This is a genomic window from Vibrio sp. Y29_XK_CS5, assembly GCF_024181835.1.
GTDB classification, from domain to species: domain Bacteria; phylum Pseudomonadota; class Gammaproteobacteria; order Enterobacterales; family Vibrionaceae; genus Vibrio; species Vibrio harveyi.
In genome coordinates this window covers 289931-347601 of the sequence record NZ_JAMZAM010000002.1, presented here as the reverse complement: position 1 = coordinate 347601, position 57671 = coordinate 289931, and the positions used below count along the sequence as shown (strand labels likewise).

At 44.2% G+C, this 57671-nt stretch carries 54 protein-coding genes and 1 tRNA gene; 15 read left to right on the top strand and 40 right to left on the bottom strand.

What is annotated here, in order from left to right; translation table 11 throughout:
* Positions 1 to 406: 406 nt before the first annotated feature.
* Positions 407 to 571 (top strand): hypothetical protein, encoded by a 165-nt coding sequence (locus NL647_RS11790; protein ID WP_155243525.1) that lies wholly within the window; start codon positions 407 to 409, stop codon positions 569 to 571.
* Between the two features lie 72 nt (positions 572 to 643).
* Here the strand turns inward: NL647_RS11790 and NL647_RS11785 are convergent, their stop codons facing one another.
* The 5 genes from NL647_RS11785 to NL647_RS11765 form a co-directional block, all read right to left on the bottom strand.
* Entirely contained in the window at positions 644 to 1300 is a 657-nt protein-coding gene (locus NL647_RS11785; RefSeq protein WP_047513271.1) for an inovirus-type Gp2 protein, read from the bottom strand.
* A gap of 204 nt (positions 1301 to 1504) precedes the next feature.
* Entirely contained in the window at positions 1505 to 1744 is a 240-nt protein-coding gene (locus NL647_RS11780) for an AlpA family transcriptional regulator (protein ID WP_253650172.1), read from the bottom strand.
* A gap of 31 nt (positions 1745 to 1775) precedes the next feature.
* Positions 1776 to 3254, bottom strand: coding sequence for a YfjI family protein (locus tag NL647_RS11775; protein ID WP_114093171.1), 1479 nt, complete (start codon positions 3252 to 3254; stop codon positions 1776 to 1778).
* 37 nt (positions 3255 to 3291) lie between these two features.
* Positions 3292 to 3528, bottom strand: coding sequence for an AlpA family transcriptional regulator (locus NL647_RS11770; protein WP_080654158.1), 237 nt, complete (start codon positions 3526 to 3528; stop codon positions 3292 to 3294).
* A 144-nt stretch (positions 3529 to 3672) separates the two neighbouring features.
* Entirely contained in the window at positions 3673 to 4746 is a 1074-nt protein-coding gene (locus NL647_RS11765) for a hypothetical protein (RefSeq protein WP_253650171.1), read from the bottom strand.
* Positions 4747 to 5099: 353 nt separating this feature from the next.
* Between NL647_RS11765 and NL647_RS11760 the strand changes: the two genes are divergently transcribed.
* Together NL647_RS11760 and NL647_RS11755 are read left to right on the top strand one after the other, a co-directional pair.
* On the top strand, positions 5100 to 7271 hold the full coding sequence (locus NL647_RS11760; RefSeq protein WP_253650170.1) for a hypothetical protein: 2172 nt from the start codon (positions 5100 to 5102) through the stop codon (positions 7269 to 7271).
* 120 nt (positions 7272 to 7391) lie between these two features.
* Positions 7392 to 8357 carry a viperin family antiviral radical SAM protein gene (locus tag NL647_RS11755; protein WP_017188303.1) on the top strand — a complete coding sequence of 322 codons (966 nt, stop codon included), beginning with the start codon at positions 7392 to 7394 and terminating at the stop codon, positions 8355 to 8357.
* 449 nt (positions 8358 to 8806) lie between these two features.
* Here the strand turns inward: NL647_RS11755 and NL647_RS11750 are convergent, their stop codons facing one another.
* The 4 genes from NL647_RS11750 to NL647_RS11735 all read right to left on the bottom strand — a co-directional run bounded on the left by NL647_RS11750 (position 8807) and on the right by NL647_RS11735 (position 14046).
* Positions 8807 to 10045 (bottom strand): tyrosine-type recombinase/integrase, encoded by a 1239-nt coding sequence (locus NL647_RS11750; RefSeq protein WP_253650169.1) that lies wholly within the window; start codon positions 10043 to 10045, stop codon positions 8807 to 8809.
* A gap of 326 nt (positions 10046 to 10371) precedes the next feature.
* Positions 10372 to 10459, bottom strand: a tRNA-Ser gene (locus NL647_RS11745).
* Between the two features lie 144 nt (positions 10460 to 10603).
* Entirely contained in the window at positions 10604 to 11053 is a 450-nt protein-coding gene (locus tag NL647_RS11740) for an L-alanine exporter AlaE (protein ID WP_005441741.1), read from the bottom strand.
* A gap of 572 nt (positions 11054 to 11625) precedes the next feature.
* The gene (locus NL647_RS11735; protein WP_017188306.1) at positions 11626 to 14046 is read right to left on the bottom strand and encodes a hybrid sensor histidine kinase/response regulator; all 2421 of its coding nucleotides are present in this window, start codon (positions 14044 to 14046) and stop codon (positions 11626 to 11628) included.
* 94 nt (positions 14047 to 14140) lie between these two features.
* On the opposite strand from NL647_RS11735, the gene NL647_RS11730 reads away from it, so the two are divergent.
* Complete coding sequence (locus NL647_RS11730) at positions 14141 to 14710, top strand: YecA family protein (protein ID WP_005450287.1); 570 nt, start codon at positions 14141 to 14143, stop codon at positions 14708 to 14710.
* 66 nt (positions 14711 to 14776) lie between these two features.
* On the opposite strand, the gene NL647_RS11725 is transcribed toward NL647_RS11730, so the two are convergent.
* From NL647_RS11725 to NL647_RS11690, 8 genes are all read right to left on the bottom strand, one after another.
* The gene (locus NL647_RS11725; RefSeq protein ID WP_050924235.1) at positions 14777 to 15943 is read right to left on the bottom strand and encodes a glutathionylspermidine synthase family protein; all 1167 of its coding nucleotides are present in this window, start codon (positions 15941 to 15943) and stop codon (positions 14777 to 14779) included.
* Between the two features lie 5 nt (positions 15944 to 15948).
* Positions 15949 to 16518, bottom strand: a complete 570-nt coding sequence (locus NL647_RS11720; protein WP_049535761.1) for a DUF1190 domain-containing protein — start codon at positions 16516 to 16518, stop codon at positions 15949 to 15951.
* A gap of 8 nt (positions 16519 to 16526) precedes the next feature.
* On the bottom strand, positions 16527 to 16943 hold the full coding sequence (locus NL647_RS11715; RefSeq protein ID WP_005450290.1) for a DUF350 domain-containing protein: 417 nt from the start codon (positions 16941 to 16943) through the stop codon (positions 16527 to 16529).
* The gene (locus NL647_RS11710) at positions 16943 to 17986 is read right to left on the bottom strand and encodes a potassium channel family protein (protein ID WP_050921746.1); all 1044 of its coding nucleotides are present in this window, start codon (positions 17984 to 17986) and stop codon (positions 16943 to 16945) included. Before NL647_RS11710 ends, NL647_RS11715 begins: the two co-directional genes overlap by 1 nt.
* A gap of 132 nt (positions 17987 to 18118) precedes the next feature.
* The gene (gene nadA / locus NL647_RS11705) at positions 18119 to 19180 is read right to left on the bottom strand and encodes a quinolinate synthase NadA (RefSeq protein WP_005450292.1); all 1062 of its coding nucleotides are present in this window, start codon (positions 19178 to 19180) and stop codon (positions 18119 to 18121) included.
* 246 nt (positions 19181 to 19426) lie between these two features.
* Positions 19427 to 20614, bottom strand: coding sequence for a mannose-6-phosphate isomerase, class I (gene manA / locus NL647_RS11700; RefSeq protein WP_038898150.1), 1188 nt, complete (start codon positions 20612 to 20614; stop codon positions 19427 to 19429).
* A gap of 39 nt (positions 20615 to 20653) precedes the next feature.
* Entirely contained in the window at positions 20654 to 21328 is a 675-nt protein-coding gene (locus NL647_RS11695; protein ID WP_053049295.1) for an HAD-IA family hydrolase, read from the bottom strand.
* A gap of 73 nt (positions 21329 to 21401) precedes the next feature.
* Complete coding sequence (locus NL647_RS11690; RefSeq protein WP_038898151.1) at positions 21402 to 22490, bottom strand: glycerol dehydrogenase; 1089 nt, start codon at positions 22488 to 22490, stop codon at positions 21402 to 21404.
* Between the two features lie 329 nt (positions 22491 to 22819).
* Between NL647_RS11690 and NL647_RS11685 the strand changes: the two genes are divergently transcribed.
* Positions 22820 to 23689, top strand: coding sequence for an AraC family transcriptional regulator (locus NL647_RS11685; protein WP_017819053.1), 870 nt, complete (start codon positions 22820 to 22822; stop codon positions 23687 to 23689).
* A 3-nt stretch (positions 23690 to 23692) separates the two neighbouring features.
* On the opposite strand, the gene NL647_RS11680 is transcribed toward NL647_RS11685, so the two are convergent.
* The 7 genes from NL647_RS11680 to NL647_RS11650 form a co-directional block, all read right to left on the bottom strand.
* A complete protein-coding gene (locus NL647_RS11680) occupies positions 23693 to 24028 on the bottom strand; it encodes a PTS fructose transporter subunit IIB (protein ID WP_026138354.1) in 336 nt (111 codons plus the stop codon).
* Between the two features lie 128 nt (positions 24029 to 24156).
* The gene (locus NL647_RS11675; protein ID WP_017819051.1) at positions 24157 to 24834 is read right to left on the bottom strand and encodes a fructose-6-phosphate aldolase; all 678 of its coding nucleotides are present in this window, start codon (positions 24832 to 24834) and stop codon (positions 24157 to 24159) included.
* A gap of 103 nt (positions 24835 to 24937) precedes the next feature.
* The gene (locus NL647_RS11670; RefSeq protein WP_029789023.1) at positions 24938 to 25801 is read right to left on the bottom strand and encodes a sugar nucleotide-binding protein; all 864 of its coding nucleotides are present in this window, start codon (positions 25799 to 25801) and stop codon (positions 24938 to 24940) included.
* Between the two features lies 1 nt (position 25802).
* Entirely contained in the window at positions 25803 to 26678 is an 876-nt protein-coding gene (locus NL647_RS11665) for a [formate-C-acetyltransferase]-activating enzyme (protein WP_026138353.1), read from the bottom strand.
* On the bottom strand, positions 26644 to 28944 hold the full coding sequence (locus tag NL647_RS11660) for a formate C-acetyltransferase (protein WP_053049292.1): 2301 nt from the start codon (positions 28942 to 28944) through the stop codon (positions 26644 to 26646). The genes NL647_RS11665 and NL647_RS11660 overlap by 35 nt, the downstream gene beginning before the upstream one ends.
* A 133-nt stretch (positions 28945 to 29077) precedes the next feature.
* Positions 29078 to 29401: a PTS fructose-like transporter subunit IIB gene (locus tag NL647_RS11655; RefSeq protein WP_038898155.1), complete on the bottom strand. Its 324-nt coding sequence runs from the start codon at positions 29399 to 29401 to the stop codon at positions 29078 to 29080.
* Between the two features lie 103 nt (positions 29402 to 29504).
* On the bottom strand, positions 29505 to 30578 hold the full coding sequence (locus NL647_RS11650; protein ID WP_026138351.1) for a PTS fructose transporter subunit EIIC: 1074 nt from the start codon (positions 30576 to 30578) through the stop codon (positions 29505 to 29507).
* Positions 30579 to 31010: 432 nt separating this feature from the next.
* Here NL647_RS11650 and ptsP point away from each other — a divergent pair, with 432 nt between their 5' ends.
* The 4 genes from ptsP to NL647_RS11630 all read left to right on the top strand — a co-directional run bounded on the left by ptsP (position 31011) and on the right by NL647_RS11630 (position 36150).
* Positions 31011 to 33518, top strand: a complete 2508-nt coding sequence (gene ptsP / locus NL647_RS11645; protein ID WP_253650168.1) for a phosphoenolpyruvate--protein phosphotransferase — start codon at positions 31011 to 31013, stop codon at positions 33516 to 33518.
* Positions 33519 to 33586: 68 nt separating this feature from the next.
* Positions 33587 to 34627 (top strand): oxidoreductase, encoded by a 1041-nt coding sequence (locus tag NL647_RS11640; protein WP_050908528.1) that lies wholly within the window; start codon positions 33587 to 33589, stop codon positions 34625 to 34627.
* Position 34628: 1 nt separating this feature from the next.
* A complete protein-coding gene (locus tag NL647_RS11635; RefSeq protein WP_253650167.1) occupies positions 34629 to 35087 on the top strand; it encodes a heme-degrading domain-containing protein in 459 nt (152 codons plus the stop codon).
* Positions 35088 to 35172: 85 nt separating this feature from the next.
* Positions 35173 to 36150 (top strand): SIS domain-containing protein, encoded by a 978-nt coding sequence (locus NL647_RS11630; protein WP_253650166.1) that lies wholly within the window; start codon positions 35173 to 35175, stop codon positions 36148 to 36150.
* Positions 36151 to 36222: 72 nt separating this feature from the next.
* On the opposite strand, the gene ybgF is transcribed toward NL647_RS11630, so the two are convergent.
* The 16 genes from ybgF to aspS form a co-directional block, all read right to left on the bottom strand.
* Positions 36223 to 36978, bottom strand: a complete 756-nt coding sequence (ybgF, locus tag NL647_RS11625) for a tol-pal system protein YbgF (RefSeq protein WP_005450293.1) — start codon at positions 36976 to 36978, stop codon at positions 36223 to 36225.
* Positions 36979 to 36993: 15 nt separating this feature from the next.
* Entirely contained in the window at positions 36994 to 37515 is a 522-nt protein-coding gene (gene pal / locus NL647_RS11620) for a peptidoglycan-associated lipoprotein Pal (protein ID WP_005450296.1), read from the bottom strand.
* A 32-nt stretch (positions 37516 to 37547) separates the two neighbouring features.
* On the bottom strand, positions 37548 to 38900 hold the full coding sequence (gene tolB, locus NL647_RS11615) for a Tol-Pal system beta propeller repeat protein TolB (RefSeq protein ID WP_009698274.1): 1353 nt from the start codon (positions 38898 to 38900) through the stop codon (positions 37548 to 37550).
* A gap of 10 nt (positions 38901 to 38910) precedes the next feature.
* A complete protein-coding gene (gene tolA, locus NL647_RS11610) occupies positions 38911 to 39981 on the bottom strand; it encodes a cell envelope integrity protein TolA (RefSeq protein WP_253650165.1) in 1071 nt (356 codons plus the stop codon).
* Between the two features lie 13 nt (positions 39982 to 39994).
* On the bottom strand, positions 39995 to 40438 hold the full coding sequence (locus NL647_RS11605) for an ExbD/TolR family protein (RefSeq protein WP_053049287.1): 444 nt from the start codon (positions 40436 to 40438) through the stop codon (positions 39995 to 39997).
* 3 nt (positions 40439 to 40441) lie between these two features.
* Positions 40442 to 41140, bottom strand: coding sequence for a protein TolQ (gene tolQ, locus NL647_RS11600; RefSeq protein ID WP_005450306.1), 699 nt, complete (start codon positions 41138 to 41140; stop codon positions 40442 to 40444).
* On the bottom strand, positions 41130 to 41549 hold the full coding sequence (ybgC, locus tag NL647_RS11595) for a tol-pal system-associated acyl-CoA thioesterase (RefSeq protein ID WP_005450307.1): 420 nt from the start codon (positions 41547 to 41549) through the stop codon (positions 41130 to 41132). The genes tolQ and ybgC overlap by 11 nt, the downstream gene beginning before the upstream one ends.
* 171 nt (positions 41550 to 41720) lie before the next feature.
* Positions 41721 to 42023, bottom strand: a complete 303-nt coding sequence (gene ybgE / locus NL647_RS11590; RefSeq protein ID WP_005450308.1) for a cyd operon protein YbgE — start codon at positions 42021 to 42023, stop codon at positions 41721 to 41723.
* Positions 42016 to 42123: a cytochrome bd-I oxidase subunit CydX gene (cydX, locus tag NL647_RS11585; protein WP_000270284.1), complete on the bottom strand. Its 108-nt coding sequence runs from the start codon at positions 42121 to 42123 to the stop codon at positions 42016 to 42018. Before cydX ends, ybgE begins: the two co-directional genes overlap by 8 nt.
* A 12-nt stretch (positions 42124 to 42135) precedes the next feature.
* Positions 42136 to 43272, bottom strand: a complete 1137-nt coding sequence (gene cydB, locus NL647_RS11580) for a cytochrome d ubiquinol oxidase subunit II (RefSeq protein ID WP_005450311.1) — start codon at positions 43270 to 43272, stop codon at positions 42136 to 42138.
* 17 nt (positions 43273 to 43289) lie between these two features.
* On the bottom strand, positions 43290 to 44876 hold the full coding sequence (gene cydA, locus NL647_RS11575) for a cytochrome ubiquinol oxidase subunit I (RefSeq protein ID WP_005450312.1): 1587 nt from the start codon (positions 44874 to 44876) through the stop codon (positions 43290 to 43292).
* A 461-nt stretch (positions 44877 to 45337) separates the two neighbouring features.
* A complete protein-coding gene (gene ruvB / locus NL647_RS11570; RefSeq protein WP_009698277.1) occupies positions 45338 to 46342 on the bottom strand; it encodes a Holliday junction branch migration DNA helicase RuvB in 1005 nt (334 codons plus the stop codon).
* Between the two features lie 21 nt (positions 46343 to 46363).
* Positions 46364 to 46978 (bottom strand): Holliday junction branch migration protein RuvA, encoded by a 615-nt coding sequence (gene ruvA, locus NL647_RS11565; protein ID WP_009698278.1) that lies wholly within the window; start codon positions 46976 to 46978, stop codon positions 46364 to 46366.
* Between the two features lie 78 nt (positions 46979 to 47056).
* Complete coding sequence (locus NL647_RS11560; RefSeq protein ID WP_253650164.1) at positions 47057 to 48508, bottom strand: methyl-accepting chemotaxis protein; 1452 nt, start codon at positions 48506 to 48508, stop codon at positions 47057 to 47059.
* 122 nt (positions 48509 to 48630) lie between these two features.
* A complete protein-coding gene (ruvC, locus tag NL647_RS11555; RefSeq protein ID WP_005426231.1) occupies positions 48631 to 49152 on the bottom strand; it encodes a crossover junction endodeoxyribonuclease RuvC in 522 nt (173 codons plus the stop codon).
* 100 nt (positions 49153 to 49252) lie between these two features.
* Complete coding sequence (gene aspS, locus NL647_RS11550) at positions 49253 to 51031, bottom strand: aspartate--tRNA ligase (RefSeq protein WP_199451330.1); 1779 nt, start codon at positions 51029 to 51031, stop codon at positions 49253 to 49255.
* A gap of 272 nt (positions 51032 to 51303) precedes the next feature.
* On the opposite strand from aspS, the gene NL647_RS11545 reads away from it, so the two are divergent.
* From NL647_RS11545 to NL647_RS11520, 6 genes are all read left to right on the top strand, one after another.
* Positions 51304 to 52170: a DUF72 domain-containing protein gene (locus tag NL647_RS11545; protein ID WP_253650163.1), complete on the top strand. Its 867-nt coding sequence runs from the start codon at positions 51304 to 51306 to the stop codon at positions 52168 to 52170.
* 104 nt (positions 52171 to 52274) lie between these two features.
* Positions 52275 to 53012 carry a carboxy-S-adenosyl-L-methionine synthase CmoA gene (cmoA, locus tag NL647_RS11540; protein WP_253650162.1) on the top strand — a complete coding sequence of 246 codons (738 nt, stop codon included), beginning with the start codon at positions 52275 to 52277 and terminating at the stop codon, positions 53010 to 53012.
* A gap of 185 nt (positions 53013 to 53197) precedes the next feature.
* A complete protein-coding gene (gene cmoB, locus NL647_RS11535; protein ID WP_005450339.1) occupies positions 53198 to 54169 on the top strand; it encodes a tRNA 5-methoxyuridine(34)/uridine 5-oxyacetic acid(34) synthase CmoB in 972 nt (323 codons plus the stop codon).
* Between the two features lie 221 nt (positions 54170 to 54390).
* Positions 54391 to 55137 (top strand): ATP-dependent zinc protease, encoded by a 747-nt coding sequence (locus tag NL647_RS11530; RefSeq protein ID WP_005450340.1) that lies wholly within the window; start codon positions 54391 to 54393, stop codon positions 55135 to 55137.
* A gap of 11 nt (positions 55138 to 55148) precedes the next feature.
* Positions 55149 to 56654, top strand: coding sequence for an inactive transglutaminase family protein (locus tag NL647_RS11525; RefSeq protein WP_061065737.1), 1506 nt, complete (start codon positions 55149 to 55151; stop codon positions 56652 to 56654).
* Between the two features lie 3 nt (positions 56655 to 56657).
* The gene (locus NL647_RS11520; RefSeq protein ID WP_005450342.1) at positions 56658 to 57626 is read left to right on the top strand and encodes an alpha-L-glutamate ligase-like protein; all 969 of its coding nucleotides are present in this window, start codon (positions 56658 to 56660) and stop codon (positions 57624 to 57626) included.
* The last annotated feature ends 45 nt before the right edge of the window (positions 57627 to 57671 follow it).

Below are 57671 nucleotides of genomic sequence, written 5' to 3'. Positions count from 1 at the left end.
ACTTCTCTTTAAGTGTGTTAAAAAACACTTACTCCCTATCGGGAACTAAATTCGTCTAACGTCCTTAATAAACTTGCTTTACTTCTTCTTGCAACTCTTAGAAGAATAAACCCAAACATAAGTCAATACACAGACAAATGATAGAAACGATTGGCTGGTCAGTATGTAGTAAAACATGATGTTCTCTGCTATTTTGGACGACCTTAACCACGAGTGCGAACGACAAGCTAGTGCAGAGCATGACAAGATCTAAACCCTGCTACTACTATCCTAAACTAGCCTCCTTTGAGACATATATTATTAAAGAAAAAGGCTTTTTTGCGAGAATTAGACCAGTGTCATCAAATGTAGGGCTACCTCATTGATAACATATCTCGTCAACAGGTCTATTAAAGGACTCCGTGCTATGTCCCATGATTTTCGTTTAGAAGAGCAAGAACAAGATTTCGCAGAAGAGAAGGAAAGTAAAATAAAAAAACTGGTCACAAAAGGTAAGGATGAGACTGACGTGAGGCAAAAGATTCATGATAAAGAGAATCACGACTCAGCTAAAGGACCATTTCTCGAATAGTCAGCCCTTAGCTGTAATCCTTGCGTCTACAAAATCTAACAGGGGAGCATGACTCCCCACATGCAAAACTTCTTAATTTCGACTACACCCAAAGTTTCTCTCATTATCTCCATATCGCTTCGTCTCAATTTTGCAAATGTACGTCATCCAGTGAAAGGCAGACTCAAAAGAGTCGCGCACAACACCATCACGTTCTTTCCGATGGCTATCTGGTATACGTTTAACATCAACTTTTTTTGAACCGGAGAATTCAACTAATCCAGAAACGCTCTCTTCCGTTAATCCAATTGAGCTAGCCCATGCAGAACTGACCATCCAGCTTAATTGACCAGGCATAGAAGCGTTAGGATGACCGAGCCTGTAATATGTATCGTTGTTAACCAAAATGAATACATGATAATGTTCCTTCTGAGATTCATTCACTTCTCGAACCCAGACATAACGAACTCTAGTCTGATGCGGAACCCTTCCTTCTCTACGCTTACTCTGTAAATCGGCTTCAACCTTGGCTTTGAATGCCCTGATAAACCGACTGATAGCACCATCTCTACCAACACACCAGTTGATTGGATACCGCAATATCGCATGAAACAGAAATGTCCTCTTGTGGTCGTTTAATGCGTTTATCAATGTCTGATGGACAGACTCTAAATAACGTCCATTAAATTGACAATTACGATTAAGGGTAAGCCCAGAGTATAGAGTTCCTTGATATAGTTCGAAATACATATCAACTCCAAAAATTTAAAAATGGATAATAAATCTTAGATTAAAAGTAGTTTAATTTTTAAAGATACTTATGAAACAGAAAAACTAACAGAAGATAATACCTAATAGTAAATAACCTTTTCCGAAGTAACCATTCAGGTAAAGCAGTTATCATCTAAAATCAAAAATAGAGAGATGACGCAATAATTATGAACAAGCAACTCTCTATTTATTTCCATCATTAAAAACACAGTTTACTCTTTTCTGGGCACTCGTTATTTCAGGGAAGTTTGACAATAATCGTTCTATCCTTGACCATTCAATTACCTCATTCTCTACCCAGCGACTAGATCTACTCCCAACTTTAATATTTAATGGAAAGCAGCCGTTTCTCATCAGCTTATAAATACTCGTTTTACTGAGCCCTGTTAAGTTCTTAACCTGAAGTAACGTAATCAATTTCATTCAACATCCTCATCGCTAAAGAGTAAAAACGCTAATAATCCCACTTATGCACAATATCTAATAGCAGATCATCTTGGAGCTTAATTTCATCATATGAATAATGGGGGTACAAATCTATAACCTTAGTTTTCTTTACTAGAATCTCACCAAATGGCTCTATCGTTTTAAGGTAGTCCAAAGCAATATCGAGTGATTTTTTCTTCCTTGTGCCAGTAGGTCCAAACTGAAGAACCTTATTTCTCTTTATATATCTAACCCCCATATCAGCTTGCTCTCTGAACCAATAATACAAATTCTCAGCATCTATCTCATGTTTAGGCTTAGTTGAAAAAACTTTAATAAACTCATTAGAGAAATAAGCGATAAGATCAATAGCCTCAAATAATGCTTCCTTAGAAATTTCGCTGTCTGACAAATCATCAAAACTATGAATGAGCGCAGCTAAGCGAGCTATATTCTCAGGTAGCTTGGAAGCGTGATCTTTTACATGCTCAAAAATCCCTTCTGGGGCCATCTCGAATTCGATATCATTAGCGATATCAAGCCAGATTTTTTTTGCCTCATTAGAGAACCGAACAACCCTCCTCGCTGTGTAGTCCGTTAGCTCTGACGCTTGAAACATTAATTCGCTAAGTCTTTTGTTGAAGGCCGCAAGGTTTGCCGACGAGTATTCAATACCATTGGATTGCCTAAAACCACAATTTGATTGAGGTGCGCAGACTAGGAATCGAGACAGGAAGCCATTGCCACGAACATCGTCTTTGTTTTTCGTTAAAAATCGTTCTAACGCACTCCATTGCGTCATAATGTTGATAGTGAGTCGAGCTTGTTCCAGCGTAAAAGTACCCGACGTTTTCCTATTTACCGTTACTTCATCGCCACTCCACATGGCATTGAGGCTCGCTGTGTGGGACATTACTCGGCTGTTTAAAAGTACTCCTCCTTCACTAGAACCAAGATAAGCATTAGGAATATGTTCACTTAATCCATTAAGCAACGCCTCAATTGTGCTGTCCTCAAAGCTGAGACTAGCAAGTGTAGGCTTCTGCGGAGCATTGTTTTCATGCTCTAGTAGAGCTCTAACCATTAGCTCCAAAGATGCTTCATCTTCCAAATCAAATGACTTTTCGATTTGAGTTTTTCTCTTCTCGAAAAGCGTTTCTCTGATCTTGTACTCCTTTAACTTGTTTTGGTATTCCTCAGCATTTTCCTTATGGAATGATTTAATCCCCTTCGTAAGTAAATTTTCTAGCGATGACTTCCGCTCTCCAGATTCCGCAATAATTAATGACATCAGAGAAACCGGCGCCACCTTTTTCGTTGGCATTTCAACATTAATCAAGCCCTGCATAGCAACGGACACAGCACTAATGGTTGCTAAGTACACCATTGGATCTGGTGCTTGAGTTATTGTCTTCGCCTCATTGAACGCATTAGTGATCAACTTTGAATATTCGACCTTAGGTGTATACCCTCCATCAATAGGAAATTGATATCTATAGTGATTCACGATGTCCTCCTCATTCGGTTTGATGAACAATTGCTTGCTATTTGGTGCCCAGACTAGACCCACATCTCATAGAGTTGATCCACTCGATGATGTCCTTTTCTCGCCAGCCAACAGCTCTTGCCCCAAGCTGGATCTTCAGAGGAAATGTAGAGTCAAACCGCGGGGACTTAGGGTTTTGCTTGTCATAAATCGTTGACCGCGACAGGCCGGTCAGCAACGCTATGTCTTTCAAGCGAAGGATTTTGTTTGAATGTGGTGTGTGGTGATTTTGCATATTGCTTCTCCCAAATTGATTTGATGGGAGAAGTAAACACTATGTCAGGGAGTAGGAAAAAGGAGCCACCGATAGGAAATCCCTATAAACGGAATCCTTAAGCCTGTAAAGACAAGACTCTGGACTCCTAAAAAATTTTTTAATTTATTTGTATTTATCCGGTCTCAATATCATTTCAACCCCGTTGGCACTGCTCGACTTGAGCCCCAGTTCTGTCTCTAGTATGTAAATGACGTTTTGAGTTACTCTGCGCACTTCAGCATTATCTTGGTTGTGTTTTCCGGTCCAATATGTTTCAAAAATCCCCTTCAGCTTCTCAAAGTAATTGTTTCCAGGTTCTTTTTTACTACGATTGATGATCCACGTCCCCCCTTCTCTGACATACTTTGGCTTGAAACACTTATGCTTGCTGGCCAAGTAGCCAGATGTTCCACCAGATATAGGCTTTTTACCCATTTCCTGAAGTTCAAAAGCAGCTTTTGAAAGCTCCACGAATGCCGTTGATATATGGAACCTAGGTTCCAGAAAAAATCGACTAGTTTCATAGCTAGAGTTATCAAAGGTTAAAAGTGATAGATGCTCCTCCAAGATCCAACATTCCGACTGAGTTACAGAACAATTTTCGATGATATCAACCGGGTGATTATATTGTTCCTCTCCGCTGTATTGGTTACAAAGCACATAATCCAACTCTCGATCCGAAAACTTGATCTTTCCTATTAGAGCGCTTTCAAGGTTCGCTCGGCTATCAGTTTCGTCGATACTAAAACTGTATTTTGATACAGGTACAGACTTGCACAAACTGTATTCACGAGTATCGTTATCGTAAACGAAAACAGCATCAAACTTACTAAGCTCCAGCTGATGAAGCGCCAGTAACCTGGAGATATCGCCATGCTTCAACTGCAAGTATTCGACGTGAGCTAACTTTGTTGATGCTGCCAAATCCGAAGTGTGAATATGATGTTTCTCTGAAGGAGAAAGAGATTGCCCATCTAAGAGATGAATTCTTAGCGGAAGCTGCGTAACAACGTTTGACTCACTTAAAACAACATCCTTTTTCGTTAACTGGTTTAACTTTGGGTCTATCGCCCATACATCCATGGATGCCGGAACTTGGATTAGCACCGGAATGTCAAGTTCAAGACACTTCCTCAACTTGTCACCAATTGAAGTATCCGAATCTACTTCATCAAGTCGGCGGGGTCTTTTCATCATGTAGTTCTCTGCCCTTAAAACTATAGCTATTTGTTGCTATTAGTAGCAGAAATAGCAACAGTACGCCGCTAGAGAGATCAAAACTTCACAGAGAAACAAGATTCGACACTACTTGGTGGTGAGCTTTCAAACGCCGATTAGAATGCTCATCTTTTCTTATTGTGCCCCCAAGATGTTGACAATGTTAAGAAATTCACTTAGGGTTTCTTGGACTAAATTGCAGTCGGCTACCGAGTACGTTACTCACTTTTCCGCTCCCCTCTATTGCACGGGAGGTTTCAGCTGCAAATCCGGACACTGCTCCGGTTAATTCTATATGTGAAACCTAACTCCCATTTTTATTGGAGAAAACTATGTGCAGGATAGATGCGCCATTTGGCAATCGCTCCCTCGATGAAAAAAAAGATCCCGTTGAACGTTTCGTGCAAGCACTTGATGAATTTGAAATTCAAGGTAATTTCCGAACGTTATTGATTAAACACTTTTCAGAAAACTGGATTGATGTCTTTTATAACTCGTCACGCCTTGAAGATGCGTTGACTACCGCTAATGAGCAGAACTCTGAACCAGAAAAGTGCGTGGCGCTAGCGTTTTGCCAAAATATAAACATTCGTTTTCGCTTACAGCCATTTCGTGCTGACGATTCCTATAAAGAGTCATCACTATTCAAATTTTTGACTGACGTAGCAAACACATATTTTCCAACCTCTCCTTACAGCTTCTATAAAGCGGGAATGGAAAAACACTTTAGCTCATATGGTTGGTTTGTTCGAAATCACTATGATGATGAGCTTTTTTTCACCACAGAGTTTTTCAATGATGATGCGTTTTGTTCCCTCAATGGAAATGAGAGACTGCACATTCTTTGGGATTGCTTGTACTTTATTGCTCCACCGTTTGACAGTTTAAGATACCACTCAGACGAGTCGACCTTATTTAAAGGACTACTATCGCTAGCTTCATCAGAAGATGATTCTAGTTCCCCTTGCGAACACGCTCAATCAATCCGACTTGGCCTAGAATTCTTACAAACATGGCTCAAACATGATGCAGAAATGGGACGAATTTCTTGTGACTTATCTAGTTTTTTTTGGGGCACGCCATGGGAACGGCTTGAGTCACTAGTTTGGCAGAAAGACTTTGATGACGAAGAGATCAAAAGATCTCTAACTAACTGGCTCAACCACACAAAGCAGGAGCTTGAGAAGGTTTTGATTCTAAGTTTTAACTTAGATAATGCTTCAGGCCCAGAACTTGAACAATGGGCTAATCAAGTTGACCGGTACTTTAACCATATATCCCATGATTTCTACAGAGAATTTGATTGGGAGACACAACGTCATGAAGAACTAGACATTCGTCGCAACAGCGAGCTGGAAGCATTATGTTCTCAATTGAGCTTACAGCAATTAGAAACTTGGATAGGATGGTCGATCCAGCAAGACTTTGACCGCATTTTGGGCGATAAGCAAAGAGCGCCAGAATTATCTAGTAGCTCTGAAAAATGGGTATGCGAAACTTTTTTTGCTACCTGGAAAGATCTTTTCTTGGCGAATATGAATGAGTTAGAAATTGAGAAGCAACTTCGCATTTTATCGGCTCATGTCCCTGCAAGAAGGGGAGTCTCTTCTGAGTTCTATTCCGCCTGTTCTGAATGGTGGCGCGAACTGTTTCGAGGGCTTCCTGAAACAGTTAATTTTCCAAAGAGGTTAATCCCTGAATGGACTACTACTGCTATTCGTTGTTTACATGGTGAAAATCTAACTCCGTATATTGATAAAAGCATTGGTATTTTGAGAGGAGAAGTCTCTAAGTCTGACGAGACAGAAACACCTCTCTACTATAGTGATCTGCTCAGGGTTTTATTGGAAAGACTAGACAAGGTTCAGCCAAGCAAGTCTTTTCGTCATCGTATGTTATTAATGCGTTCTTATTCGAGTTCCTTTGCTGATGAGGCGATTTCGTTACGAGATCGTTCCTTCAATACGAGCACGAACCAGTGGTATGAGCCTATTAGCGACCTTGCTAAGAAACTTTTTGATAATAATGAAGTCATCAATTTGGGCGAAGCACCAGAAAACTATGAAAAAAAGTTATCGCAGCCCTATATAGCTTGTACTCACGAATTAGCTGAGTTTTGTCTGAGCCGTTTACGCCTTCGCAAAGGCGAAAAAGCGCGTGATAAACAATACGCAGTTGAACAAATAGTCGAACGATCTTCAGTTTGGCGACAAGGATACTTAAAGGCACTAACTGAGTTAGGGGTTGATCTTAACGGCAAAGTTCATAAAGCAGTGTATTTCATCAAACAGTCAGATCCTGATCCGGATGTACGTGCAATCGCAAATGAATGTTACAAAGCTGTCCGAAGAAACACAAAAAAGAACTCTACTATCGCAGATTTGAAGCGAGGCATTATTGCAGCTGAATGGTGGTTACTTATCTGCCAGCGACAAAATCTCGGTATGACAATAAATCATGAGGGAGCCCTCAAAACCAGACGCACCTTAATGCGTAACCCATAAACTACATTCAACTCATTCCATCTTGGTGTACTGGAGCCCGATGCTCCTACTTCGACGTTTGCCGTCCGCCATGTAAAAACTTTACGGCCTACTCTTGTAGACCAGTCAAGGAGTATACGTATGCCTACAAAAACTCACGGTGTTGCTAACGCCAACGCAGCGAACAGAATGACCTCTAGTCAGTTAAATGAACTCGTAATCAACTGGCACATCACAGAGGCTTGCAACTATAACTGTACCTATTGCTTTGCTAAGTGGGGAAAACCCAATGAGCTGCATCGCTCATTGAGCTCTATTGAACAACTGCTCGACAAACTAGCTAACTACTTCATTCTTGGTAACCCAGAGAGCAAAAGAATGCTTGGTTACCAGGATGTACGTTTAAATTTTGCTGGTGGTGAGCCAATGATGCTAGGTAGCGCATTCTCTACTGCTTTAGTAATGGCGAAACAAAAAGGATTCCAAACTTCAATCATTACTAATGGTAGCTACCTGTTAAGACGGCGTTTCGAATTACCCGTTAATACACTGGATATGATTGGCATTAGCTTCGATAGTCAACAACCCTCCGTAAGAAGAGAGTTAGGCCGCATTGATAGAAGAGGCAATTCACTAAACGAAGATGAACTTCAGCTCGCACTACAACTTCTATCGCACACCCAAAAAGGATTGAAGACAAAAATTAACACCGTTGTAAACGCTCTAAACTGGGAAGAAGACTTTACTCATCTAATTTCAAGCATAGCAGTAGACAAATGGAAAGTGCTCCAGGTGATGCCTACTGATAAGCATGAACTGTTAATTTCAGATGATCAGTTTCGTAGGTTTGTTGAGAAACATTCAGGTAAGGGCTTACCAATATCTCCTGAGTCAAACAATACAATGACTGAGTCATACTTGATGATTGACCCAAACGGACGTTTTTATCAAAACAATAATGGTATGCCTGGTTATAGTTACAGTGAGCGTATTACTGATGTAGGTGTAGAGGCGGCATTGAGCCAAGTAAACTTCAATTGTAATCGTTTTAAGTCTCGTTACCATGTCAAAAACATGTCCAACATCTCTGATGAGGTGCTGATATGAAAAGTGAGACATGCCTAGGGAAAGTGTCCGGAAAACCTCTAAGTGTTTACTATACGGAGTTTGAGGCACAAGTTGCCGCTGAATACTCTAGAAATGTATATGGGAATGATCTAGCACCCTATAAATGCGAGAAGTGCAGGCAATGGCATTTATCTCCAAAGTCTAGGCTTACACCTAGTAAAAAGTGCTCCAGATGCACTTCCGCTATCGGGGAATACAAAAATTCATACCCTACAAGCAAAGAAGCCAGGCTCAGAGCTAATATCATTTACGAAGAGCAAGGCATTGAGTTAGAAGTGTATAAGTGCAAGCACGGTGAAGGTTGGCATTTGACCAAAGCCAAAAGATACTAATTGCTTGGGTTAAATGTAAACATGAAGTGATGTGACGATAGAGAGAGGGCTGTACCGTAGCACGGCCCTTTTTTTAATTTCCTGTTGGTTTCCCTCTCAGCCGATAGCCCTTAAGTGCACTGCGCCAGTTACAGATAGTGAACCAACTGCCGCATCATCGATGTAACTACTCCACCACCCCATCATTTTTCGTCGGCGTTCCAGGTAATCTGTTCGATTATAGGCAGAGCGGATAGCATTACGGTCCTGGTGAGCTAAAGCTGCTTCAATGATATCCGGATCAAAACCTCTTTCATTCAACGTAGTACTGGCGAGAGAGCGCATACCATGCGCGGTGGTGCGGTCTTTGAACCCGATGCGTCCCAGGGCCTTATTGATGGTCTCAGAGTCAATAGACCGCTTAGGGAAGCGCATAGATGGAAATACATGCACCCTATGCCCACTGATAGGATGTATGCGCTCCAGTATGGCAATAGTCTGGTCAGTCAATGGAATGCGATGTTCACGTTTCATTTTCATCCGTGTGTCTGGAATAATCCAGAGTCGATTTTCTATGTCAATCTCATCCCAGCGAGCACCAGCAGCTTCACTTGGTCTAGTCATGGTGTGCAGCTGCCACTCAATTAAGCATTTGGTAGCCAGCTGCATATTTGCAGTTGCAACTGTCTGTAGTAACTCTGTTAGTTCATCAGGTTTAAGTGCCGCCATGTGTTTCACATCAGGAGAAGCAAAAGTTTCTCCAACCCCAGATAAAACGTTGTGTTGGATCAAACCGCTATTAATGGCAAAGCGCATGATTTCATTTACCAACTGGATGGTGCGTTTTACTGTCTCCAACTTGCCTCTACGAGCAATCGGCCTAAACGCTTCCTGAACTATTATTGGCGTCAGTGACTTAACCGGGATCTCACCGAACTTAGGAAAAGCATAAAGCTCGAGCTTTCTCCAGTTACCTTGGACGGTTTTAGGTTTTAGTTTCGTCTTGGTCTTAACCCATTCATCAGCGACTGACTTGAATGTACAAGCTTGCTCTTGTTGAATCTGGGTCCTCTTCTCGATCCTGTCTAACTTAGGGTCAATACCTTCCTTCAGAAGTTTGCGCATCTCAAACGCTTTGTCACGAGCACCATCAACATTGAGCATGTCGAGGCTACCCAATCCCAAGAAGGTTCTGTTTTTTGTACCTGGCTTTGTGTAACGAAACTCCCAGTATTTGAGGTTGTTGGGCTTCACCAGTAGATAGAGACCACCGCCATCAGGTACACGATAGATTCGATCTCGGCCCTGTGCTTGTTCGATTTCCTTGTCTTTCAGACGATGTATTAAGTGCGACATATTGCCCCCTGGTATGACTAAGCTACACTCAGAAAAAGTTAGGTTTTTCGCGTCATACCACTTAATCACAAGTTATTGATTTATAGAACAATCTCAGCTGTAAATCATGTAATTCCCAAGTTTCTAATCACTTGAATAGGAACTAAGCAAAACAGGTTCAAATGGTATATTCCCGAAGTCGGGAAAGATTAAAACATACACTTTGTCATACCCCAAAATGGCGAACCAACTAGGACATCTTTGGACGTTATCGGACGATAACTTATTGATTTAGAAGTATAATAGGCATAAAAAAAGACGTCCTAGGACGTCTTTCTTCAAGAATGTGGCGGTGAGTGAGAGATTCGAACTCTCGATACGTTGCCGTATACACACTTTCCAGGCGTGCTCCTTCAGCCACTCGGACAACTCACCGAATCAAATTGTGGTTAGCATCGTTGGCTAACGAGGCGCTAATTTAATGATTATGTTCCTGATGGTCAAGGCTAAACACGAAAAAAAGCGCCCTTTTGCGTTTGTTTGCTCACTATCTAGCTAAATTGCGCAAAACTGGGGCAATTAGGCTTCTTGATAGTAACCTGGCACTCGGAACCAACGGCGACACTGATCTAAGAAGTAACCGTAAAGGACACCCATGCCACATGACACAACTGCATTACTTGCTACTGCCGTGATGATTTGGTCAGTTGACGCGCCTACTGCCAGCAAAATGCCCGCATAGACTGGAGATTGGAACAATACGTACGCCACCAAGTCAGACACGTTCTTCATAAACGAAGAGGGTGATAGTTTGTTACCTTGGCGTAATACCCAATCACGGAACATACCGTAAGGCCATGCAATCGCGATGTTTACTGGGATAGACAATGTGCGTGATGCTAAAGACTGCTCAAACGTCATACCCGAAATCAAGATCTCGATAATCATCCCTGTAATAAAACAAAAAACCACCATAGCAAAAGTATCCGCTGCGGCATTGCGAATACAAAATGGTCCACGAGACTTCATTTACAACCTCTAAAATCAAATACCAATAAAAACGACATCTATAAAATCATTTACTGCATTTAAAACCACATAGCAGTCAATAGCGCTATTAAATCACATTATTTTTAGTTTATGATTCCGTTTTAAAATATGAGTTGTAAATTAATAACTAACTTTCAAAGAAAAAGTAGCAGCTTTCACCAAAATCAGTAAAAAGCCCCATAAAACACTTCAAAATGGAGTTTTAAAACGTAATTTATTTACTTTTAAGCCAGTTAGCTCGCGAAAAAACACAGAAAACTAGAGAAATATCTGGCAAATGAATTTCAAAAAGATCGTCTTATGCTATTGGATCAAGCAAATTCAGAGTAAACACGAAGTTTATAGAATGGGAAGTGAAGATGGAGGTTATACCCAAGTAACATCGAGATGCTAGGTTCAGCAAGGATGACTTGGTTTGTAGGCGCAGCGGCGATTTAAAGATCTAGTTACTCTAAATCAAGAAATGACAACGCTCTGAGTCCTGCATCTTGAAATCACTTGGGTATAAGTAGTGTAGGAAGTACCCTACACTACTTAGTGAATGCACGGAGTTAGTGTTCTGCTAACAGTACCGTCAGTTGGTCGATGTCCTCTTGCTCAGGGGTAAGCGCTTTACTCAAATAGTCTTCGATGCGTTGGATAACTTTATTCAGTTCATCAGAAACATTTGGTTTGGCACTTTCGAAAATGTGAGAAAGTGTCGTCATTGCTTGTTCCAAGTTGCCATCATCTAATGCCATATAGAAGTTCAGCAACAATGCCTCGGCGTTTTGAGGTTTAGGTTGTTCTCCGCTTTGCTTGTCTTGGTATTGATAAAGTATCGACGCATGACGATACAAAGCATCATCGAGTTCTGATTCAACAATCGGTTTGGCGATGATATGGTTTGCTCCGACATCTAACATACGCTCCTGCGTTTCTTTGAAGACGTCTGCAGTACAGCCGAAGATCAAAACCGAGCGAGCTGGTGCATCCATAGAGCGAATAACAGCAATCGCTCCTACGCCATCAAGTACTGGCATGTGGTTATCCATCAACACCAAATCAAATTCATGCTTCGACACCTGCTCTACTGCTTGCTGCCCATTCTCGACACAAACGCATACAAACCCTTTAGAGCGCAAGAAGGTCTCCATAATGATGGTGTTCGTACGGTTGTCTTCCACGATAAGCGCACGTAAGCCTTGGCAATCAAGTTTATGTGTATTAGATGCTTCTAACACCCCAGCCTCACAAGGGTTGAGCTCAAGTTCGACAATAAACTTGGTGCCAATACACTCTTGGCTTTGAACAGTAATACTCCCGCCCATATGCTCTGAAATCTGCTTCACTATCGCCAACCCAAGACCCGTGCCGCCATATCGACGTGTTGTCGACGATTCTGCTTGTTCGAATGGTCGGAAAATGCGTTTCTGCGCATCAGGGCTGATACCAATCCCTGTGTCTTTCACACTAATGGTTAGTTTGGTTATGCCATCTTTCACATGCTCAGTCAGTTCGACTTCAACAAAACCACGATCCGTGAACTTCACTGCGTTATTGAGGAGGTTAAATAACACCTGGCGCAGACGTGCTTTGTCATTGTTGTACCAACGTCCAAACGGAACATTAGAAATAACTCTAAATTGCAGCCCCTTTTCGGCACATAAAGTGTGATACACACTGTTGATACTGCCGAGAATCGATTCGATTGGGAAAGGCGTGTTGTCGAGCTCAATGTGTCCTTGCTCAATTTTCGAGTAATCGAGAATTTCATTCAGTAGCGTCATCATGTGATCGCCAGAATCATACAAGGTATTTAAGTGCTTTCTTTGTTCGTCAGTTAGATGAGTTTTCAGCAGTATTTGTGCGGTTCCCAACACCCCATTCATCGGCGTTCGGATTTCATGAGACAAGGTTGCTAAGAAGGCTGTTTTTGCGTTTGTAGATGCCTGCGCCTTAACCCGTTCACGCTCAAGGTAAACCGTCTTTTCATTGAACTTGGTGATTAAGTGCCCGATTTCATCTTCACTCTCATAGGCGATATCAATAATGCCACCCGTTTTGGAGTCATCCACTTTCTTAGCAATTCGAACAATCGGTTCTACAATGTATCGGTTTAATAGGTAGTAACCCACCAACACGCAGAGCAGTAGAAATGGGATAACACCAGTCTCAACGCTCATTACTTGATTAAAGACTTGATCCGATACTTTGACCTTGGCATTCACCACATCCATGCGCCAATTAAAGCCACCAAACCCGAGCTGGCTGATGTATATGTTCTTAGTAAGCTGAAAGTTGTGCTCAATCACAACTTGGTCATCGGCATCGCGAATCACAACACCTAATGAGTATTGATTTGTATGTTCACGAATGAACTGGAATAACGCTTCCAAAGACAAGTCTACGGTTGCCACTCCGGCAAAAACACCCTCTTTGTAGTAAGGCGCTGAAGCCGTGATCATCTGAACTTGCGTGAAGGTATCGATATACACGCCAGACCAACTCACTGCCCCTGCAGGTTTGTTTGCAACAGACTGGTACCAAGGTTCGTTGTCGTAGCCACCAGACTCTGGATTATTGTAGGAATGGATTTGATCCAAGCTGCCGTTGTCATTCTTATTGAAGAATAAGCTTGTATATTGCCAACGTTCATCTTCCAATGTTGGTTTTGGCCATAATCCGCCACTGACGATGATGTCGTCGCTCACCGCAAGTAACTGGGGAATCGTATCTTGAAGTGAAATACTTGGTGTTGGCGTTTGCCCTAACCCTACAAGGCTATTGAGCAAACCAACGGAACTGGTTAGCGGTCCTTCAATCTGTGAGGCGAGCAATTGAGTTCGCAAATCCAAATTACGCTCAAGCTTTTCACGCACTGGTGGCTCAACAACAAGGTAAACAACAGAACCAATGGTCGCGATGAAGAAACACAAATAAAGTGTCAGGGCGAGAATGCTTTTGTTTCTGAGTGACGAACGAATTTCCATAGATGTAGACGAATCATTCCCTAATATCGATTTATCACTGATTGATTGGTAAGATTAGCCAACCAACCAGCCCATTAACAAATGGTATTCTATTTTGAAACTACAAGACATCCTTTCTCTTCCAGAACTTGATGGAAAACTACTAAACCTAGCGAAAACTCAAGGCTTTGTTACGTCTATGGCATGTGCGCCAAACGTGTTAAATCCTCAAGAGTGGCTACCATTCCTATGGGGCGGTGAAGAAACAGCACCTTTCTCTGATGGTGAGCAACTGGAACAGTACATCGATGAGATCATTCAAATGTGGAACCAAACACGCCCAGCGCTTCTGGAAGGTGCATGGCTTTGGCCTGAAGGATGCGAGCTGGATGATCAAGATATCGTATCTGCAAACACGCGTGATTTCTGTGAAGGTGTGCTTCAAGGCTGGCAATTGTCTCGTGACGATTGGGAAACGTTGATGCCTGATGACAGTGAAGACAGTGCATTGCTTGGTGGCGTACTGCTTTCTCTAACTATGCTTTACGATCCAGAAACGACAATCACGACACTTGCAGAGCAAGGTATGGAAGGTCTAGAGCAGTTTGAAGAGATCTTCAACGCAATGCCGATGATGCTTTGCGGGCTGACTCAACGTGGCGTAATGCTAGCTGAGCAAGAATAAACTCACCCCCCTGTGAGATACATAAGACAGAATGAAAAAGCTCTCCAATCCGGAGAGCTTTTTTGATCAATCTAGAATGACATGGGGGATATATCGCGCCATATCTTGGGTAACTAAACTGCTGTCTTCTCGAATGGAGATCCCGGCTGCTTTATCATTCACTAACCAACTGCCAATCAACGTATGGCTTGAGCCAAACTTAGGTAGCGGATGATATTGTTGAATGATGTTTTGGCTCGATTCATACGGACCCGGTGTTTTCACCAATCGCTGACCATTTTTGACAATCTCAATATTGGCACCTTCGCGAGAAAACAGAGGTTTAATGACATAGTCTTTTAAGCTAGCCGCTTTTGGATCATTGGCAAAATACGCGGGCAAAAGATTCGGATGATTTGGAAACCTCTCCCAAAGCAAGGGTAACAACGCTTTATTAGACAGAATCGATTTCCACATCGGCTCTAACCAATTCACACTCGCAGTTGCCAAGTACTGGCTGTATTCCTCTTCGAACATGAACTCCCAAGGGTAGAGTTTGAACATCCAGCGAATCGCTCTGCCATCGACATCCACAAATTGCCCATCTTGCGTCACGCCAATATCTTCGACAAAAACAAAGGCGGTTGCTAACCCAGCTTCTCGCGCACAGTCTTCGAGGTATTGCACCGTGCCTTTATCTTCTTCGGTGTATTTGCAACAACTAAAATGCAGCGTTTGACCCGGTTGCAATTTGGCAATATCGGCAAATCGTTCAATCAGAAAGTCTTGCAGAATATTAAACTGATCCGCACTTTGGTGAATGCGACCTTTATTGACAACATCCTCTAACCACACCCACTGCCAAAAGCCAGTCTCAAACAATGACGTTGGTGTGTCTGCGTTGTTTTCTAATAACTTTGCAGGAGAGGAGCCGTTGTAAGCAAAGTCCATCCTCGAATAAAGAGAAGGCTCTCTTCGTTGCCAAGAGGAAGCGACTTGTGACCACATTGCTTCGGGAATCGCACACTGCGTCAGTAACTGCTCACTTCGTACAACCTGATCGACGATTTCAAGACACATTTGATGAAGCTCTTCCGTTGGGTCTTCAATGTCTTTCTCTATCTGCTCAAGGGTAAATTGATAGTAAGCACTCTCATCCCAATACGGTTGGTCGTACATAGAATGGAAGCCAAAACCAAACTGGCGTGCCAATTCACGCCAGTTTTCTCTTTCTTGTATTTCTCGTCGAAACATTTCAGTTAACCGCCGCGGCTGACTGACACAGCTTTACCAAAGCCACCGCGAGACATCGCACGACCAATCGTACCGCCGCCGCGCTTATTTAGGCTACTGGTAGCAACCTTAGTGGATTGATTGCGATAAGAGCCGTAAAACTGCCCTGCACCGTTGTAATACTTCGATTTATAACGATACATCGGCTCTGAGTAATAACTTTTGTTGTAACCCTTAAGCCCACTCACCGCGCGACTGAAGAAGTAACCACCAACAAATGGGACATATGAGTGATGACGAGAACTGTAGTAACAATCATCCTCGTAAAAGTCATTTTCGCACTCATATTTGTTGTTGTAGCGCGGCGCATTTTCTTCTGCACGCGCCATTGCTTCTTGGTAGGCGATGTCACACTGCTCACTGAATTCAGGCGCGGCAGATTTACACTCGTCAGCATCGACGTAGATATAGCCTTCCGTTTCTGATTCTTGAGTTGCGAGGAAAAAAATCCCACCAAAAGCAACGAATGGAATGATTCGTCCGACTTTAAAACTCTTGTCCATTGAGGAGCGTTTTACATTGGAACTGCGTTTCATCGTTCCTCCTAGTAGGTCATGCAAGCTGCGTTAAGCACACCGACAGACACAGAGACGGCAGCTAAAACAATGCCTGCTGGTACTTCATCATTCTCAATACGCTCCGATACTTTCGGCAGCAGAATAAAACGCACAATACCAAACGCAATGATCTGTGCCAGCATCGCTACAACGCCCCATACCATGAAATCCACAATATTGACTGAGTTAGTCGCAGCGCCGGCAATAGCCAGACAGTAACCAAGAAAAGCACCACTTAACGCAACTGCCGCAGCGGTATTTTTCTCTTCCTTGATCAGATGCCATTCGTCATAAGGTGTCAATCTGACGTAGACGAACTTAAACGCCAGCACGAAAACGATCGAAACAGAAAAGTAGAGAAGAAAATTGGGAAAACCTGCCAACAGGTCGGCAATCATATGCATTATTTGTCCTTGTTCATGTCTGTCCAAGCGAAGTCATCAATTCGCTCGTCGGCAATGTAAAACAGCTTAGTGCTTGGTGGCACTTGAGCATTTAAATCGGGGTTGAGTTCAATCCCGTCCCCAAGATCGAACGCGATCAACGTAGCTTGGTGATGCTTCTTGATAAATCCGAAGATCTTTTCCACGCTGGTTGTCGGTTGATCTTGTGGGTAAATCACCGAGTACTGTGTCATACCCCGAGTTGAAGCAAGTAGCTCCTGATGAAGTGCGCTCGAACCCGGATCTACTGCCGCTTTCGCAAGCATCTCCGCGCCAACGGCTGGAATGCATTCCGCTTTTGGACAGTGCTCACTCAACAGTCGACCTAGCGCTTCATCTTTAAAATAAGCCAGCAAGTGTGCATCAGGATTCACTGAGGCACAATACAATGCGGCAGAGAGAGTAATATCATCGCTAAGATTATCGACAATAATACAGTTAGCATCGGTGATGTTGGCGTTTTTCATCTCTTGCGCGTCGGTGTAACTGTTCACCTTGATAAAACCAATTTCACCTGGTAATGGGTTTTCAATGTCTGAACGACTGCATAACACAATTGGGCGTTTGCCCTCTTCTTCATGCTGCAACATGCGGATAAGGTGCATGGTTCGTGCGCCATTCCAACCCAATAATACGATATGGTTATCCACTCTTACTCTCCGTTTACCCAGTATGCCTGCTCGCCAATAGTCAATTGCGCCACCAGCCACTCGCCCCAAAATGGCAGCAAATAAACTCAAACCACCAGGGATAATAAACAGAACCACAACCCACTTACCCATATCACTTGAGGGTGATAAGTCACCATAGCCAACCGTTGAAGCAGTCACCATGAGGTAGTAAATAAAGTTAGAGAAGTTTTCGGTCAGTGCATGCTCTCCTGCAAGAGTCAACAATAACCACGAGATGGCAATATATGCGCCACTAATGACGAGAAGGTTTCGGTTGCTTAATTTGAAAAGATGGGTGCTTAGCCACTTTTTCAGTACTAGCCATACAGCCATAAGTTTCCGATTCCTTTCTGATTGCTATAACTAAATACTAACCTATTGATTGTAAGAAATAAAAAAACCAGCCACATTCGGCTGGTTTTTGAGATTTATATTAACAAACTACAGTCTAAGTAGACGGAATGACTATGCGTTGCCTTTGACTTGCATGTTTAACTGCTCGGCAAAATCTAGCATGCGGTTGAGCGGAATCAGTGACTTCACACGTAGTGCTTCATCAACAAAGATTTCGTGCTCTTCACCACCTTCACGCAGCGCTTGCTCAATTGCTTTAAGACCGTTCATCGCCATCCAAGGGCAGTGTGCACAGCTACGACATGTCGCGCCAGCCCCTGCTGTCGGTGCTTCAATCAGTTCTTTTTCAGGCACTAACTGTTGCATCTTAAAGAAGATACCTTTGTCTGTTGCGACGATCATTTGCTTTTGAGGCAGCTCTTTCGCTGCTTTGATTAGCTGACTTGTCGAGCCTACTGCATCGGCTAGCTCTACAACACTTGCAGGTGATTCTGGGTGCACTAGGATTGCCGCATCCGAGTATACGTTCTTCATCTTGCGTAGCGCATCTGCAGAAAACTCGTCGTGAACTACGCACTCACCTTGCCATAGCAACATGTCTGCACCAGTTTTGTTTGCAATGTAAGAACCTAAGTGGCGATCCGGTCCCCAGATGATTGGCTTATCTTCTGCGTCTAGATGCTCGACGATTTCAAGCGCGATACTAGAAGTCACAACCCAATCAGCACGTGCTTTTACTGCCGCAGATGTGTTTGCGTATACCACCACCGTGTGGTCAGGGTGAGCGTCACAGAACTCGCTAAACTTGTCCGCCGGGCAACCAAGATCCAGTGAACATTCTGCTTCTAGCGTTGGCATTAGAATGCGCTTTTCTGGTGTCAGGATCTTTGCAGATTCACCCATAAAGCGAACCCCACCAATGATCAGTGTACTTGCTGGATGACGGTTACCAAATTTTGCCATTTCTAGCGAATCACCAACAAAACCGCCGGTCTCTTCAGCCAGAGCTTGGATTTCAGGATCAGTGTAATAGTGGGCGATAAGTACCGCGTCTTTTTCTTTAAGCAGCTTTTTGATTCGCTCGATGTAATCGGCTTTTTCTTGTTGGCTTAATGGGATTGGTTTTGGTGGGAATGGGTAAACTGTGTCGATTTTATCTAATATGTGGCTCATTGCTCTTGCTCTACGCAACTTCCTTTAATCCGAGTATTGTAACCTTGTTGATTTTCAAAAACCAACCCGTAACCGGAATTTATAGCAGTCTAGCCGTATATCTTTGTTGTGAGTGACAATTCTGATTGTTGCAGCGAAGCATTCATTACATCAATGATCGGCAAGCAAGCCGATCATGATTTTCTGCCGTGTTTATAGTGAGGATTTAGGCTAAATCATTTGTAACAAAATCTTGGAGCCTTTTGATTAATTATATGCGCGAGCCAATTTCCCCTTTCCTTTATATTGATAACTCTTGGTATCATGACTAATGAACATCGATTCACCAACTCGGAGCTGGATACTTTCTTTATCCGACCAAATAGTTACCTCACCCTCTATGCAAAAGAGGATTTCTGCACTTCTTAAATATTGGGGAGAGGCTTCTATATCGACTGATATAATGTCAAAGCTGAAATCATCAACTGGCACGGGATAAGTTATTCGATTCTCTTTGCACAGTGGTGTTATAAGTAAATTTTCCGAAGAAGTCGGAACAAAGTTTGTGTTATCAATCAGCTCTGGAATATCGACGTGTTTCGACGTTAAACCAGCTCTTAGTACATTGTCCGAATTTGCCATGATCTCCAACGCCGTCCCTCGGATATAGGCGTGTGGTACCTCAGCATGAAGAAACATCGCATCACCAGGTGCAAGCTCAATAAGATTAAGCATTAATGGCGCAAACAACCCAACATCATCGGGATAGTATTGTTTAAATGACCGACTGTAATGTATTGCTTGTCGACTAAGAGCCGTTATCTGAGTTGCTTCATGTGCGACATACAATTCACGCAGAGCTTGCTGCTTCTTATCTCCACTTAACGACAAAATAGCACTAAAGAATGCCTTAAGTCCTTCTGCGTTTTGGCAGCGTTCCAAATGTTTCAACTCTTTATCAAGCGCTGAAAGCTGTGCAGCCCTAAATAATGCGATGATCTGCTCAATGGGCCTGAAACCGTTCATCGCTTCATAAAAAGTGAGTGCGTATACCAACTCAGGTTTATGATTTGGGTCTTTGTAATTTCGAGTATCAGCAGCAATCGGAATGCCTAGCTCGTTCTCTCTTCTATAACCGGCTTGGGCCTTTGCATTGTTAGGGTGAACTTGAATAGAAAGCGGTGTCTCTGCGGCAAGAACTTTAAGTAAAAAAGGAAGTTCTCCAAACCGAGCACTGGTGTAATCACCTAGTATTGCGGTCCTATTTTCGCCGATAACGTGAGAGAGCAACTCTCCTGTATCTTTTATCTTAGAGCAACCACTCGGGTGTGCGCCCATCCACATTTCTGCTTGAGGCTCTACGTTGGGATTTGCGATTCCGAACATACGGTTAATAGAAGATAAACTCCCCCACTGATAGTTTTGAATAACAGTATCGAGCTTTGAAATCGACATAAACGACCTCACTTCATAAACACTTGGATTGTTTTGGCGTCATAACATCCGACTTAAGATCATCTGAAACTCGCCAAGTTCATTTTTAATAACGCTTACATCACACCAATTGTCGACGATGTAATCCGCTTCAATGAGTGCATCCTTTTCACCATGACTAAACATACCGACAACCTTTGCTTTTGCTGTTTTTCCAGAATGAATACCCGCACTGGCATCTTCAAAACAAATACAGTTTTCAATGTTTAAGTCGAGCTCCTCGGCTCCTTTTAAATAAGGCTCTGGATCTGGCTTGCCTTTGCTAATACGCTCCGGCGTTATGAGTACGTTGGGCATCGGCAGCTTTCCGGCTTTGATGCGAGCACTGGCAACAGGAATGGTTCCTGATGTCACAATAGCCCAAGGCACCTCAAATTCGTTAAGTTGATGAAGCAACTCTTGAGCGCCAGTAATCACTTCAATGCCCGTCGTATCTCTAGCTTCCAACTCTTCTAACCAAATCACTTCATTTTGAATTTCTTGTCTAGATGCATTCGGCAAAAGTTCAAAGATAGAATCGATAGCAGGACGTCCATGAATACGAGACAGAACGTAATCAGGCTCCAAGCCTTTTTTGATCGCCCAAGTCGTCCAAGATCGGGTTACTGAGGGAATAGAATTCACTAGCGTACCATCTAGATCAAACAATAAACCCGCAAAAGGAATCGTGATCATTTATGTTCTCCAATAGTAATCAGCCCCACTGATATGCAGGAAAAAGCGGGGCTGAATGTAATGATAAGCAGTGCTAGATCTTGCGACGTAACCCTTCTGCATTTGCCGCTTTCATCGCTGCAAACACCATATCTGGAGTGACAGCTCGAGGTTCGTTGTGAATAGTCTCCCCTTCTGCACATGCGGCTTCAGCTACTGCCAATAAATCTTCATCGGATACATTTTCTAAACCGATTTGAGACAGAGTCGTGGGCAAGCCTACTTTTTCGCAGAAGTCATAAACAGTTGCGATGGTCTGAGCCGATTTGTCAGTAAGGAATAGAGAAGAGAGCACACCAAATGCGACTTTTTCACCATGCAAGAACGCATGTGTTGGTTCCAATACTGTTAAGCCATTATGAATCGCATGAGAGGCAGCAAGACCACCACTTTCGAAACCTAATCCACTAAGCAACGTATTTGCTTCAACAACGCGTTCGAGCGCAGGAGTGACCACACCTTGTTCGTTCGATGTTTTAGCCATTACGCCGTATTCAAGCAAAGTGTCGTAACATAAATGCGCTAAAGCGTATGCAGATAAAGAACCGACGTGACCTGTCATATTCGAGGCAAAACTTTGCTGGCATGATTCTGCTTCAAACCATGTTGCTAGCGCATCACCGATCCCAGCGATGAGTAGTCGAACAGGTGCCTTGGCAATGATTTGTGTGTCGACCAAGACAAGATTCGGGTTTTGAGGAAGGATAAGGTAACGCTTAAACTCTCCTTCTTGAGTGTAAATAACGGATAGCGCACTGCATGGCGCATCGCTCGCCGCCAATGTCGGTACAATAGCCACAGGAACTCTCGCTTCATAGGATGTTGCTTTCGCGGTATCAATGGTTTTACCGCCACCTAAGCCAACCACAAACTCACCCTCAAAGCTTTTCAACATGGTTGTCAGACGTGTTATTTCTTCGTCACAGCATTCACCAGCAAACCGGACCACCTCAACTTCAACGGTCTCGAGATAAGGTTCAAACTCAGAAAGTAATGTGTCATAAACAAATGGGTCACAGATCATCAGACCTTTTTTGCCAAAGCGATTGAGTTCTGCTCCGAGTTGTTTTCGAGCATCTTTACCTTGAACATAACGACCTGGAAATATAGTTGTTGTTAGCATGGTAACTCCTAGATAACTGATTTAATTTTTGCTGTATTCGAGAGCACATCTCGACTTGGAATTACCTCAAAATAGCAAGCAAAACCTCTTCATCACATAGCATATTTGTTCGTCTAACTGGAGATTTGTCTTTAGAAAGTCAAATTGTGATGGCGATACAAATAACCACCTAAGTTATTAAAAATTAATGAGGTTATATAAAGCCACTTATTATTACCTCTTGTTATTTCAAAGCAGTATCGCTTCACAAATAGAGAAAATTGTATCTAGCAGCGACACACTTGAATGACATACACTGATGTTGTTATTTGCTCACTCGGTGATTCTTGATGCTCGACAAAAACTACCTGCTTGAATCTCTTCATCATTACAAAGACCTCAGTGGGGAAATCAGTAATGTGGTTTGCGCAGGCAACTTGCCTAAGCCACCTCAACTCGCCTTTCAAGTCCATTTTCCTCGTATTGAAATGGTGTTATTCGGTGAGCTAGAGATGGAGCTAGGGAGCCAAACCGGCGTAGAACAAAAAAGAGTATTCAAGCAAGGTGACGTGATTTACTTACCAGCAGAAAGTTGGAACCAACCAAGCTGGGGAAGCAAACCCGTTGTCACTATGACTGTGATGGCTGGTAAGCAAAGTTTTGGCTTAAGTTTGTTAAGTTGGGATGGTGAGAAGTTCGACTCCGCGATCAAAGAAACGGTTTTACGTCGGGGACCTCGTGTCGGCACGTTTATTCTTAATGCCCTAGAAGAATTGACTCGACAGATAGAGTCACAAGCAACAATGAAACTATTGGTTAGTTCGCTGTTTAGCCACATCGTGGATCTTATCGAACAACCACTTGAAACGCCTTCAAAAAGTCATGCGCTATTTGAATCGGTGAGAGATTACCTAGAACAACATTATCAAGAGCCTTTGACTCGTGAATCGGTTGCCGAGCACTTCTATGTGTCACCGAACTACCTTTCACAACTATTCCAAAAGGAAGGACAGATTAAGTTCAATGAATATTTGAATCACATTCGCTTAGAGCGCGCTAAGTTTTTGTTGGTCGAATACGATATGAAGGTAAAAGAAGTCGCGCACCGTTGTGGCTTTAAAGACAGTAACTATTTTTGTCGTGTGTTTCGAGCGCAAACCGAGCGCTCGCCATCAGAGTATCGAGCGCAATACCTCAGCGCTCATGTTGAAGAAGATTAATGTTCAAAAACTAATTTCAGCACCTCGGGGCGCTTGACGAACTTTATCGATAGCGCTCATCACCTCTTCCGTACTACGTAGAAAATGAGCAATAGAACAACGCACAACTCGACTGTTTTCAAATCGTTCCGCGCCCTCAATGTTAATATCAGAAACGATCACTGCGACATCTGCACCATCAATCAGATCTTGCGTTAACTGATTTTCGCTACCCAAAGCGCCTTGGGTTTCTACTGTCACCTTGTGACCGAGCTTACGCCCTAATTTTTCGAGCGCTTCAGCTGCCATATAAGTATGCGCTACACCGCTAATACATGCGGTTACACCAACTATTTCCATAATATAAAAACAAAAATGACCAAGCTTATAAGTGAGTTTAATCTCATTAAGCATGGTCATTATTAATCTTGGTCAGCTTTTACGTTACAACCAAGTCTACAAACTATTAGAGCGTGTACTGGATCACATTAAAGAACATCAAGAACGTTAGTGCCCTCGCCGTAAACCGTTTCCCAATCTGAAACAAACCCCGATACCCCCGAGTCAGTTAATGGATGCACAAGCAGGTGGTCAAAAACATCCGGGGCAATGGTCACAGAGTGAATGCCAGCCAGCGCCAATTGATGGACTTGTTGAACATTTTTAAATGAAGCACCAAGCACTTTCGCATCAAGGTGGTAGTTATCGATGATTTGTGCCATTTCCGCCGCAACAGCGACACCATCACCACAAATGTTATCTAAACGATTCACATAAGGAGCAAGGAATTCCGCTCCTGCTTTCGCTGCCATAAGCGCTTGTTGCGGAGTCAGGATCGCAGTGGCTGTTATGCGGTAGCCTTCTTCATGAATCAACTTCATTGCTTTAATACCTTGCGGCGTTACCGGCACTTTGATGATGATCTCTGGATCAATTGAACGCAGTGCTCTGGCTTCTTTCAGCATAGTTTCCGCATCTTTACCCATAACTTGCGCGTGTAACATACGCTCATCACCAATTATCTCACGGATATCTAATAAGATTTCTTTCAGTGGGCGTTTTTCTTTCGCAATAATTGACGGATTGGTCGTTACACCTTCGATCGGATAAAGGTCTACTGCTTTTTTGATCGCAGCAATGTTTGCCGTATCTAGCATGAATATCATGGTACTACTCCTAATTTAACAGCGACCACTCAATTGTTTGGAGTACTCGCCTGAATCTTTTTCTTGAAGAATAATGTCTATAAATCGTTTACATTCCCGCCCATTAGGCAGAAATGTAATGAAATTCTTGTAAGCATTTAGTGATTGCGGCTTTGCTCTCTGTAAACACGACTCCTTGCCCAGCCAACTTATTGGTGTTGAGTCTGACATCTCGAGTTTTGCGCGCGTCATTCACTTGAAGTAGATGATCGAGGCGACTTTGTTGCCCCAACTCGGTCAAAATATGCTCAGCAATCTCATAACGACTTGCCGGGTTATTTGCCCCCGTATGGTAAGTGCCGTATGGAATGGTGAAGATTTTTGGAAACTGCTCTATAAGTTCATGAACATAAGTTAATCCACGGAACTCATTTCTGCGCTCTTGCATCACTTCACCATTTGTTAAAGCTTGCATCGCATTCCAAACCACATTTGGATTAATGGTGGTATTTCGCTCAGGTAACCCAAATAGCCAGGTAAAACGCAAAATCCACATATCTTCCAAAATAGAACGCAACTCACCTTCTGCTTCTAGCTTATTTTGACCATATACAGTGTCTGGTACTGGCGTATCTTGCTCACTATATGGTCCTGCTTCGATATTCCCATTGAAGACTTGTTCAGTAGAGATGAACACGAGTTTTGAACCATTTGCTTTACATGCGTTCGCTACATTAATTGCCCCTTGAACATTCACCTTGTGCGCAATGTCTGGGTGTTGGTTACAAAAATCCGTGACTGCAATTGCCGCAGCGTGAATCACGAAATCAGGTTTAAATTCAGCGAATGTTGTATCGACCGCACTCTTATTGGTGATATCAAGTTGCTCAACGTCTAACCCCAAAATATCGAACTCATTGCGATAACGGTTGATAAAACGCGTCCCAAAGAAGCCTCTCGCACCAGTGATCAGTATTTTCTTTTTCATATTAGCCTCCAATGACTACTTGGTATCCACTAGCCTGTATATGGCTGCGGATGGCTTCCACTTCAGATTGAGTAGGAACGGGAATGTCTTTCATTAGATACTCCATCCCTAAAGTCTCATATTTGTTTGCGCCGTATTGATGGAACGGCAACAGATGAATTTCTCTGATATTGAAAGGTTTTAAAAAGCGCAAAACACTTTCAATATTGATTAAGTCCAAGGTATAACCGGGGATAAGTGGTAAACGCGGAATTACGTTACATTCCTGCTCAACCAACATCTTGAAGTTTCCAAGTACTTTCTCCACGTTGAGCCCAATCACGCTTTTAGCTTTTTGTGCATCCATGATTTTAAAATCGAACAACACTTCATCACACAACTCTCCAATACGACTCAATTGCGTGCTATTACCATGACCAGAAGTTTCAACAGCGGTGCGATAACCAAGTTGCTTTAGTTTGGTCAGAAGCTCGATGGCAAAATGCGCTTGGGTAAGGATTTCTCCACCAGAAAGCGTGATACCGCCATTTGAGGTATTAAAAAACACATCATCTTTTGCAACTTGTGCTATCACTTCATCCAAAGTCATGTCCGTGCCCACTTGCTCGTACGCTCCACTTGGGCACTCTTCAACATCCATTTCACATTCATCACACTCAAGGCATAGTGCTTTACGACGCATATAAGTGATTTTGTGTGAACGTGACTCTGGGTTGGCACACCACGGACAACTCAAAGGACAACCTTTGAAGAACACCACAGTCCTAATCCCTGTCCCGTCATGGAGTGAGTAGCGCTGAATATTGAATATCCGCGCGCTACTTTTGCTTCCATTAGCTTGATCACAGCTCATGGGCAGTTCTTCGAATGATGTCATCTTGAATTTCTTTCGATAACTCGACAAAGAAAGCACTGTAGCCAGCTACTCGAACGACCAACCCTGAGTAGTCCTCTGGCTTTTCTTGCGCTTTTTTCAGTGTCTCAGCGTTCAACACATTAAATTGAATATGTTGTAACTTGAGCTTCATAAATGCGCGGATGAAATCGGACAGTTTGCTTAAACCTTGATCCCCCTCTAACGTTGCAGGTGTGAATTTCACATTGAGAAGACTGCCATTGGACAGCAAGTAGTTATCTAATTTACTCACTGATTTTAGAACGGCTGTCGGACCTAATTGATCTTTTCCTAACATTGGTGACAAACCACCATCAGCAAGCTGTTCTCCTGACAAACGTCCATCAGCAGTAGCGCCCACAACAGCACCGAGCGGCACGTGAGCAGATACGGTGTAGGAGCCCGGGGTGAACTTTCCGCCTCTAGGGTTATCGTATTTCTCTACCTCTTTACAGAATAAACGCAATAACTCAGAGCCCAGAGCGTCCACCTCATCAATGTCGTTGCCGTACTTTTCGTACTTATTCATCAAACGAGCGCGGACTTTTTCACCGTTTGGCACCTCAAAGTTGCTATCTAATGTGGCGATAAATTCTTTGAACGTGCAGCGTTTTTCTTCGAACACATAACGCTTAAGTGCATGGAGAGAATCAGACAGATTAGCGATACCAATTCCTTGAACACCAGAAAAGTTATAACGCCCTCCGCCGTATGTGATGTCTTTACCATTCTCGATACAATCGCTGATAAATGATGAAAGAAGCGGCACTGGAGCCCAATCACGGTGACCAACATCGCAGATGTTAGAGCCTTCAATCATCAACTTAACGTAGTGCTTAATGTCTTGATGAATATCACTCATCAAGCTGTCAAAGGTAATATCTGGGTTGTTTGCATGACGTTGCATCGCGAGTTCCATGACCTTCAGGAGGTTAAACATAGCGATGTCGTGCAAGCCATAAGTCTTGCCTGGGATCGACAGCTCCACACAACCAACCACCGAATAATCACGTGCATCCTCTAGCGACACACCACGATTTAGGAAGGCAGGCACGACCACTTCGTCATTAAAGATTTGAGGAATCCCCGTCCCCAAACGAATCGTTTCTGCGGTTTTCATTAAGAAGCCACGATCCATGAACTCGTTTACGCGCACACCCAAGTTAGGTTGAGGCAGCTGCACACTTTGGTAGGCATCCAAACATAATGTGGATAGTGCATTCACAGCGCTGCGCCCTACTTCGCTCAAACCTCCTAATAGAATCGTGTAACCCGTAGGGAAACCCGCAAAAAACTTGGCGCTACCTGAAGAACGTAACAGAACAATATCATTGGTCTTGATCCACAAACTTTCCAACAACTCACGAAGATAATCCGGAGACTCACCTCGTGCTAACGATTGCTCGTAAAATGGCAACATATATTGATCAAAGCGACCCAGCGATAAAGAACTCGCATTCGATTCGTATTGCAGAATAATGTTCATGTACCAGAACAATTGGCATGCTTCATAAAAACCATCTGGAGCTTCTGTTGCAATTTTGCGAGAAATAGCCGCAATCTGAATCAGCTCTTGCTTACGCTGTTCGTTATCAGTGGCTTGCGACATGTTCTCGGCTAATTCGGCATAACGATGAATATGACGAATCGACGCTTCCAACAAGATCACAACTGACTTGAAGAATTCGTTCTCTGGCTGGCTAAAACTCAAGCTTTGCAGCTCATCGAGAAGCGCACCTAAACCGTTATCTAGCAGACGATCAAAGTCGATAATAATGTGACCTTGACCTTTGTCTGTTTGGTTAACACTAAAGATCTTTTGACCAACAGCAGATTTTACCTCTAGCGGAATTTGAGCATTGATGAAGTCTTTCATCGACCGTTCAGCCCAGTAAGGTAGTAATTGCTCACGGTAGGTTGTTTTGTCTTGCTCAGAAACAAAGAATTTATCTTGAGGGCGAGATTCGAAAATATCTAACTCTTTCTCAATCCAATAAGGGTCCATTTCAGGAGAAGCAATACCCGCTCTTGGTTGTACCGTTCGATTACCAGCAATTAGCTCATCTTCACGAATAGAGATTTCAACATTGTCCATCACATAGGCAGTTGCTTTTGCACGACGAATTAATGTCGGTTCTCCTTCTGTTTGCTTATGACTTTCTGTGTACAACAGTGCACGTTCCAATGAGATTTCGCGTTTTGCGGCAAACAGTGCGGACTTAAGACGTTCTATGCGTGGGGTACTCATATATAGACTCCTGAGAATACCTAGTTGTTGAGCGATTTAATGGTTTTGTATAGCTAAGAAACCCTAACGAGAGTCACTTAGCTATACAGAGCAGAGAGACCAAAATTTCTCTGCTCTGTAATTTAGTGGGAGGCTAGGCTGCTACTGATTCAAGATGCTTTTCAATCTTATCCATCACGGCAGATGCACGTTTTACAGCATCACTGACACCGATACGTACAATGGTTTTGCCTGTAAAGCGCTCAGCATTTTTGATATCGATATCTTTGGTAAGAATGACGACATCAGCGGTTTTGATCGTGCTTTCATCTAACTCGTTTTCGATACCAATTGAACCTTGTGTTTCCACTTGGCAAGACCAACCTTTGGCTTTTGCTGCTGCTTCGATGGCCTCAGCAGCCATGTATGTATGTGCAACACCTGAAGGGCATGCTGTTACTGCTACGATAGAAGTCATAATTTTGTTTCCTATATTGTTTTGGAGAACTCTTAATTTTTCGTTGTTTTGTATTTACCTTGGCGGCTATTCAGCTCACCAAGCTATAAGTCTGTTCTGCGGATTAACCAATCTCGATATCAAGGTCTAAATCATCGGACTCTTCTTCTTTTTCTTGCGTGACAGGGCGACGTGCTTTCAAGAAGTTGACTAACAAAGCAGTAGCCAATGAGCCAACAGCAAGTGCGATAATGAAACTAAAGCGACCTTCAACCACAGGAAGTACAATCAAGCCGCCCCAAGCTGCATAACTTTTCACACCAAGCACTGCTGCTGTTGCAGAACCAATTGCTGTGCCAATCATGATGGACGGTAGCACACGCAATGGATCAGCAGCTGCGAAAGGAATAGCCCCCTCCGTAATACCCATCGTGCCCATTAGAATCGAAGCTCGTCCTGCTTCTTGTTCGCTGTAGTCGTAAAGCTTTTTATTGAGGAATGTTGCTAGACCCATACCGATAGAAGGCACTGCCACAGCAACGGAGGAGATACCAGCTACGTTATAGATACCTTCACCAACACACATAATGACGAACGCATACGCAACTTTGTTGACAGGACCACCCATATCAAAGGCGATCATAAGACCCATGATGACAGCGAGAAGAACGATGCTCTCGTTTTGCATACCTTTAAGAAAATCCGTCAGAGCTGCAGTCGCTGCACCGATTGGCTCACCAATCCCCCATACAATGGCACCAGCGGTGATGAAAGTACCAATGATTGGAATCACGAAGATCGGCATTACAGAGCGAGCGTAAGATGGAACTTTGATCTTCTTCAGGTAGAACACCACGATACCACCTAACAGACCGGCAAAAATTGCCCCAAAAAAGCCCGTGTTATACATATTTGCGCCGATGAACGCCGCTATCGCAGAGGGTGCTAAGGCAGAGCGATCAGCGATTGAGTAACCAATGTAAGCGGCTAGAATCGGCACCATCAATTGGAAACCAGCAACACCAATGAAGAACAGATCGTGTAACCACGTGCCCTCTTCTGGAACGGCACCTTCTCCGTAAAGCATGACCGACATTGCGAGCAAAATACCTCCGGCAACCACAAACGGGATCATGTGAGAGACACCAGTCATCAAGTGTTGGCGAGTGTCCTTAAGTATTGAGATTAAGTCTTTCATAGACTTCTCCTTGGATAAGTTTTTTTAAACTGTTTCACGTAAAGGGTTAAAACTTCAGCCGGCCGTGCTTTGGTATCTAATATAGTGAGCAATAGTACTATTCAGTTAGAGGACAAAAGTTCTATTTACTGGATTTTTGTTCGATTAAAAAGAAAAGTTGATCTGTATCTCGAAAAATACCCAGAATGAAACAAGAACAATTAAAACCTTCAAATACAGATATTTATGTTACACGGAAAATAAAAACCAAACCTAATCCATGTTTAAAGTCACATTTTTAACTATAAATTTGAGCTATATCACAGTTAATTTTCAACCTAACAAAAATCCAGTTTTTCGTAGTTTTGTCCCATAGTTTGTACTGTCTATTTTGATATTGTGAATGCATAACGAAAGGCAGTGACCATTGCCAAAGTAAAAGGACAATATGAAATGAAATCTTTTTCTTTCTCTTGCGAACTTCCAAATGGAGTTCACGCTCGCCCAGCGAGTCATGTTGAAGCGGTTTGTAATAGCTTTGATTCTTCTATTACATGGCAAAACCAACGTACAGGGATGAGTGGAAATGCGAAAAGCGTACTCTCTCTAATTAGTACCGATACGCTGTTAGGTGATGAGTGCTTGATTACTATCGAAGGTCAAGATGAAGACAATGCGTTGACGCAACTAAAACAGTTTATTACTAACGAGTTTCCTCATTGCGACGCCCCACTTGCCACAACGACTCAAGAAGATGAAAACCTTGCTCCTCTCCCAAGGAACTTTTCGAATTTAAATGTGGCTCATATTCGAGGTCGCAGTGTCAGCGAAGGTTTTGGTCAAGGCGTATTAACAGCAATGGGAGCGATTAACTTTGATGCACTCACTGATTTACCACCAGCAAAACCTCTTAATGAAGAGCGTTCACAACTCAATTCGGGCTTGGAGGCTGTTGCTAAATCTCTGACGATTCAGTTGAACTCTTCTGAACACACTGAAGGCGAAGTGCTCAAAGCACACCTATCAATCGCTAAAGATGAAGAGTTTAGACAAACCATCACGAGTAACCTGGTTGAAGGACGAAGCAGTGCAGACGCGATTATTGCCACTGCTAAACACTTTGGTGAAGTTATGAAGAACTCATCGAGTGCTTATATGCGTGAACGTGAATTAGACATTCGTGATGTGTGCTACCAGCTACTGCAAAGCATTTATGGTGATGAACGTTTTGGCAGTCAAAACAAGCTTACACAGCCTACTGTTTGCTTAGCTGACGATCTCACCCCTAGTCAGTTTCTTGAGTTAGATAAGTCTCTTTTGAAAGGTTTAATCCTCTCTCATGGTGGCAGTACTTCACACACCGTAATTTTGGCGCGATCTTTCGCAATTCCGACGATTGTGGGGGTTGAAGGTTCTCGCCTAACTGATCTTCTAGACGAGGAAGTGATTGTTGACGGCACTCTCGGAATTGTGGTGACAGAGATAGCCGAATCTGTGGAACGTTACTATGTTCAAGAAAGTAAAGTGAAAGAAATTGTCTCTAGCCGACAAGCACAATTTCGTGATGTAGCAGCACAAACATTCGACGGGAAAGTTCTTGAAGTTGCAGCCAATATTGCTCACTCAGTAGAAGCGAAAGCCGCCTTCGCAAACGGCGCAGAAGCCGTCGGTTTGTTCCGCACAGAAATGCTTTATATGGATCGAACCAGCGCGCCAGATGAAGATGAGTTGTACAACATTTTCTGTCAAGCGTGTGACGCTGCAAATGGAAAATCCATCATCGTTCGAACTATTGATATCGGTGGTGATAAGCCTGTTGATTACTTGAATATTCCAGCAGAAAACAATCCATTCCTAGGCTACCGTGCGGTACGGATCTACCCCGAGTTTATTGAGATGTTCAAAACTCAATTGCGCGCCATCTTACGAGCTTCTGCTCATGGAAACCTCAAAATTATGATCCCTATGATTTCCTCTTTAGAAGAAATATTGTGGGTAAAAGATATTCTCGCTGAAGTGCGCCAAGAGCTACGTAAAGAAGCCCTTCCTTTTGCTGAAAAAGTTCCGTTAGGCATCATGTTAGAAGTTCCATCTGTCGCTTTCATCATTGATCAATGCTGCGAGGAAATAGACTTTTTCTCCATTGGATCCAACGACTTAACTCAATACCTAATGGCAGTGGATCGCGATAACGCTAAAGTGGCGGCTAGTTACAACAGCCTCAACCCTGCTTTTTTGCGCACTCTGGATCATGTGGTTCGCGAAGTTCATCGACACGGCAAATGGATTGGGCTATGTGGCGAACTTGGTGCCAAAGGCTCGGTACTCCCTCTACTTGTTGGTCTAGGTCTCGACGAAATAAGCATGAGCTCACCAAGTATTCCCGCAACCAAAGAGCGCATTGCGAAACTTGATAGCCGCGAATGTCGTCAACTGCTCAACAAAGCGATGCAATGTCGAACGATCCAAGAGGTTGAGCATGTGCTTGCTCAGTTCCGTATGACTCAGTCTGAAGCGCCAATGGTTTCTGCCGATTGTATTAGCCTGGATAGAGATCTACGAAACAAAGAGGAAGTGATCAAAACACTGTCAGACAATTTGTTCTTAACCGGTCGCTGCCGATACCCAAATAAACTGGCGGATGACTTATGGGCTCGAGAAGATGTCTTTTCTACTGGACTTGGCTTTGGCTTTGCGATTCCGCACACTAAGAGTGAACATATCGAGCAATCTGCGATCAGCGTATGCCGGCTTGCAAAATCGATTGAATGGGGGGATGAAGAAGCACAATTTGTCATTATGCTCACTCTCAACAAACATGCTGCAGGCGATCAGCATATGAAGATTTTTTCCAAACTCGCGAGAAAGATAATGCACGCTGATTTCCGAGATCAGCTCATGACAGCAGAAACCTCATATCAGATTGAGGCTTTGCTAAAACAAGAACTTGAACTGAACTAAGCCTTCCCCCATTTTGCATTTTGGCAGTATCAACTTCTCCGGTGGTGCTGCCTTTTTTAGGATTGCCCATGACTCCAATTAAAACCGCCATTGTTGGTTTTGGCATTTCAGGTCAATGTTTCCAAGCTCCTATCATCAATTTCTGTAAAGAGTTAGATCTTGTTGCCGTTGTCTCAAGTAATGCACAAAAAGTTCATACTCAACTAACAGATGTAAAAGTTTATTCTGAGATTAACGAAATGCTTGCTGATGAAAGTATCGAGTTAGTCATTATCTCAACACCCAATAACCTTCATGTCCCTCAAGCCAAGCTTGCATTATCGGCGGGAAAACATGTAGTTATCGAGAAGCCTTTCTGCGTTTCAGTCCAAGAAGGCAAAGAACTAATCGCACTTGCTAAACAATCAGATCAACGAGTATCAGTCTACCAAAGCCGACGTTACGATGGGGATTTCAAGACTATTCAAGCACTCATTGAGCAAGGAAAACTTCCAGGCATTCATACCTTTTACTCAAGCTACAATCGCTTTCGTCCTGAAGTCAAAGACCGTTGGCGCGAACAAGCTTTACCTGGCTCCGGCATTCTCTACGACCTAGGAGCTCACCTCATTGATCAAGCATTGTGCCTATTTGGCAAACCGGAAAGCGTCACTGCAGTATTGAGAAATCAACGGTCAGGTTCCCAAGCTGTTGACCATTTCCATTTGATTCTCAATTACCCCACGCACGAGGTCATTTTGCATGGAAACTGTTTAAGTACAACCGAAGGACCAAGGTTCCAAATCTTTGCTAAAGATACGAGCCTGATTAAATATGGGATGGACACCCAAGAAGACTTTTTGCGGAATAAACAAGGTCCAGAAACATATGGTTGGGGTAAAGATCGACCAGAGTACTTCGCCACTATCACCAGTCATCAAGGGCAGGTTTCCACAATAGAGACTCAGATAGGTGGCTATGAAGCTTTCTACCAACAACTTGCGAAGTCGATTCGAAAAGGTGACGATTTACCTGTATCACTAGAGCAAGCACTAGACGTAATTCGTATCATAGAAGCAGCTTACTCAAGCTCACAACAGCAACGGACAATCAAACTTACTGAGGTGTAGCATGATCACAGACTTAGACTTACTACTCGCGCAAGAAGACAGGCTTCAGTTCACCGAGTTCAACCCAAATATCGCATGGCAGCTAGGCAATCTAATTAAACAAAATGCAGAAAATAAAGGGGCAAGCGTTGCGATTGATATCACCTTGAACGGACATTGCCTATTTTCATATGCGATGCCTGGTACCTCTATCGACAACCAAGAATGGATAGCTCGAAAGCGTAATGTTGTGGTCAGATACCAACACAGCTCTTGGTATATGGGTCAGTACTTTAAAACTAAGGGGAAAAGCATAGAAGAAGCTTCTCTTGTGGATCCAAAACAATTTGCGCCGTTCGGAGGAAGCTTTCCTCTCTCTATAAGAAACGTCGGTGTTGTTGGTAGTATTTCCGTATCCGGGTTACCGCAGTACGAAGACCATTTGTTGTTGATAGAAACTCTTGAATCCTTCTTAGGCTAAATGACTTTCTTAACAGAAAGCCATCAAGAGTTTTATTATTCTTCTCCTTCTCAGCATGAAATGTTTAATACGTTAGGAAATCAATATGCATAAGCAGCACTCCACCGAAGATATTTGCCAATTAGGACGCGGCGTTATTGAACAAGAGCTAGACCAAGCTCGGTTGCTACTCGACTCTCTGACCACTTCATTCGCAGAGGCTTGCAAAGCTATTCTCAATTGCGAAGGTAAGGTCATCATTACGGGCATCGGTAAGTCTGGTCATATCGGCAAAAAAATCGCAGCGACCTTTGCTTCAACGGGCTCACCGGCTTTCTTTGTTCACCCAGCAGAAGCACTACACGGTGACCTAGGGATGGCTCGCCAAGGCGACGTAGTTATTCTGATTTCTAACTCCGGTGAAGCCAATGAATTTAAAATGATGGTACCGCTTCTAAAGCGCCAAAAAATTACCACTATTGGCGTCACCGCAAATCTCAATAGTTTTTTAGCGAAAGAATGCGATATCACCTTAGACATCGCCACTAAGAAGGAAGCATGCCCTCTTGGTCTAGCACCTACCGCAAGCGCCACCAACACCTTGTTATTGGGCGACGCTATCGGCATTACAGTGATGACGATGCGAGAATTTGATCAGAATGACTTTGCACTGTCTCACCCTGCGGGATCACTTGGTAGCAGGCTATTAACTAATGTAGGACAACTGTTAGACGACCAACACAAAAGCGCACATTGCTCACCCAATGCGACATTACAAGACGCAGTAAGTGTAATGTGCCAAACAGGTTATGGGTTAATTGCAATAGCTGAACAAGGGAATTTAAGAGGAGTCTTCACGGATGGTGATTTGCGACGAGCGTTCGCAAAAGGTGTAACACCAAGTACTGCTATTAAGAGTTTGGTGAAACCGGGAGCAATCACGGTCCAGCATTCCAGCCTTTGCGTTGACGCCTTGGCGTTGATGAGTGAAAACGCCATTACTGCTCTCCCCGTATTAACCGAAGACAGAGTATTTGTAGGAGTAATTAACCAGCATACGATCCAAAAGGCAGGGATCTATTAGTAAATCCAAGCTTTGACGGGATTTTACTAGTACCAGAAATAGAAAAGGGAGCCTGAGCTCCCTTTTGTTGTTTTACTTCAGCTTAGAGCTAGCGACTTTCGCCGATGCACTGCCTGGGTACTCATCCACCACTTGCTGATAGTATTTCTTCGCTTGCGCTGCATTGTTGTTACGCTCAGCAATATCGCCTAGCTTGACTAATGCATCTGCACGCTTGTTGGAATCTTTGTAAGAAACCACGGCTGCAAAGCTCTTCACAGCTTCTTTATCCTGTTTCTTCGCGAAGTACAACTGACCTAGCCAGTAATGTGAGTTCGCAGAATATGTTGAATCAGGATAGTCCTTTTGGAACTGTTGGAATGCAGCGATAGCACCGGTGTAGTCGCGTTTTTTAAGGATCAAATCCACCGCGTCTTGGTAAGCCGTTTGTTCATCGGCATTCGATGTGTACTTACCACCCGTCTCTGCTGGTTTCGTTTCTTTAACAGGCGCGGCTTTCATTTCGCCACGCACTCGATCAAGCTCAACAAACAGCTCACGCTGACGTTTCAGCATTTGCTGCATCTCGTAGCTATTACGCTCTAACTGACCACGTAGATCACTGATCTCTTGTGACATTTGGTCAATTTGCTCTTGCATTTGAAGCTGAACGCGGTTGCGATTTTGCAGCAAGCGCTCTAAACGCTCGATGTCGGTTTCTGAAGAAGATCGAGTAGATACTGATGACGTGCTGTTGAGATCTGATACTGGAGCTGGTGCAGCGAACGCGAAGTTCGCTGCACTTGCCAGTAACGTAAGCGTAACAGCGCGCTTAGTGTTACTGAACATGAGGTTTACCTCGAATTAGTATACTAGAACCGCACGACGGTTCTTAGCGTAAACTTCTTCAGATTGACCTAGAAGAAGTGGCTTCTCTTCACCGTAGCTAACGATAGAGATTTGGTCAGCTTGTACACCTAGTGCTTGTAGGTAGTTTGATACTGCTTCTGCACGACGCTCGCCTAGTGCGATGTTGTACTCAGGAGTACCACGCTCATCAGCGTGACCTTCGATAGTTACTTTTAGAGCAGGGTTCTTGCTTAGGTAAGAAGCATGAGCTGCTAGCATTTCTTCGTAATCACCTGCAATTGTTGAGTTGTCAAATGCGAAGTAGATAGTTTGAGTTTCACGTAGCGCTTGCTCTTTTAGCTCTTGCTCCGTTAGCTGACCATTCTGATCGATCGGAGTAACGACTGTTGTTTCTGCAGCACCAGTGTTTGTTTCTGCACCAGTGTTAGAAGCAGCGTCATCGCTTGAACTACATGCTGTCATAGCCATCACAGGAATCGCGATTAGTAGCCCTTTTAGAACCTTGTTCAGTTGCATCTTATTTTCCTTTATTAATCAATTTTTTCTTACTACAAAAACGGTGACCATGCGGGAGCTCTTACACGCCCATTTGTTGCCGGTAATCTAGCTTTAAATCGACCATCAATTGACACCATCGATAGTACGTTTTTCTTGTTGTAAATCGAGCTATAGATAACCATGCCACCATTTGGGGCAATGCTCGGAGACTCATCAAGCAACGTTTTTGTTAGCACCTGAAGAGCACCTGTTTCCAAATCTTGTTTAGCCAAGTTGAAGCCCGAATCACTGCGATTCACCATGACAAGGAATCGGCCGTCAGGAGTGATTTGTCCACCCAAGTTCTGACTGCCTTGCCAAGTCAAGCGGTTAGTTGAACCGCTGCCCAAATTTACTTGATAAATCTGAGGTTTACCACCCCTGTCTGATGTGAAAATCAGCGATTTGCCATCGGGGTGCCAGAACGGTTCCGTATTATTTGATCTGCCACGCGTAATTTGTGTCAGCTTACGTGTTTTTAGATCCAAGGTGTAAACCTGAAGTGAACCTGTCTTAGACAGTACCAAAGCAAGTTTACTGCCATCCGGCGAGAATCTTGGCGCACCATTATGACGAGGGTATGACGTTACCTTCTCACGCTCACCGGTATAGATGTTCATGATGAAGATTTCAGCCTGACCGTTTTGGAAACTCACGTATGCTAGCTTCTGGCCATCTGGTGACCATGCAGGAGACATTAGCGGTTGCTTAGAACGAAGTACCAAACGTTCGTTGTAACCATCGTAATCCGCAACGCGAAGTTGGTATGGGAAGCGATCTTTGTCATTTACAACAACGTAAGCAATACGCGTCATAAATGCACCGCGTTCGCCAGTAAGTTGCTCGTAAACAAGGTCAGAAATGCGGTGCGCGTATTCACGCATGCGTGGAGCTTCAACCGTTGCTACTTTATTGAAAAGAACATGATCTTTAGAAAGTACCAGCTCACCATCACCACCAAGAGCTTTACTCTGACCGCCCGTTAGTTGACCACGAACAACATCCACTAATTGGTAGTTAACCACATAGTTGCCTTGCTCATTTTGCTTAATTGAACCAGTTAGCAGAGCATCAACGCCAAGGCCAGTCCACGCATCAAAGTTCACCTCTGATTCATTGAATGGAGTTTGTGGCATTTTGCTCGTTGGTACAGGGCTGAATTTACCACTGCGTTGCAAATCAGAAGCAATCACAGCTGAAATATCAGTTGGAAGAGGTTTACTGCCTTCCCATTTGAATGGAACAACAGCAATTGGTCGTGCTGAATCAATACCATCGGTAATCACCAGCTCTAGTGCAGCATGAGCCACACTCGTTAGACTGCCAAGCAGTACAAACATTCCTAGTAAAAGGCGTTTAATCACGGCTTATCCCTTATTGTTGTAGTGCGACCGTAAGGTTAATGTCCTTCAGCCTTTGGTTAACTGTTGAATCAGTAGATATTGGAAAACTCGGTACTTGTGCGATTGCGCTCTTTGCAGCCGCGCATACTCTAGAGTCACCAGAAAGCACATTGACTGACGAAACGATCATGTCAGCACCCGTAGGAATCAGCTTAATGTTAACTCTACACTCCTTTCCCAATAGGTAATCGTCCTTTAGCAGTTTGCTTTGAATAAGCTGAGTATAGATAGAGCTATAACGAGAGACTTCATCAGCAACAAATTGCCCTTGAGCCTGTTGGTTTGCGCTTGTTTCACTTTCCAATCCAGCAAAGATGTCATCCAACGCTGCTTCTTGCTCTTTACGCTCACGCTCTAATCGCTCAAGACGCTCTTTTTCTTTGCGCGCTTTTTCAGCTGCCTCTTTCGCGGCTTTTTCTTTCGCAATACGTTCTTGCTCTGCTTTTGCTGCGGCCTCACGTTCACGACGCGCTTTCTCTTCTGCTTCTTTCGCAGCTTTCTCGCGCGCTACACGCTCTTGTTCCGCTTTCGCTGCGGCAGCTTCTTTAGCAATGCGTTGCTGCTCAGCTTTACGTACAGCCTCTTCTTTGGCTTTACGTTCTTTTTCTGCTTTTGCTGCACGTTCTTTTTCTTTACGAGTGCGTTCTTCCTCTGCCTTACGCTCTTGCTCTTTCTTCTTACGAGCAGCTTCGGCTTCGCGAGCGGCTTTGGCATCTTTCGCCTGTTGCTCTTTCAGTTTACGAATCTGTTCTTCTTCTGCTTTGCGATTTTTCTCAAGCTGCTCAGCTTCACGTCTCAACTTATCAAGACGGTCTTGCTCTTTCTTGGCCGCTTTTTCGCGTTGCTGACGAATCTCTTTCGCTTGCTGTTGAACAAGTTTAGGGTCAATGACCACTGCCTGCACCATTTGCCCCGTAGGTTCCGGCTTAGACATTGTGAAATCTGTACCCCAAAGCAGAGCAACGACTAACAGCGCATGCAAACCAACCGATATCGCTACCGGCTTGGTGTATTCTTTGCGTTTCTTCTTGTTGTCTTTCATAGATGTACGATGTCTATTCCTTGATATCAGTCATCAGACCCACTTTTGGGATGCCTGCACGACTTAACTCGTCAAGCAAAAGTACAACGTCAGCATATGGCGTCGCCGCATCGCCACCCACCGCAACAGGTGAATCTGGCTTGATAGAGCGTTCTGCTTTCACTCGTACAATCACGTCTTGTAGTGATAGACCGCGCTGAACCTCTTCGTCATTCACGCTCAGACCTAAATTACCGTCGCGATCAATTTCAATGATGATAAAGCTGCTGTCTGTATCACCCGCTATATTTTGCATCGATTCAGCTGTCGATGTTTGTGGAAGATCCACATCAACACCTTGGGTGACAAATGGAGCGGTTGCCATAAAAATGATCAGCAATACGAGCATGACGTCGATATATGGCACGACGTTGATCTCTGCTGTCATTTTACGCTTTTTAGGTTGGTAACCCGCCATGCCTTATTCCTTACTTGCGCTGTCTCTACCCGCCATCGCTTGACGGTGCAGGATGCTGTGGAATTCTTCAGAGAAAGTCGCGTAAGTGTGCTCTAACTTACTTACTTTGTTACTTAGACGGTTGTAAGCCATTACTGCTGGAATAGCGGCAAATAGACCCATAGCAGTTGCAATCAGTGCTTCTGCGATACCAGGAGCCACCATAGAAAGTGTCGCCTGCTTCACTTCACCTAATGCAATAAAGGCGTGCATGATGCCCCAAACAGTACCAAATAGACCAATGTACGGGCTGATTGAACCGACTGTGGCAAGAAATGGTAGGCTCGTTTCCAGTTCATCGACTTCACGAGCAACGGAGACACGCATCGCACGACCCGTGCCTTCCATAATGTAAGCTGGAGAATTCGCATTGCTTTTGCGTAGACGTGCAAACTCTGTAAAGCCTGCGTAGAAGATTTCTTCCGTGCCAGTAATGTCATCTTTACGGGCTTTTACCTTTTGGTAAAGCTGAGAAAGATCAGTACCTGACCAGAATTTGTCTTCAAATGACTCGGCATCTTTCGATGCTTGAGACAACACTTTGCTGCGCTTGATGATCATTGCCCAAGATGCGACAGACATACCGAGTAGTGTCAACATCACAAGCTTTACCAACAGACTGGCCTGAAGAAAGAGATCTAAAATGGAAATATCAGCAGTCACTATTTGTTAGCTCCGAATTGATAAAAGATGGGATAGCTATTGGTTTCATTTTCTTATTATCGATACATGCTACCTTAACAATTGTCTTGCACAATGTTTTGCCTTCATCATTGACTAACTCTTGACAGAATTGCAGAGACGCACGTTTTATTTCTGACACTCGGGTAAGAACGGTCAAATGCTCGTCCAATCTAGCCCCTTGGTTGAAATCGATATCCATGTGTCGGACAACGAAACCTATATTTTGTTCCAACAACAGATTTTGAGAAATGCCTTTTGCACGCAATAACTCAGTACGCGCACGTTCAAAGAATTTTAAATAATTTGAGTGATAGACGACGCCGCCCGCATCAGTGTCTTCGTAATACACCGTGATTGGCCAGCGGAAGGAATTTGATGTGCCTTGCAAGGGAGTACCAATATATTCAATTCTTTAAAGCAATTACTATAACTGAAGCGACAGCAATTGGTACTGAGCTAAGGGAATATTTTTGAAATTTGTAGAAAAAATAAAAGCCAGACTATGAGTCTGGCTTTTATTCGATGATTTAGTAACCGACTTTATTTCAGTTTGTAACGCTTACATGAAATACAGTGCAGTTAGATAAATTAAGATAGCGAGCGAGAAATAAGGACTGAACAGCACCTGCCAGTACCAATTTCTTGGCTTGAAGCCCACACCATATACCATGCTTGAGCATACTGACCAAATCAGCGCTGGTGCGATAAACGCATTAAAGCCACCAATTTCTCGATGGTATGCGTTCGGATCCCACATCACCAACCCTACATGCATAAAGCCAAGGATTAAGGCCAAGACTCTTAGCAGAGTCTTGTCCATTGGTGCGTGAAGTTTCGCTACCTTGTCAGCGAGATTACTCACTGTCTTTATCCATCATTTCTGAGTGCTCTAACCAAAGAGCGTTGATGATACCGAATGCACAAGCAAGTAGTACACCTAGAATCCATGCGAAATACCACATAGTAATAGCTCCTTAGTATAGTGAGTTTTTGTTTTCTTCGATGAACTGGTCATCCAAGCGGCCAAACATCTTGTAGTAAGTCCAAGACGTGTAAGCAAGGATGATAGGAACCATAACAAACGCTACACCTGTCATTAGGTTCAGAGTCAGTTCAGATGAAGTTGCATCCCACATTGTCAGACTTTGGCTTGGCATTAGGTCTGAAGGCATTACGAATGGGAACATTGCGATACCAGCAGTAAAGATAACACCAGCGTTGCCAAGGCTTGACGTTAGGAACGCGATACCACACTTCTCTAGGCGAGATGCCAATACAGCTAGTAGCGGCATAGCAACACCGAGTACAGGTGCAGCCCATAGTAGTGGGTAAGCTTCAAAGTTGTTCATCCACGCACCAGCTTCACGGATAACCTCTTTGTTTAGAGGGTTAGAAGCCGCTGCAGTGTCGATGCCACCTACGATAACGTAGCCTTCGATGCTTTGGATCCAGAAACCAGCAACCACAAATGCAATAACAGTTAGTAGACCTGTTAGCTGAGCCACATTACGAGCACGAGTATGTACTTCGCCAGTTGTCTTCATTTGAAGCCAAGTTGCACCTTGCATCAGGATCATGAACAAGCTTACTAGACCACATAGTAGAGCAAATGGGTTTAGTAGACCAAAGAATGAACCGTGGTACGTTGGCATTAGGAATTCGTTCAACTGGAATGGAACACCTTGTAGAAGGTTACCAAACGCTACACCAAAGATGATTGGTGGAACGAAGCCACTGATTGAGATACAGATATCCCAAGTGTTACGCCATTTTGGATCTTCGATTTTTGAGCGGTAATCAAGACCAATCGGACGTAGCCAAAGTGCCGCTAGAGTTAGGATCATCGCTAGGTAGAAACCAGAAAACGATGTCGCGTAAACCAAAGGCCATGCTGCGAACAATGCACCACCAGCAGTGATAAGCCAAACTTGGTTACCATCCCAGTGCGGAGCGATTGAGTTAATCATGACACGACGTTGTGTGTCGTTTTTACCGATAACAGGTACAAGCGCGCCTACACCCATATCGAAACCGTCAGTAATAGCGAAACCAACTAGTAGAACACCGATCAGTACCCACCAGATGAATCGCAAGATTTCGTAATCAAACATCTTGTTGTCTCCTTACCTTACGCTTCTACTTGGCGGCTAACTTTGTCTTCAACAGAGTCAGCGTTTTGCTCGAAGTGGTAGCGACCAGTTTTCAGGCTGCTTGGACCTTTACGAGCGAATTTCACCATTAGGTATACTTCTGCAATTAGGAATGCAGTGTACAGCGCTAGGATTGCAAATAGTGAAGTCCAGATTTCACCTGCTGTTAGTGCTGAAGCCGCAACGTGTACCGGTAGGATTTCACCTACTGCCCACGGTTGACGACCGTACTCAGCAACAAACCAACCTGCTTCGATCGCAATCCATGGAAGTGGAATGCTGAACAATGCAGCTTTAAGAATCCATGGTTTCTGTTCGATCTTCTGACGACATGTTTGGATAAATGATGCACCAAATACGAATAGCATGATGAAGCCACACGCAACCATGATACGGAATGACCAGAATAGCGGCCATACTGTTGGGATTGAATCATCTGCAGCAGCTTGGATTTGGTCTTCTGTCGCGTCAACAACGTTTTCTGTGTAACGTTTTAGAAGTAGACCATAACCTAGGTCACCCTTCACTTCGTCAAACGCAGTCATGTTTGCTTCAGACTTGTCGCCTGCACGCAGTTTTTCAAGCAATTCATATGCGTACATACCAGTACGGATACGGTCAACGTGCTCTTCACGTAAGTCGTGTAGACCTGTTACTTGCTCATCAAATGAACGTGTCGCGATGATACCCATTACGTAAGGGATCTTAATTGCGTAATCGGTGTTCATTGTTTCTTGGTTTGGTAAACCGAACAGTGTGAACGCCGCTGGTGCTGGTTCTGTGTGCCACTCAGCTTCTACTGCTGCAAGCTTCACTTTTTGAACTTCACCAAGCTCGTAACCAGATTCATCACCTAGCACGATAGTAGACAGGATTGCTGCCATACCGAAAGAAGCTGCGATAGCAAACGAACGACGAGCGAACGCCACATCACGACCTTTCAATAAGTAGTAAGAACTGATGCCTAGAACAAACATTGCACCACATGTGTAACCAGACGCTACTGTGTGTACAAATTTAACTTGCGCTACAGGGTTTAGAACAACGTCTGCGAAGCTCACCATTTCCATACGCATGGTTTCAAAGTTGAACTCAGCGCCAACTGGGTTTTGCATCCAGCCGTTCGCAATAAGAATCCAAAGTGCAGAGAAGTTAGAACCCAGAGCAACCAACCAGGTTACCGCTAAGTGTTGACGTTTAGATAGACGATCCCACCCGAAGAAGAATAGACCAACAAAAGTTGACTCCAGGAAGAAAGCAACCAGTGCTTCGATCGCCAGTGGTGCACCGAAGATGTCACCTACATAGTGGGAGTAGTAAGACCAGTTCGTACCAAACTGGAACTCCATGGTAAGGCCGGTAGCCACACCAAGTGCAAAGTTAATACCGAACAGCTTACCCCAGAACTTGGTCATGTCCTTGTAGATTTGCTTGTTCGTCATTACGTACATCGATTCCATAATGGCCAAAAGGAAGGCCATACCAAGAGTCAATGGTACGAATAGGAAGTGATACATCGCTGTCAGTGCAAACTGCAACCGCGACAGATCAACTACGTCAATCATGGTAACTCCTATGTGTCGGCTGAATGACACTCTCTACATATTGCAATCCATACACAAGTGTTATTCACACTTGAAAAATGTTGAATTATCACAACGCTTTGTTGCAAAAATGTGCTTCATTGGTTAGTTAATTGTTAAGCATCAGCTAATATAGCTGGGTCTAATATTACTTGTAAAAACAGTTTGTTTCAAAAGGTTTATGGCGAGAAACCGCTTTGATATACATCAATCTTTATGCGCTGATTTTGCACAAAAATCCATCACATTGATCCAGATCAATCGATATTCGATGAGTATGTTAATAGAGAGTAATCAGGAGAGAAAATAATCAGTTAGGCAAGAACATAGAGTTAACAATCTATAAGTTTCTATTACCTATTTAGTATTAGAAGAGATTTAATAAATGAGAGGTTGGTCAACATTGGTGAAACGCTGAGCGCTAAGCGCCCAGCGATGGAATCTTACTTTTCAATTCCGAAATGCAGATAAGCGCGATCTGTGGCAATTCTACCACGGGGAGTGCGTTGCAAGTAGCCTTGTTGGATTAGATATGGCTCAAGAACGTCTTCAATGGTGTCTTTCTCTTCACCAATCGCGGCTGCCATGTTGTCTAAACCGACAGGTCCACCACCAAATTTCTCCATGATCGCAAGCAACAGCTTACGGTCCATGTAATCAAAGCCTTCTGCATCCACATCAAGCATGTTCAGCGCTTTGTCTGCTGTATCAGCACATATATGACCATTACCTTTCACTTCGGCATAGTCACGAACACGGCGCAATAGTCGGTTAGCAATACGTGGTGTACCACGAGCACGGCGAGCAACTTCCAATGCACCTTCTGATTCCATCGACAAGCCCAAGCAATCGGCACTGCGCTGAACGATATCTTGCAGGTCTTTTACTTTATAGTACTCAAGACGCTGCGTAATACCGAAACGGTCACGAAGTGGCGAAGTCAGAGAACCTGCACGCGTCGTTGCACCGATCAAAGTGAAAGGTGGCAAATCAATTTTGATAGAGCGTGCTGCAGGACCTTCACCAATCATGATGTCCAACTGATAATCCTCCATTGCTGGATACAACACCTCTTCAACCATCGGGCTTAAGCGGTGAATCTCATCAATGAACAGCACATCGTTTTCTTCTAAGTTAGTCAGCAGCGCCGCCAAGTCTCCTGCTTTCTCAAGCACTGGGCCAGAAGTGGTTCGAATGTTCACTTCCATCTCATTGGCGACGATATTCGCAAGCGTGGTTTTACCCAAGCCCGGAGGACCAAAAATCAAAAGGTGGTCAAGCGCTTCATTTCGCAATTGAGCGGCTTTGATGAAAATCTCCATCTGATCACGAACGTGATCCTGACCTTGGTAATCTGCCAGTTTCTTAGGACGAATCGCACGGTCGATGACATCTTCATCACGAAACGAAGGATTTTCTGGAGCGATTAAACGATCGGCTTCAATCATATTGTTCCCTTGGGCTTTCCGTTACACCATTGATTTTAGTGCTTCACGGATCAGTTGCTCACTGGTCATATCCGGTTTAGCGATCTGAGAAACCACTTTCGACGCTTGAGTCGGCTTGTAGCCCAGAGCAAGGAGCGCACTGATTGCCTCTTCTTCTGCGTTATTAGAACCCGCAGAGCCAGAGTCCGCAGGTGCTGCATCCGTAAATGGAGTAAACAGATCGCCAGCACCCCACCCTTTCAGGCGGTCTTTCATTTCTACAACTAGTCGTTCAGCAGTCTTCTTGCCAACACCTGGTAGCTTCACCAGCGTTGAAATGTCTTCACGCTCAACGCAAGAAACGAATTGGCTCGCTGTCATACCAGAAAGGATACCTAGACCTAGCTTAGGCCCAACACCGTTCGCTTTGATCACTTCACGGAAAAGCGCACGTTCTTTTACTGTGTTGAAACCGTAAAGCAATTGCGCGTCTTCACGCACAACAAAGTGAGTATAAATAATGGCTTCTTCACCGACATTTGGCAATTCGTAGAAACAGCTCATTGGCATCTGAACTTCATAACCAATGCCATTAACTTCAATTAAAACTTCAGGTGGTTGCTTTTCAAGCAGAGTGCCGCGAAGACGTCCAATCACTATAAATACTCTTTGGAAATGAATTTGCGACAGGATAATAAAGAACTGGATAGACATCCAGTCCTTTATGCGGTGGGGTTAGATTTTTGAGACAACTTGATCAAGCTGTTGAGTCAGATTGCGCACCGCGACCACTTGCCCGTTCAGTTCGCTGCCGTATTGCGCGACAGTTTCAGCAATGGTTTTGGTGTTCACTACGCCGTTAGCAACTTCACTGCTGGCTTCATCTAACTCTTTTAAAGCCGTCATTTGCGTCGCCATGATGCCAGACAGACTCTGCACATCGTGAGAGATGGTGGTAACTTGCTGAATAATGGTGTTCATTCGCTCTGTACTCGATGTCACGACGCTTTGACCATGCTTCACTTCTTGCTCACTGCGATCAAGCAAGTTCCGAATTTCCACCGCCGACTGACTGCTCTTAGCTGAAAGCTCTCGCACTTGGTCCGCAACGACCGCAAAACCTCTGCCCTGCTCACCCGCTCTCGCCGCTTCAATAGCGGCATTCAGAGCGAGCAAGTTGGTTTGTTCCGCAACTGACGTAATCAAGTCCGCCACTTTCATGATGTCTTCATGGCTGGTAATGATCTGGCTGATCGCTTGGGTAGAGTCCTCCAATAATTCCGAGCTTTTCTCAGCTTGTTGATGAACGCCCTCACTCTTCTCACGCAGCTCTTCGACAAACTTGCTGGACTCTTCAATCCCAATCGTCATGTGATGCACTTGCTGACTCATTTGCTCGGCTGCACTGGCTTGGGATTCACTGTTTACATTAAGGGCGTTCACTTGAGCATCCAATTGCGATGATTGTTCATCGAGTACTTGCGAGACTTGTTTCAACTCACTTGAGTTTTGATTCGCCTGTTCTAGCACCTCTGCTAAACGTAGCTCCCCTTCTGTCGCCTTTTGTGCCACCAACTCACTTTCTGCTTTAGCTTTCTCTGCACTTTCAATCGCGATGTCTCGCTGCTTGGCGGTAAAGGCTTGCGCAATACAAATCACCACCAGCGGTAACACGGTACCTGACCATATCTCCACACGCTGCGCAGATTCAGACAACACGAGTTGGGGAAAACCAAAACCAGATACATGCTGATACGTCATTACCGCAGAAAGCACTATCACTAACGCGCTCCAAGAGATTGCCATAATACGAGTGCCAGATAAAAAGAAAGCGACGACTAACAAAGGCACCCAGTAAGTTTGGGTAGAATCGACCACGCCACCACTTTGATAGATGATGTTGAGTGCATGCACTGACATGCCAACAAAACCAAGATTGAGCGACAATGCTGGTTGTTTGAACCACCTCAGGCTAAAGGCGGATATTAGTTCGAGTGCGATTAAGAGTACTGAGGTGAAAATTAGGCTTTCATGTCCATGTTTGGACCATTTGATCAGGCTGTAGATACCGACGAGGAAAGCGATGAAGGTAAATAGAGAGAGGATGTCTGCTTGACGTTGTTGTGTTCTTGTCCATTGAGTTTGGCGCGGCATAAATGCACTGCGCCACAGCGTGGCTGGATTCATGTTCAATCTTCCTTGATTGATTCCTTGTTAGACCTCTGACCACTATAGTTTTGTAACATTTTCTCAACAAATTCAATCCATAAATCTGTCTGAGATGTCTCATTTTTAATACGAGAATACGCCTAACGGTAACGACCTTTTCTTGCACTGGTTGCTTTGCCTGCGAGCGCCACTAGTGTCTTATTGGTGTTAGCGTGACAAATGGCAACACCCAACGCATCGGCGGCATCGGCTTGAGGCTTGGCTGGCAATTTAAGCATGTGTTGAACCATATGTTGAACCTGAACTTTGTCTGCGCCACCAGTGCCTGTTACCGCTTGTTTAATGAGACGAGCCGCGTACTCATGCACCGGAAGATCCGCATTCACAGCCGCCACAATTGCACTACCACGCGCCTGTCCTAGCTTTAATGCAGAATCAGCGTTCTTCGCCATAAACACTTGTTCGATAGCAAATACATCTGGTTGAAACTGGGTGATGATTTCCGTCACGCCTGCGTAGATTTGCTTGAGACGACCTGGCAACTCTTTTTCAGAAGTGCGAATACAGCCGCTGCCTAGATATTGCAGATGACGACCTTGCTGGCGAATCACGCCGTAACCGGTAATACGAGAGCCTGGGTCAATACCCAAAATAATTGACATGAAGACTCCTAATCAATAACTCACTGTAAGTATGAGAATAGTTGCCATTAAAACAAAAACTCCCGCAGGTGCGGGAGTTTTTTCTTTAATTGTTGTGCGCTTATTCTGCGTCTTTTTCTTTCGCAACTGTTACTGCAATCGCTAGCTCTTCTAGAGCCGCTGGGTTTGCAAGGCTTGGTGCGTCTGTTAGTAGACACGCCGCCGCAGTTGTTTTAGGAAACGCGATAACATCACGAATGTTCTCTGTCCCACATAGTAGCATCACTAGACGGTCTAGACCGAATGCAAGACCTGCATGTGGAGGCGTACCGAATTTCAGAGCGTCCAGTAGGAAGCCGAATTTCAGTTGCTGCTCTTCTGCATCGATACCTAGAATATCAAATACCGCTGCTTGCATTTCTGCGTTGTGGATACGTACAGAACCACCACCTACTTCGTAGCCGTTTAGAACCATGTCGTATGCGTTTGAGTTCGCTACTGCTGGGTTCGCTTTTAGCTCTTCCGCAGTCACACCTAGAGGTGATGTGAATGGGTGGTGCATCGCGTGTAGGTTGCCTTCGTCGTCTTCTTCGAACATTGGGAAGTCAACAACCCATAGCGGAGCCCAAGTGCCTTCTTTAGTTAGACCTAGGTCTTTACCAAGCTTAAGACGAAGTGCACCTAGTGCTTCAGCAACGATGCTAGCTTTGTCTGCGCCAAATAGGATGATGTCACCAGATTCCGCTTGAGTGCGATCTAGAATGCCGTTGATCACGTCTTCGTTTAGGAATTTAGCTACAGGAGATTGGATACCTTCCATGCCTGCTGCACGGTCGTTAACCTTCATCCATGCTAGACCTTTCGCACCGTAGATACCTACGAATTCTGCGTAGCCGTCGATTTGCTTACGAGTAAGCTCAGCACCACCTGGAACACGGATAACTGCAACGCGACCTTTCTCGTCGTTTGCTGGACCAGAGAATACTTTGAACTCAACGTCTTTTACTAGGTCAGCAACATCTACTAGCTCTAGCGGGTTACGTAGGTCTGGCTTGTCAGAACCGAAACGACGAATCGCTTCGCTGAATGGCATTACTGGGAATTCACCTAGGTCAACGTTCAGTAGCTCTTGCCACATTTCACGAACCATTTTCTCAGTCGTTGCACGAACTTGATCAGCCGTCATGAATGACGTTTCGATATCGATCTGAGTGAATTCTGGTTGACGGTCAGCACGCAAGTCTTCATCACGGAAACACTTAACGATTTGGTAGTAACGGTCAAAACCAGACATCATTAGAAGCTGTTTGAATAGCTGTGGAGACTGAGGAAGCGCGTAGAAGCTGCCTTTGTGAACACGGCTAGGTACTAGGTAGTCACGAGCGCCTTCTGGTGTCGCTTTTGTTAGTACTGGTGTTTCGATATCTAGGAAGCCGTTGTCATCTAGGAAACGACGAACAAAGCTAGACGCTTTAGCACGTAGCTTGATGCGGTCGCTCATTTCTGGACGACGTAGATCTAGGTAACGGTACTTCAGACGTTGCTCTTCAGAGTTCTTTTGGTTGAAGTCTAGAGGCAGAACGTCAGAACGGTTGATGATTTCAAGACCTTTCGCAAGGATCTCAACTTCACCTGTTGCCATGTCTTTGTTTACTTGGCTTTCTGGACGAACGCGAACTTCACCAGTTAGCTTGATACAGAATTCATTACGAAGTGTGTTAGCCACTTCATACGCATCTGCCATATCTGGATCAACAACTACCTGAACGATACCTTCGCGATCTCGCATATCGATAAAAATAAGACCGCCTAAATCACGACGACGGTTAACCCAGCCGCAAAGTTCTACAGTTTGTCCTGCAAGGGACTTGTTCAGGTGACCACAGTAATGGGTACGCATAATGAAATTCCCAATCTCTCAAATATTGTTAACTACGCTCTGTCAGCCTCATTGCCGAGCAGAGTAAAGATCCATTTATACGCTGAAAGCCTATGAAAATCGACTACTCAACATACAATTAAGTGTGTTTTATCATTCATTGGTGGTTTTTAGTACAACAAATGTTCAAAAGCGCACCAAAGCGAAAAAATTGGTAGGGATTATAGCGTGAAATTACCCATTTCAGCAAAACTCTCGTAAAGTGGGCTCAGGAAAAAACGTAAAGCAGAGATATGGATAATTTACCCCTTCGACTTGGATTGACCATGTGGTCGCACAACCAGTGGCAGCAAAGCTTTTATGGCAGTGGCACCAAACCCGCAGAGCGACTCGAAAAGTACGCGCAGGTGTTCCACACCGTAGAAGGCAACACCACCTTTTACGCCACACCGACGCTCAACACGGTGCAAAACTGGAAAGCCGCGACTCACGACGATTTCAAATTCACCTTTAAGTTGCCAAAAGCCATTACTCACGAACAGATGCTCAGAGGTTGCGACGAGCAGTTACGTGACTTTATGACGATCATGGAACCGCTTCATGAGCGTGTTGGGCAATGGACGATTCAGCTCCCTGCTGCATTTGGTCCAGAACACCTCGATAGATTAAAGAAGTTCTGTGCCAGCTTTCCGCCGAATTTCCCCCTGGGAGTTGAAGTTCGTCACATGGCGTTTTTCTCCAAAGGTGAAGAAGAACGTGCGTTGAATCAGTGGCTGTTAGAGAGCGGCATCGACCGCATTATTATGGACAGCCGCCCTGTATTCGCCGCGCAGCCGATAACAGAAGCAGTGATCGATGCCCACCAGAAAAAGCCTCGCGTTCCGGTTCATGCAATCGCAACCGCCAAACACCCGATGATTCGTTTTATCGGTCATCCAGACATGGACGACAACCTGCGCTTTTTCGAACCTTGGCTGACGAAACTGCCGATGTGGATTGAACAAGGCATTCAACCGTACTTGATGATCCACACGCCAGATAACGTCTTAGCACCAGAACTGGCTGAAAAGCTGTATAAGCAGCTACAACTCAAGCTCTCTCTGCCAAATTTGTCTGTATTTCCTGCCAACGATGGCAACTCGCAAATACAAATGTTTTAGGTAAGCTTATAATTAAGCAAATGACAGAGGCGCGAATTTCCCATAAAATACGCGCCTTTTTTGATGCCTGACATTTCAGGCGGCTTGTATGCAGAGATTTGGTTATGAACCCTAAGAGCAATCCAGATACTATTTTTTCGGCTCCAATCGATAAAATTGGGGATTTCACGTTCGATGAACGCGTAGCGGAAGTTTTCCCTGACATGATTCAGCGATCGGTGCCGGGTTACAGCAACATCATTTCTGCAATTGGTATGCTGGCAGAGCGTTTTGTTAAGCCTCACTCAAACATCTACGATCTTGGTTGTTCTTTGGGTGCTGCTACGCTGTCTATGCGTCGTCATATCAAACAAGAAGGTTGCCAAATCATTGCCGTGGACAACTCTACTGCGATGGTTGAACGCTGTAAGCTTCACGTCAACGCGTACCGCAGTGATACACCAGTTGATGTCGTCGAAGCGGACATTCGTAATATCGAAATCGAAAACGCATCTGTAGTGGTATTGAACTTCACTCTGCAGTTCCTTTCTCCGGAAGACCGCTATGCTCTACTAGAGAAAATCTACGCAGGTCTGCGCCCAGGCGGCATTTTGATTCTGTCTGAAAAGTTCGTGTTTGAAGATGAAGTGTCTAACGAGTTGTTGATTGACCTTCACCACGACTTTAAACGTGCAAATGGCTACAGCGAACTAGAAATCAGCCAAAAGCGCAGCGCAATTGAAAACGTGATGCGCCCAGATTCGAAGAAAGATCATAAAGAGCGTTTCGCAGAAATTGGTTTCTCAAGCTACGACGTTTGGTTCCAGTGCTTTAACTTCGGTTCAATGTTTGCGATTAAATAAGCTTCGCAACACAGTTCGCTCTCATTAGGACGTCATCCTCAAGAGCGAGGAACGAGCGAGTTGGGGTTCTCTTATCAAAAACGATAAAAACCGAGATTCCCTATCACGTTCGTCCCTCACTGTAGGGAATGACACATTTAACTTTTACCCAGGGTCTGCTGACTCCATAAACTCAGTGAAAAACTATGTTTAATTTTGCTAATTTTTATCAGTTAATCGCTCAAGACACTCGTCTTCAGCCGTGGCTAAACGTATTACCTCAACAGTTAACAGATTGGCAAAATGCTGAGCACGGTGACTTTGGTCGCTGGCTGAAAGCGCTGAACAAGATCCCACAAGGTGCACCAAACCAAGTGGACATCAAAAACTCAGTAACCATCAGCAACGATACGCCTTTCCATGAAGGTGAGCTGAAAAAGCTAGAAAGCCTACTGCGTACATTCCACCCATGGCGTAAAGGTCCATACACAGTGCACGGTATTCATATCGATACTGAATGGCGCAGTGACTGGAAATGGGATCGCGTGCTTCCGCACATCTCGCCACTAAAAAACCGCAGCGTGCTAGATGTTGGTTGTGGCAACGGCTACCACATGTGGCGCATGCTAGGTGAAGGAGCACGCCTAACGGTTGGTATCGACCCATCTCATCTGTTCCTAATTCAGTTCGAAGCGATTCGTAAGTTAATGGGCGATGACCAACGCGCTCACCTTCTTCCTTTAGGGATTGAACAACTGCCTAAGTTGGAAGCGTTCGATACCGTATTCAGCATGGGCGTGCTTTACCACCGTCGCTCTCCACTGGATCACTTGGTGCAGCTAAAAGACCAGTTAGTATCAGGTGGCGAGCTTGTTCTAGAGACACTCGTTATCGAAGGCGATGAGAACGCGGTATTGGTTCCGACGTCTCGCTACGCGCAAATGCGTAACGTGTACTTCTTCCCGTCAGCGAAAGCACTGAAAGTATGGCTAGAACTGGTTGGCTTTAAAGATGTGCGTATTGTAGATGAGAACGTAACGTCTGTAGATGAGCAGCGTACGACCGACTGGATGACGCACAATTCACTGCCGGATTACCTAGATCCAAACGACCCAAGCAAAACCGTTGAAGGCTACCCTGCACCTCGCCGTGCGGTGCTTGTCGCAACCAAGCCATAATTAACTGAGATTTCTGACATTGTCTTAACTCACTCCCTCCATTAAGACATTAACCTCTCTTCAAATCTAATTAAGGATGCGTCTTGCGTCCTTAATTTTTTGGCTTTTCGTCACTATTCCTCATTCTGTAAGAGTCTGAAGCAGATTCTTGCTTGTGAGCCTTTGGCGATAACGCTAAACTCTTAAAAAACAAACAACTTACTCCAATCCCAAGGTTTTCAATGTTTATACGATTGACTCCGGTTGTTGCCATCGCCTTACTATCTGGATGTACTTTGACCAAAGGCGAACAGTACCACCAAGAAACGTTAGCTGCTATTCAGGCTTCAGAAACGAATTTCAATACTCGCGTTACCAACTTAGAGCTTCAACTTAGTAACCAGTCGGATTACATCGAAAGTTTGGAAGACCAAGTGGATAAGTTAAATGGCGAACTCAATACCTTCCGTAAAGAAGCAATGGACGAAGTGAGAAAGCCTAAAGAACCTATCATTGTTCAAGCTCCTGCTCCCGTTCAAGCAACTCCTACCCATGACATTGTCCTTGGCTCAATTGAGCGAGTGACGATCGATTCAATCAAACAAACGTTCGACGCTCGCGTAGATACCGGCGCGGCAACATCTTCACTGAACGCTGTTGATATCGAAGAATTCGAAAGAAATGGCAAAAACTGGGTGCGTTTCCACCTAGCTGATAATACGAAGTCAGATGAAGAGAAAGATATTTGGATTGAAGCACCAATTATTCGCTACGTGAAAATCCGTCAAGCAACCAATGAAGAACTAGAGCGTCGTGCTGTAGTTGAACTTTGGGTGCGCGTTGGAAAAATTCATGAAAAAGCGCAATTTACGTTGGCAGATCGCTCTCAAATGAACCATCCTGTGTTACTAGGAAGAGAATTTATGCGCGACATCGCACTCGTCGATGTGAGTCGTAAATATATTCAAACGGAAGAAGATAAAAAATAATAAGGTAGATTATGACGTCAAGAATACCGTTTTACCTGTCAATCATCCTTTTGGTGGTTGCGGGCATCGCTTTGAGTGTTTTCAGACATCAGAATTACGGCGTTCCATGGACTCCAGGTGAAACGCGTCAAGTTTGGGATGTTGAAGCCCGCATTGAGTTCAATGCAAATGGCGGTGAAGTTAAAGCTTCTCTCGCTGCTCCTCATACACAAAAAGGCTACACCTTAATCGGTGAGTCGGCGTCATCTCCTGGTTATGGTGTTTCTTACGTAAACTCTGATTCAGGTCGTCGTGCTGAATGGTCTATCCGCCAAGCAACTGGCGCACAAACCATTTACTACAAAGCCCAATTCTTGGTTGATCCACAAGCAAAAGTGGATGAACAGCCACCAACCGGTGAAATTGCCAAACCAACCCTTTCAGCACCTCAACAAGCGGCAGCAAATGCGTTGATTGAGCGTGCAATGAGCCGTTCAGCAGACAACGAGACTTTCGCTCGTGAGCTGATCAAAACACTGAACGATCCAGATAGCCAAAACGCGGCACTGATTCTAAATGACTTTGATCGTACCGACGCTCTGCACAAAATTCTGCTTACCGCTGGCGTACAGAGTAAGACCGTTGGTGTAATCGAGCTGGAAGATGGACGTCGCCGTCAAACGATTCAACCTATGGTTCAAGTTTGGTCTGGCGATAATTGGGTACTCTTCTCACCAAACTCTGAGCAAGCTGCAGCGCAGCCTAACCTGCTTGTTTGGGATGAATCGAATGTTTCGCTACTTGACCTAGTGGGCGGCAAAAACAGCCAAGTTCACTTCTCTATGATCAAGCAGGAGCTTACACCGCAAGAAGCAACCAACAACAAAGTGGAAGCTGACGGTCTATTGAACCTGTCTATCCACAGCCTACCTCTTGAAGAGCAGGCGATGTTTAAGACCATCATGCTGATTCCAATTGGTGCTCTTATTGTTGTATTCCTGCGCGTTATCATCGGTCTTAAGACATCCGGTACCTTCATGCCAGTTCTTATTGCGGTTGCCTTTGTACAAACGCAACTTGTAACAGGTATCGTCGGCTTCCTACTGATTGTCGGTACGGGTCTGATCATCCGAAGTTACTTATCGAGGCTAAACTTACTTCTGGTCGCAAGGATATCCGCGGTTATCATCACAGTAATCATGATCATCTCTGTGTTTACCGTTGTGGCATTCAAGATTGGTCTGACTGAGGGTCTAACCATTACCTTCTTCCCAATGATCATCTTGTCATGGACGATCGAACGTATGTCGATTCTATGGGAAGAAGAAGGCGCGAAAGAAGTTGCCCTTCAAGGTGGTGGCTCACTACTGACCGCGGTACTGGTTTACTTGGCAATGACCAACACCTACATCCAGCACCTAACGTTTAACTTTATCGGCCTACAGCTCATTGTACTGGCAGGTATTCTATTACTAGGTACATACACGGGTTACCGTCTAACTGAGCTACGTCGCTTTAAACCACTAGCGGAGGACTAAACGATGTTTGAACGTTTTACTTCGCCAGCAAAACTCCGCCATAAAGGCATTATGGGGATGAACAAGCGTAACCACAGTTACATTGGTCGTTACAATGATCGTTCTAAATACCCTTTGGTGGATGACAAGCTCAAAACCAAAATTATCGCTGAAGCAGCAGGCGCGACTGTGCCTGCTCTTATTGGTGTGATCGCCAGCCAAGCTGAAGTGAAAAAGATTCACAAGATGGTTGAGAACTGGCCCGGTTTTGTAATCAAGCCAGCTCAAGGCAGTGGTGGTAAAGGTATCTTGGTTATCACTTCGCACAAAGATGGCGTATATACAAAGCCATCGGGTGCTACCTGCAATAAAGAAGAAGTTGAGCGTCACATCAGTAACGCACTCGCGGGTCTTTTCTCCCTTGGTGGTAAGAACGATGTAGCTGTGGTTGAGAACTTAATTAAGTTTGATGACTGCTTCGACGGCTTCAGTTACGAAGGTGTGCCAGACGTACGTATTATCGTATTTAAGGGCTACCCTGTTATGGCGATGATGCGTTGCTCTACAGCAGCATCGGATGGTAAGGCTAACCTTCACCAAGGCGCGGTAGGTGTCGGTATCGACATTGCTACTGGTAAAGCCATTCGCGCGGTGCAATTTGACCAACCAGTGACTCATCACCCAGATACGGGTAAAGACCTGTCGACACTGCAAGTGCCTCATTGGGAGCGTTTGTTAGAGCTTGCGTCCAGTGCTTGGGAAATGACAGGTCTAGGTTACATGGGCACCGACATGGTATTGGACAAAGAAGAAGGTCCAATGGTTCTGGAGCTAAACGCTCGCCCTGGCCTAGCAATCCAAATTGCAAACGGTGCAGGTCTCCTACCTCGCTTGAAACACATTGAGAACCTTGGCACTCCTGCTGAGTATCCAAAACCAAAAGAGCGTGTTGCGTACGCAGCAGAGCAATTTGGCGTAAAATCTCAGTTCTAATCTAATCGCTAGCAGCCATTCTCGTGGTTGCTAGCTTTCTTTTCA

What these genes read in the sequence shown, in the direction of transcription:
- pal (WP_005450296.1), bottom strand. Translation starts at nt 37,515, where the DNA reads ATGCAACTGAACAAGGTTCTAAAAGGGCTACTAATCGCGATTCCTGTG.
- NL647_RS11740 (WP_005441741.1), bottom strand. Translation starts at nt 11,053, where the DNA reads ATGAAGTCTCGTGGACCATTTTGTATTCGCAATGCCGCAGCGGATACT.
- NL647_RS11765 (WP_253650171.1), bottom strand. Translation starts at nt 4,746, where the DNA reads ATGATGAAAAGACCCCGCCGACTTGATGAAGTAGATTCGGATACTTCA.
- tolA (WP_253650165.1), bottom strand. Translation starts at nt 39,981, where the DNA reads ATGAAAGACAACAAGAAGAAACGCAAAGAATACACCAAGCCGGTAGCG.
- cmoA (WP_253650162.1), top strand. Translation starts at nt 52,275, where the DNA reads ATGAACCCTAAGAGCAATCCAGATACTATTTTTTCGGCTCCAATCGAT.
- NL647_RS11560 (WP_253650164.1), bottom strand. Translation starts at nt 48,508, where the DNA reads ATGAATCCAGCCACGCTGTGGCGCAGTGCATTTATGCCGCGCCAAACT.
- NL647_RS11660 (WP_053049292.1), bottom strand. Translation starts at nt 28,944, where the DNA reads ATGAGTACCCCACGCATAGAACGTCTTAAGTCCGCACTGTTTGCCGCA.
- NL647_RS11720 (WP_049535761.1), bottom strand. Translation starts at nt 16,518, where the DNA reads ATGAAACGCAGTTCCAATGTAAAACGCTCCTCAATGGACAAGAGTTTT.
- NL647_RS11785 (WP_047513271.1), bottom strand. Translation starts at nt 1,300, where the DNA reads ATGTATTTCGAACTATATCAAGGAACTCTATACTCTGGGCTTACCCTT.
- NL647_RS11710 (WP_050921746.1), bottom strand. Translation starts at nt 17,986, where the DNA reads ATGGCTGTATGGCTAGTACTGAAAAAGTGGCTAAGCACCCATCTTTTC.
- NL647_RS11605 (WP_053049287.1), bottom strand. Translation starts at nt 40,438, where the DNA reads ATGGCGGGTTACCAACCTAAAAAGCGTAAAATGACAGCAGAGATCAAC.
- NL647_RS11675 (WP_017819051.1), bottom strand. Translation starts at nt 24,834, where the DNA reads ATGATATTCATGCTAGATACGGCAAACATTGCTGCGATCAAAAAAGCA.
- NL647_RS11735 (WP_017188306.1), bottom strand. Translation starts at nt 14,046, where the DNA reads ATGGAAATTCGTTCGTCACTCAGAAACAAAAGCATTCTCGCCCTGACA.
- NL647_RS11685 (WP_017819053.1), top strand. Translation starts at nt 22,820, where the DNA reads ATGCTCGACAAAAACTACCTGCTTGAATCTCTTCATCATTACAAAGAC.
- NL647_RS11655 (WP_038898155.1), bottom strand. Translation starts at nt 29,401, where the DNA reads ATGACTTCTATCGTAGCAGTAACAGCATGCCCTTCAGGTGTTGCACAT.
- NL647_RS11725 (WP_050924235.1), bottom strand. Translation starts at nt 15,943, where the DNA reads ATGTTTCGACGAGAAATACAAGAAAGAGAAAACTGGCGTGAATTGGCA.
- NL647_RS11755 (WP_017188303.1), top strand. Translation starts at nt 7,392, where the DNA reads ATGCCTACAAAAACTCACGGTGTTGCTAACGCCAACGCAGCGAACAGA.
- NL647_RS11650 (WP_026138351.1), bottom strand. Translation starts at nt 30,578, where the DNA reads ATGAAAGACTTAATCTCAATACTTAAGGACACTCGCCAACACTTGATG.
- NL647_RS11690 (WP_038898151.1), bottom strand. Translation starts at nt 22,490, where the DNA reads ATGCTAACAACAACTATATTTCCAGGTCGTTATGTTCAAGGTAAAGAT.
- NL647_RS11630 (WP_253650166.1), top strand. Translation starts at nt 35,173, where the DNA reads ATGCATAAGCAGCACTCCACCGAAGATATTTGCCAATTAGGACGCGGC.
- NL647_RS11520 (WP_005450342.1), top strand. Translation starts at nt 56,658, where the DNA reads ATGTTTGAACGTTTTACTTCGCCAGCAAAACTCCGCCATAAAGGCATT.
- NL647_RS11790 (WP_155243525.1), top strand. Translation starts at nt 407, where the DNA reads ATGTCCCATGATTTTCGTTTAGAAGAGCAAGAACAAGATTTCGCAGAA.
- NL647_RS11750 (WP_253650169.1), bottom strand. Translation starts at nt 10,045, where the DNA reads ATGTCGCACTTAATACATCGTCTGAAAGACAAGGAAATCGAACAAGCA.
- NL647_RS11665 (WP_026138353.1), bottom strand. Translation starts at nt 26,678, where the DNA reads ATGACATCATTCGAAGAACTGCCCATGAGCTGTGATCAAGCTAATGGA.
- cydX (WP_000270284.1), bottom strand. Translation starts at nt 42,123, where the DNA reads ATGTGGTATTTCGCATGGATTCTAGGTGTACTACTTGCTTGTGCATTC.
- aspS (WP_199451330.1), bottom strand. Translation starts at nt 51,031, where the DNA reads ATGCGTACCCATTACTGTGGTCACCTGAACAAGTCCCTTGCAGGACAA.
- cydA (WP_005450312.1), bottom strand. Translation starts at nt 44,876, where the DNA reads ATGATTGACGTAGTTGATCTGTCGCGGTTGCAGTTTGCACTGACAGCG.
- ruvB (WP_009698277.1), bottom strand. Translation starts at nt 46,342, where the DNA reads ATGATTGAAGCCGATCGTTTAATCGCTCCAGAAAATCCTTCGTTTCGT.
- cydB (WP_005450311.1), bottom strand. Translation starts at nt 43,272, where the DNA reads ATGTTTGATTACGAAATCTTGCGATTCATCTGGTGGGTACTGATCGGT.
- NL647_RS11760 (WP_253650170.1), top strand. Translation starts at nt 5,100, where the DNA reads ATGTGCAGGATAGATGCGCCATTTGGCAATCGCTCCCTCGATGAAAAA.
- NL647_RS11530 (WP_005450340.1), top strand. Translation starts at nt 54,391, where the DNA reads ATGTTTATACGATTGACTCCGGTTGTTGCCATCGCCTTACTATCTGGA.
- NL647_RS11715 (WP_005450290.1), bottom strand. Translation starts at nt 16,943, where the DNA reads ATGCATATGATTGCCGACCTGTTGGCAGGTTTTCCCAATTTTCTTCTC.
- nadA (WP_005450292.1), bottom strand. Translation starts at nt 19,180, where the DNA reads ATGAGCCACATATTAGATAAAATCGACACAGTTTACCCATTCCCACCA.
- ruvC (WP_005426231.1), bottom strand. Translation starts at nt 49,152, where the DNA reads ATGTCAATTATTTTGGGTATTGACCCAGGCTCTCGTATTACCGGTTAC.
- manA (WP_038898150.1), bottom strand. Translation starts at nt 20,614, where the DNA reads ATGTCGATTTCAAAGCTCGATACTGTTATTCAAAACTATCAGTGGGGG.
- cmoB (WP_005450339.1), top strand. Translation starts at nt 53,198, where the DNA reads ATGTTTAATTTTGCTAATTTTTATCAGTTAATCGCTCAAGACACTCGT.
- ybgF (WP_005450293.1), bottom strand. Translation starts at nt 36,978, where the DNA reads ATGTTCAGTAACACTAAGCGCGCTGTTACGCTTACGTTACTGGCAAGT.
- NL647_RS11635 (WP_253650167.1), top strand. Translation starts at nt 34,629, where the DNA reads ATGATCACAGACTTAGACTTACTACTCGCGCAAGAAGACAGGCTTCAG.
- NL647_RS11525 (WP_061065737.1), top strand. Translation starts at nt 55,149, where the DNA reads ATGACGTCAAGAATACCGTTTTACCTGTCAATCATCCTTTTGGTGGTT.
- NL647_RS11670 (WP_029789023.1), bottom strand. Translation starts at nt 25,801, where the DNA reads ATGAAAAAGAAAATACTGATCACTGGTGCGAGAGGCTTCTTTGGGACG.
- ptsP (WP_253650168.1), top strand. Translation starts at nt 31,011, where the DNA reads ATGAAATCTTTTTCTTTCTCTTGCGAACTTCCAAATGGAGTTCACGCT.
- NL647_RS11780 (WP_253650172.1), bottom strand. Translation starts at nt 1,744, where the DNA reads ATGAAATTGATTACGTTACTTCAGGTTAAGAACTTAACAGGGCTCAGT.
- NL647_RS11545 (WP_253650163.1), top strand. Translation starts at nt 51,304, where the DNA reads ATGGATAATTTACCCCTTCGACTTGGATTGACCATGTGGTCGCACAAC.
- NL647_RS11640 (WP_050908528.1), top strand. Translation starts at nt 33,587, where the DNA reads ATGACTCCAATTAAAACCGCCATTGTTGGTTTTGGCATTTCAGGTCAA.
- NL647_RS11695 (WP_053049295.1), bottom strand. Translation starts at nt 21,328, where the DNA reads ATGATCACGATTCCTTTTGCGGGTTTATTGTTTGATCTAGATGGTACG.
- NL647_RS11680 (WP_026138354.1), bottom strand. Translation starts at nt 24,028, where the DNA reads ATGGAAATAGTTGGTGTAACCGCATGTATTAGCGGTGTAGCGCATACT.
- NL647_RS11770 (WP_080654158.1), bottom strand. Translation starts at nt 3,528, where the DNA reads ATGCAAAATCACCACACACCACATTCAAACAAAATCCTTCGCTTGAAA.